We start from the raw sequence: 56,226 nt of genomic DNA, 5'->3' as shown, positions 1-56,226 counted from the left end.
CGTCTTCGTCCCCGAACATCGCACCCACCGGGCGAGCGACGGCTTCGCCTGCAACAATCCCGGCCAGGCCGAGAACGACGGCCCGCTCTATCGCCTGCCCTGGGCGCAGGTTTTCGTCCGCTCGGTGTCGACCGCGGCATTCGGCGGCGCGCGCGCCGCGGTGAATGCCGCGATGGAGATCATGCAGGGCCGCATCTCGACCAACACCGGCAAGGCATCGAAAGCCGATCCTTTGCTCCACGGCGCAATTGCAAAGGCGCACGCGCAGATCCTCGAGATGGAGCTGACGCACCAGACGACCTTCGACCGGCTGATGGCGAAGGGCGAGAGCGGCGAGCCGATCACGCTCGAGGAGCGCGCGCTCTATGCCTATCAAAGCTCGACGGTCGTGCGGCGGCTCGCCGAGCTTGTCGACGGCATGGTCCAGCTGCTCGGAGGCCGCGCCATCTATATGTCGAGCGCGATCATCCAGCCGTGGCTCGACCTCAACGCGGCGCGCGCGCACGTCGCGAACGATCCAGGCAATCGCGTCACCGATGTCGTGATGACACAGCTCGGCGAACCGCCCGCATTCACCTTCATGTAAAAGGAAAAGGCGATGGGAGAGATGAAGGAAGCGACGCACCGGGTAGCGGGCGGCTATGACATCCATATCAAGGAAGCGGGCGAAGGCCCCGCGCTGGTGTTCGTCCACGGCAGCGGCCCCGGCGCGTCGGGGCTGTCGAATTTCCGGCAGAATGTCGACGCGTTCGTCGCGGCCGGCTACCGCGTCATCCTGCCCGACATGATCGGCTACGGCGCCTCGTCGAAGCCCGACGACATCGACTATACGCTGACCCTGTTCACCGACACGCTCTACGAAGCGCTGAAGGCGCACGGGATCGACAAGGCGACGCTGATCGGCAATTCGCTGGGCGGCGGGGTCGCAGCACAGATGGCGCAGGACCATCCCGAATTCGTCGAGCGGCTGATCCTGATGGCGCCCGGCTGCATCGAGGAACTCGACGTCTATTTCGCAATGCCCGGTATCGCCGACATGCGCTCCTCCTTCGGCAGCCCCGACTTCAGCCTCGCCGATCAGCGCCGCCTCGGCGAAAATCTGGTCTACGATCCGAAACACATCACCGATGCGCTGGTCGAGGAGCGCTTCGCGGTCGCAAGCCAGCAGCCCAAGGAGGTGATCACGCGGATGCGGACGCACAATGTCCGCCCGCGGCTCGGCGAGATCAAGGTGCCGATCCTGCTCTTCTGGGGCCAGAACGAACGTTTCATGCCGCTCTCGGGCATCCAGTATTTCTTCGAAGCCTGCGACGATGTGCGCTGCGTGACCTTCAACAAGGTCGGCCACTGGGTGCAGGTCGAGCGCGCGAGCGAGTTCAACCGCTATGCCATCGAGTTCCTCGATGAGCATCGCTGATACGCACGGGCGCGAACTTTACGAGGCGTTGCAGTCGCGCTGCACCGTCGCGCCGCTGGTCGCGCGCGATCCCGCACTGACGATCGACGATGCCTATGCGATCAGCCTCGACTTCCTGTCGCGGCGATTGAAGGACGGCGAGCGCGTCGTCGGCAAGAAGATCGGCGTCACGTCGAAGGCGGTGCAGGACATGCTCGGCGTGCACCAACCCGATTTCGGCTTCCTCACCGACTGGATGCACGTCGAGGGCGATATCGACATCGACGCAAAGGCACTGATCGCGCCGCGCGCCGAGGCCGAGGTCGCTTTCATCCTGAAGGACAGCTTGAACGGCCCCGGCGTAACCGCCGCCGACGTGATCGCGGCGACCGCGAGCATCGCGCCCTGCTTCGAGATCGTCGACAGCCGCATCACCGATTGGAGGATAAGCATCGTCGACACCGTTGCCGACAACGCCTCGTGCGGGGTTTTCGTGCTCGGCAAGGAACGGATCGACCCGCGCGGGCTCGATCTGCCGAACCTGCATGTCGCCGTCGCGAAGAACGGATCGCCGCTTTCCGAAGGCTATGGCCATGCGGTGCAGGGCGACCCCGCGCAGGCTGTGGCGTGGCTCGCGAACACATTGGGCACGCACGGCGTCACGCTCGATGCCGGCGACATCATCCTGTCGGGCAGCCTCGTGCCGCTCGCGCCAGCGGTGAAGGGCGACATCTTCGAAATGATCCTTGGCGACGGCCGCCGCACGCTCGGCCATTGCGTCGCGCGCTTTGTATAAGGAACCACCATGACCCGCGTGAAGGCAGCGATCATCGGTTCGGGCAATATCGGCACCGACCTGATGATCAAGATGATAAAATATCCGCAGAATATGGAGCTGGTCGCGGTCGTCGGCATCGACGAGAAGTCCGAAGGCCTCGCGATGGCACGCGAGCGCGGCGTCGCGACGACGCATGAGGGGCTGGGCGGGCTCAAGGCGATGGACGTCTATCCCGAGATCGGCATCGTCTTCGACGCGACCAGCGCCCATGCACACAAGGTGCATGACGCGGCGCTGCGTGCCGACGGCAAGCAGGTTGTCGACCTGACTCCCGCCGCGATCGGTCCCTATACGATCCCGACGGTCAACGGCGAGGACAACCTCGATGCCGGCAACGTCAATATGGTGACCTGCGGCGGACAGGCGACGATCCCGATGGTCGCCGCGGTCTCCCAAGTCGCCACCGTCCATTATGCCGAGATCGTCGCGTCGGTCTCGTCGCGCTCGGCGGGCCCCGGCACGCGCGCCAATATCGACGAGTTCACCCGCACGACTGCCGGAGCCATCGAAAAGGTCGGTGGCGCCGCGCAGGGCAAGGCGATCATCATTTTGAACCCCGCCGAACCGCCAATGATCATGCGCGACACGGTCTTCACCCTGTCCGAAGGCGCCGACGAGGCGACGATCCGCGCCAGCGTCGAGGCGATGGTGAAGAAAGTGCAGGCCTATGTTCCGGGCTATCGACTGAAGCAGGAGGTGCAGTTCGAGCGTTTCGGCGACAACAACAAGCTCAAAATCCCGGGCCGCGGCGAGTTCACCGGCATCAAGACGATGATCCTGCTCGAGGTCGAGGGCGCGGGCGATTATCTGCCCCCCTATTCGGGCAATCTCGACATCATGACCGCCGCCGCCAAGGCGACCGGCGAACTGCTCGCACAGCGTATCCGCGAAGGAAAGAAGGTGACGGCATGACCGCTCCAAACGCCAAGCGCTTCGACGTCAATGCGGGCGACAAGCTCTATATTCAGGACGTCACGCTGCGCGACGGGATGCACGCGATCCGCCACATGTACGGCATCGACCATGTGCAGGCGATCGCGAAGGCGCTCGACGAAGCCGGGGTTGACGCGATCGAGGTCGCACATGGCGACGGGCTTTCGGGCGCGAGCTTCAACTATGGCTTCGGCGCGCACACCGACTGGGAATGGCTCGAGGCGGTTGCATCGGTGCTGACGAAGTCGGTGCTCACGACATTGATCCTGCCCGGCGTAGGCACGGTCGAGGAACTCCGCCGCGCCTTTGCCCTCGGCGTCCGATCGGTGCGCGTCGCGACGCATTGCACCGAAGCCGACGTATCGAAGCAGCATATCGGCATCGCGCGCGACCTCGGCATGGACGTCGCGGGCTTCCTGATGATGAGCCATATGATCGAGCCCGAGGCACTCGCGAGCCAGGCCTTGCTGATGGAAAGCTATGGCGCCCAGTGCGTCTATGTCACCGACAGCGGCGGCGCGCTCGACATGGACGGGGTGAGGGCGCGGATCGACGCCTACGACCGTGTGCTCAAACCGGAAACGCAGCGCGGCATCCACGCGCATCATAATCTGTCGCTCGGCACTGCGAACAGCATCGTCGCGGCGCAGGCCGGCGCGGTGCGCATCGACGCTAGCCTCACCGGCATGGGCGCGGGCGCGGGCAATGCGCCGCTCGAAGTTTTCATCGCCGCCGCCGACCGCAAGGGCTGGAACCATGGCTGCGACGTCAATGCGCTGATGGACGCCGCGGAGGATCTGGTGCGGCCGTTGCAGGATCGCCCGGTGCGCGTCGATCGCGAAACGCTCGCGCTCGGCTATGCCGGCGTTTATTCGTCCTTCCTGCGTCACGCCGAAAAAGCGGCCGGAACCTATGGCCTCGACACGCGCACGATCCTCGTCGAACTCGGCCGCCGCAAGATGGTCGGCGGACAGGAGGATATGATCATCGACGTCGCGCTCGACATGCTGAAGGCACGCGAGACCGCCGCATGAGCGATTTCACCACCGCTCGCCCCTTTCCTCACGAACAGGTCGAACGCTGGGACGCCGAGACCGATGTCGCGATCGTCGGCTTCGGCGCCGCGGGTGCCTGCGCAGCGATCGAGGCGGCACAGGCGGGGGCAGCCGTGATGCTGTTCGAAGCCGCGTCGGGCAGCGGCGGCGCCTCGGCGCTGTCGGGCGGCGAAATCTATCTCGGCGGCGGCGGCGGCACCGGTGCGCAGCGCGCTGCGGGGTTCGAGGATTCGACCGAAGCGCTCGAAACCTATCTGACGATGGCGGGCGGCCCCGATGCCGACGCCGCGAAGATCGCACTCTATGCGCGCGAAAGCCTCGCTCATTATCAATGGCTCAAGGATCAGGGAATTCCCTACAAAGGGTCGTTCCTTCCCGGCAAAATCATCGAACCCGCCGAAGACGACACCTTGATCTGGTCGGGAAGCGAAGCGGCGTGGCCCTTTTCCGAAGCCGCGACGCCCGCGCCGCGCGGCCACACGATCCAGTTCATGGGCTGGGGCGGCGGGCGCAAGCTCGTCGACATCCTCGAAGCGCGTGTCCGCGCGCTCGGGGTCGATGTCCGCTGCGACGCGCGCGTGCTATCGCTGATCGCCGACGCGGGCGCGCGCATCACCGGGCTCGTCGTGCGCATCGACGGTACGCCGCAATATATTCGCGCGCGGGGGGGCGTGATCCTCGCGACCGGCGGCTTCTGCATGAACCAGGACATGCTCCGCCGCTACGCGCCGCAAACGCTGCGCCTCAGCGAACCGATCGGCGAGAATGACAATGGCTCGGGCATTTTGATGGGCATGGGCGCCGGCGGCGACGCGATCCACATGGACGAGTTTTTCACCACCTGCCCGTGGATCATGCCCGAAAGCCTGGTGAAAGGCATTTTCGTCAACGAGCGCGGCCAGCGTTTCATCAACGAGGATTGCTATCATGGCCGCGTCAGCCGGACTATGCTCGACCAGCCCGGCGACCGCGTCTTCCTCCTCGTCGACAACGCGATTTTCGCGCGGCCGCTCGATCTCGCACGGATCGAGATCGCGGCGGTGGGCGACAGCTGGGAAGAGGTGGAACGCGAGCTTGGTTTGCCCGAAGCGACGCTGGCGCCGACCGTGCACACCTTCAACCGCTACGCCGCCGAAGGCCATGACCCGGTCTTTCACAAAGCGCCGGAATGGCTGAAAGTGCTGGACGAAGGGCCGTTTGCGGCGCTGGAGCTCGATATCCGCACCAGCTTCTTTTCCTTCTTCACGCTGGGCGGCCTCAACACCCGTCCGTCGGGCGAAGTGCTCGATCGCACCGGCCGCGTCGTTCCCGGCCTCTACGCCGCGGGCCGCGCGACGTCGGGCCTACCCCGTTGGGGGCATGGTTACAGCTCGGGCCTCAGCCTCGCCGACTGTACCTTTTTCGGCCGCATGGCGGGGCGGAATGCGGCAAGTGCTGGCTTACCTTAACTCCACACCGTTTGCCCTGAGCTTGTCGAAGGGCCGTTCTTTCTTTGCGACGCCGCAAGAAGAACGGTGCTTCGACAAGCTCAGCACGAACGGAAATTTAAACTCGCTGCTCAGTAAACCACCGCCGGATTGGGATCGCGCGGGCTGCCGAGCATCTCGCGATGCGACGGCGGCGTCTTGCCGCGATCGGTGATGCCGTAACGCCCCGCGATCTCGGCGCCGATCAGCGTGTGCCCCGAAAGCTCGTCGCCCTTGGGGTCGCCGGCGATCGCGTGGATGATATGCCCGGTGAACTGCGGCATCTCGGCCATGGCCATGAAGCCTTCATATTGCTCCTTGTGCACCTCGGCGGCGTTCAGCGCACGCTCGGTGATCTGCGGCCCGAGCCAGATCGACACCGCGCGCACCCCGTGCGGCTTGAAATCGACCGCCATGTCGTGCGCCAGCTTGTCGACGCCGGCCTTCTGCGCGCCATAGGCGGGGCCGTGCATATAGCAGCTTGCGCCGAAGGAAGAGGTGAAGGCGATTAGGCCCGATCCCTGCTCGACCATCATTTTCGCCGCATGCCAGCTCGCGACATAGGCCGAGCGGAGCCCGACATCGATGATCCCGACCGCCTCCAGCTCCTTTTCCCAGAAGGGCGCCTGCTCGATCAGCTGGTGATGGATATGCGTCGCATTGTTGACGAGGATGTCGAGCCGACCAGCCTCGGCGCGCACCCGATCGAACAGCGCGGCGATCTGCGCATCGTCGCCATGGTCGCACGCGACCGCGATCCCCCTGCCCCCCGCCGCCGTGACCGCCGCCGTGGTTTCGTGGATCGTTCCCGCGAGCGGCTTGCCATCCCAGCCGACCGCGTCACTCTGGTCGACGCTGCGCCCGGTGACGAACACCGTCATGCCCTTTTCGCCGAGCCCGATCGCGATGCCCTTGCCCGCACCGCGGCTCGCGCCCGTCACGACGGCGATTGCCGGATTCGTCATATGCGTCTCCTCGAATGCGCCCCGTCAGGCCGGAAGCCTGGCGTCCACCATCTCGAAATCGGCGAAGTCGGGCGCGGCCATCACTTCGGCGAAGCGGCCATAGCTCCACGGCCAGGTCATCGGCACGCCGTCTTTGCCGAGATACCAGCTCGAACAGCCCGACGCGAAGATCGTGCCCCGCGCCGCCTCGGTGCGCGCTTCGTCATAGCGTGCCATTGCCTCGCCAGTGACGCAGATTTCGGCGCATTCGCCGCTCGTCACCTTGTCGAGCAACTGCTCGATATAGCCCCATTGGCGCTCGGCGACGTCGATCAGCGAGAAATTGCCGACCGGCCCCGTCGGCCCATTCAAAAAGAAGAAGTTCGGGAAATCGGGGAGCGAGATCGCATTATAGGCGGCGGCGTGGCTGCTCCACATGGCGTCGAGCGACGCACCGCCGCGCCCCGTCACCACCGCCGGCCGGATGAAGCGGTCGGCGTGGAAACCCGTCGCGAGGATGATGAGGTCGAGTTCGTGGAGCACGCCATCCTTGGTGCGTATACCCGCGGGCTCGACCCGCTCGATCCCCTCGATCACGATGTCGACGTCATGCTGCTGCACGACCTGATAATAGTCGGGCGAGAAAATGAGCCGCTTGCACGCCGCGCGGTAATCGGGGCGCAATTTTTCGCGCAGCACCGGATCGGCGACCCCCTGTTCCAGATTGTCGCGCACGATCGTCTCGATGATGTGCATCTCTTCGCTGTCGGGCTTGATGATGCCCTCGGTGAAGCGGAACACATTGGCGAGATATTCGGGGTCGTAGCGGATCGCGTCGATCAGCGCCGGGTCCTTGCGGAACGCCGCGCGCTGCTCCTCGCTATAGGGGATGTTCGGCATCGGCATGATCCATTGCGGCGAGCGCTGGAAATGGCTGAGCTGGCTCGCGCGGTCCGCGAGTGCCGAGACGAGTTGCACCCCCGTCGAGCCGCTGCCGACGACGCCGATCCGCTGCCCGTCAAGCGGGATAGTCTCGTCCCAGCGCGCGCTGTGCGCGATGGTGCCGGCGAAACTCTCGAGCCCTTCGATCTCGGGCATCCGCGGATGGTGGAGCACGCCGGTCGCGGTGATGACGACGTCGGCCTCGAGGGTCATCCCCGCCTTGGTCGTGACGGTCCAGACGCCGTCGTCATAGGTGCAGCTGTCGACCTCCTGCCCGAAATGCGCGATCTCGCGCAGATCGAAGCGGGCGGTGACATCCTCGAAATAATCCTGGATTTCGGGCCCCGGCGCCAGATAGCTGCTCCATTCGGCGTTCGGCGCGAAGCTGTAGGTATAGGCGTGCGCGGGAACGTCGCAATTGAGCCCCGGATAGCGGTTTTCGCGCCAAGTGCCGCCGACCGTATGCGCCTTTTCGAGCAGGGTGACGTTGCGATGGCCGGCCTCGCGGAGCCTTATGCTCGCCAATATCCCCGACATGCCCGCCCCGATGACGACATATGCCAAATCCAGATTGCGCCGCACGCTGTCCACTCCGCTTGATTGTTTCGCTATTCCTCCTTCCCTAAGCAGCCCCGTCGGGCCCGACATCACTCAAACGGACCATATCGTAGGCCGGTCAGCCTTCGACCGCGCGCCGGTAGTGCGGCAACGCGACGAGCAGCAGCGCAACGATCAGCGGCAGCACGACCGCGCCGGCGATCGCGATCGAATAGCCGAGCGCCGCCTGATCGCCGAAACCGAAATCGGTGATCGCAGCGATGACGCTGGCACCGAGCCCGGTGCCGATCAGATTGACGCAGAGCAGCGAGATCGCGGTGACCTGACCGCGCAGCTGGTTCGGCGTCACATCCTGAATAGCGGTGAGCATCACCCCCTGCGACGCCTGCCCGATCAGCGTGCCCACTGCCATCATCGTCAGCGACAGGAAGGCCGTCGGCATCAGCGGCGCGGCGATCAGCGGCAGGCCTTTGAGGATCGTCGCGATCAGCACGACGCGCATGTTCGCGTCGGCGCGCCCGCTCTGCATCAGCCGCCCCGCGAACCAGCCGCCCGACAGCGTGCCGATGGTGCCGCAGGTCAGCATGATCATCCCGTAAGACATCCCCACTTCGGCGGGGCTCATGCCATAGCTGCGGATCAGGAAAGTCGGAAACCACAGCGCCGTGCCAATCGCCAAAAGGGCAATCAGCGCGAGCGAGCCGATCAGCGAACCGAACAGCGCCCAGCGCTGCGAAATATAATCGAACCCTTCGCGCAAACTGCTTTGCACCGACAGATTCGCCGCGAGTTCCTGTCGCGCCGGCTCGCGGATCATCATCATCAGCGCGGCGACGATCAATCCGGGCGCCGCAACGCACAGGAACACCATCTGCCACGGTTCGAAACTGCCGAGCCATGGCAATGTCGCGCCACCGGCTTTCGTGAAACGCGCGAGCAACCAGCCGCCGATCAACAGCGCGAGGCCGCCGCCGATCGGATAGCCGATCGCATAGAAACTGATCGCGAGCGCGCGCCGACGCCGCTCGAAATAGTCGCTGATCAACGAATAGGCGGTCGGACTCAGCGTCGCTTCGCCGACGCCGACGCCAACGCGCGCGAGGAAGAGCCCGATGAAGCTGCTGGTAAAGCCGCAGGCCGCGGTCATCGCCGACCAGAACAGCACCCCCCAGACGATCAGCGTCGCGCGCCTTTTGGTGCGGTCGACGAAGCGGCCGATGGGCAGCGCGGCGATGCTGTAGAGCAAGGAAAAGGCAAAGCCCTGGAGCAGGCTGATTTCGAAATCGCTGAGGTTCAGATCGCGCTGGATCGGCTCGACCATCAGGGTCAGCACGCGCGCGTCGATCGCGCTGAAGCAATAGCCTACGAACAGGATCGCGACGACGAGCCAGCGATAGATGCCGCGCGGGGGCGCGGCCTCGCGCGCGGGTGCGTCTGACGACGCGACGCTCACCATGCCGAGGGCGGGTCCCGCCGCGCCAAAATCTGTTCGGTACGCGCCGCGATCAACACATCATTCTCCCCGCTCTCGGGCAGCAGCCAGAAGCGCCCCGCGCGCACGCCGTCAAGCGCGAAGGCCGAAACCTCGTCGGGCTCGGTCAGTTTGAGCTGGAGTCCGGTCGTGCGCACTAGATCCTCCATCGTGCGATAGGCGACCTTCGTCTGCGCTTCATTCTCGACATAATCGGCCGGCCGCACCTCGCCCGACGCCATGATCGCGGTGTTGACCGTGTGCGGGCCGGGAAAGAGCACCGCGGCGCGCAGCTTGCCGCCCTCGCGCAGAAGCTGCTGGTGCAGCACTTCGGAAATGCTGGTGACCGCGGCCTTGGTCGCGGCATAGATCGGCGTATTGGGAAGCGAGCGCAGCCCGCCGTTGGTCGAGCTGGTGTTGATCACCACGCCTTCCTCGCCCGCCTCGATCATGCGCGGCACGAACGCCGCGATGCCGTGGACGACGCCGAGGACATTGACGTCGATCCCCCAGCGCCAGTCGCTGAGCGGCAGGGTCCAGATCTTGCGCTGCGCCTCGCCGAGGCCGACCCCGGCATTGTTGAAGAGCAGATGCACGGTGCCGAAACGCTCGAACACCCAGTCGGCGAGCGCACGTACCGACGCCTCTTTGGTCACGTCGCATGCGATCGCCAGCACCTCGCCGCTACCCAGCGCGTCGATCTCCGCGCGCACCGCTTCGAGCCGCCCCGGATCGATATCGGCGATCACGACATGCGCGTCGGCGCGCGCGAGGTCGGCGCAAAGGCATTTGCCGACCCCGCTCGCCCCGCCGGTAACGACCGCCACCCGGCCCGAAAAATCCCGCATCAGGCGGCCTTCCGCGCGCCGAGTTCGAGGCCGGTGTTACGCGGGTCGTCGTGACGCCCGACCCAGTGCGGTGCGATCCACTCGCCGGGCACCTTGCGCAGCAATGTGCCGCCGGTCGCGGTGCCGCCCTCGACATATTCCATGTCGATCAGGCGGCGGACCGGGATGTCGGCGAGCGGATCGTACGGCGACTCGCGGAGCGTGATCGTCCCCGTCATCGCGCGGCGACCGCTGTAGTTGCGCTGCCAATTGAGGCGGGTGAGGAAGACGTCGCCGTCGAACTCGCCGGGCGTGTCGATCGACGGCATGCCCTTGTAGCAGAAGAGATGCTCCTCGAAGGTCAGCGGCGCGTCGATCGCTTCGCCGATCGTGCCTTCGATCTCGAAATAGGCGACGCCGTGACGCGAGCAGGTTGCGCGCAGATGGTCGCCGTTCCGCTCGAAATGCGTCTCGGCGATCTTCTTGGGCTCACCGAAACGCTCGCGGCCCGAGGTGACGACGGTTTCGCCCTCCATCGCCATGTGGAAGCAATAGGCGCCGGGCGCTCCCTCGTGGGTGCAGTTGACCCCGACGGTCAGCGCGCCGATTTCGACCGTGTCGGTCTCGGTGACGTGCATCGCGACATGGACCATCTGCAGCCAGATTTCGGGGCGCTCGATTGCAACGAGCGGCTGCGGCAACAGCGCCGCGATCACCTCTGGATCGGTTTCATAGGTGGCGCGGATTCCGTAGACGGTGTTCTTGAGCATCCCCGGCGCGCGCGTTTCGACGGGCCCCTGAACATAACGCAATCTCGACATCGCAATTCTCCCGATGGCGCCCGCGGGCGCGGTGAGCGGATCGATCCGCATGGAATGAAAAATGGCTGTTATTCGGCCGCTTCGACGAGGCGGCTTCCGTCGGGCCCGTCGGCATAAAATTGCTCGAAATAGCGGCGGAAGCGCAGGATCGGTCCGTCGCCGTCGCAGAGGTACGGCCGCGCGCGGTGGATCTTGTTGTGCCAGATCGGAATGTCGCCCTCGACGCCCTTCTGCCCGCAGGTGCTTTCGATCGCCGCCTCGATCGCCTTTTCCTGCGGCGATCCGGGCTCGACCTTGGGATGGGTGAAACAGAAGCGCAGCTCGACATCGTCGGCCTCGACCGGGGTCGCGATCACGAGCAGCGAGAGCTCGACAAGCCCGCTCAGCCGCGTGAACTTCTGTCCCGCACCGTTCTGCACCGTCTCGACCGAATAGGGGAGCTGCTTGCGCTCACCCGTCGGCAGGTCGATCGTGCGGTGGCCGCGCGCGACGCTGCGCCGCCGCACGCCATCATAATCGGTCTCGCCCTCAGGCACCGCGTCCATCGCATGGACATAGGCGAAATGCGCGACATCGACGCCATTCTCGGCAATTTCCTGCGGGTTGCTGGCAAAGCGCCATTCGCGCTTGGTCGGTTCGGCAAAGGCGGGATCGGTGAATTCCGGATAGTCGATAACGTCGAACATCGGCACCACGTCATCAGGGTGATACCAGGCCCAGATGACGCCGCTCTTTTCGGTCACCGGATAGGACTTCGCCAGCGGCTCGCGTTTCGCGCGCGGCGGAAAGGCTTTGGCATAGGGGATCTTGCTGCAGAAACCGTCGGGACGGAACGCCCAGTGGTGAAAGGGGCAGCGAATGCTGTCGCCGTCGACCGTGCCACCATGCCCCATATGCGCGCCGAGGTGCGGGCAATAGGCATCGAGCAGCCCGGCCTCGCCGCTTTCGCCCCGGAACAGCACGAGGTCGCGCCCGAAATAATGGACCGGCCGGACATCGCCGACCTTCAGCTCGGCGCCATAGCCGACCCCGAACCAGCCATAGGGGATGGGCATCGGAAAGCGTTCAACCTTTGGCAACGTCAGTCTCCCGGATGGCCGTCCTTTCCGGGCGGCTCTTGTCGGGCGAGTGTATCGATTGCGCCGCGCGGGGTAAGACCCAAATGGCGCACAGTTTGTGCGTGGTGAAGAACAATGCGGCCGGGCCGGCGCCAAACCACCTATTCGCGGTCGGTCAAGGCCCCGTGTCCACCGGCGTCCCGGGCGCCTCCATGGCGACGAGCATTTCGCCGAAGGCGCGCGCTGCCGGAGAAGCCGCCCCGCCGCTGCGGATCAGCATGAAATCGGCGCTGGGCAGGGCCGGGAGGCCGTAATCGCCATCGAGCAGGCGTAGCCCGGGTTCCAGATCGCTACGCATCAGCACAGCGACGGCCAGCCCCGATTTGACCGCCGCACGGAGGCCCTGTTCGCTCGGCGAGGTGAAGGCAATGTGCCAGTCGATCGGTGTCGCTTCGAGCGCGGCGACCCCCATCAGCCGGTTGATGCAATTCGGGGGATGGAAGGCCAGCGGCAGCGACGCGCCCGCGGACAACAGGAAATTGTCGGCCGCGACCCATGCGAATTCCGCCCGCCGCAGCGGGATGCCGCCCTTCTCGCCGCCGGCGGTCGAGAGCACGATGGCGAGGTCCAGCTCCTCGGCCGCGATCATCGTGCTGAGATCGAGATAGCTACTCACATGAACGTCGAGCCGCACCGCAGGAAAAGCGCGCGAGAATTGGCAGAGCAGCGCCGGCAATCGCTCGCCCATGAACGCCTCCGGAGCGCCAAAGCGCACGACGCCCGAAACCGGAGAGGGACGGAAGCGTTGCGCGAGCGCATCGAGGCCGGCGAGAATTTCGCGCGCATGCAGCAGGAGGTCCTCGCCGTCGTCGGTCAGCGTCAGCCGCCGCGTCGTGCGACGGATCAGCGCCCGCCCGACCTGTTCCTCAAGCCGCCGGATCTGGTGGCTCACGGCTGGTTGGGTGAGATTCAACCGGCGAGCGGCCCGCGTGAAGCCGCCCGTCTCGCTGACCGCCACGAAAGCGCGCAGAAGTGTCGGATCAATATCCACGGCTCCACATTAATTACAATTAATTATAAATTCTAGAAAATAAAATCATTTCCGTCATCACTTGCTCCGCCCCAGATAGCGCACCGACCGGGCAGACGGCCCGGACGCTCGAAAGGTGCCGCCTATGTCCCTCCCCCCTGCCCGCAAAAACGCGTTGGCCCTGCTCGCAGTGTGCCTTGGCGCGCTGATGTTCGGCCTCGAGATTACAAGTGTCCCGGTGATCCTGCCGAGCCTCGAAGAGGTGCTTCAGGGCGACTTCCGGGAACTGCAGTGGGTCATGAACGCCTATACGCTCGCGTGCACGACCGTGCTGATGGCGACCGGAACATTGGCCTACCGTTTCGGCCGCAAGCGCGTCTTCATGGTCAGCGTGACCGCGTTCGGCGCCACCTCGGCGCTTTGCGGCCTTGCCGACAGCATGGCGCTGCTCATCGCGGGCCGGTTGCTGCAAGGCCTTGCCGGCGGGGCCATGCTGATCTGTTCGATCGCGCTGCTCTCGCACCAGTTTCAGGATGCCCACGATCGTGGCCGCGCCTTTGCGACGTGGGGGGTCGTCTCGGGAATCGGCCTCGGCTTCGGCCCGATCGTCGGCAGCGCGATTATCGCACTGGCGGGCTGGGAATGGATCTTTCTTGTCCATCTTCCGCTCGCGCTCCTGACCCTTATGGTTGCGGCGGCCGCGATAACCGAATCGCGCGACCCCGATGCCAGCCGCCTCGATGTAGCGGGAATTGTAACCCTCTCGCTGACGGTCTTCGGGCTTGTCTATGTCATCACCCAAGGCGCCGCGCTTGGCCTTTCCGCCTCGATCGCGATTGCTGCCGCCACGGGCCTCTGCTTCGCGGCCTTCCTGTTCGCCGAGCGGCGGCAGACGCATCCGATGTTCGATTTTTCGGTCTTTCGGAACTGCCGCTTTTCGGGCGCCATCCTCGGCTGCATCGCCATGAATCTCAGCTATTGGCCGTTCATGATCTATCTGCCGATCTATCTTCAGATCGGCCTCGACTACGACACGCTGACCACCGGCCTGTGTCTGCTCGCCTACACATTGCCGGCGCTGATCTTTCCGCCGCTGGGCGAGCGCATGTCGCTGCGATACGGGCCGGGCGTCGTCATTCCGTTCGGCCTCGCCACGATCGGCATGGGCTTCATCGCCATGAAGTTCGGGAGCATCGCGGCACAGCCGGGCTGGCTGACGATGTTGCCCGGCATGCTGCTCGCGGGCATCGGGATCGGGATCACCAATACGCCGGTGACCAATACGACGACGGCCTCGGTCTCCCCGAGCCGCGCCGGCATGGCGTCGGGCATCGACATGAGCGCGCGGCTGATCACGCTGGCCGTAAACATCGCGCTCATGGGCATCATTCTCGTCGAAGGGATCGCCGCCGCCCTGCGACACGCCGCCCCGACGGGGGTCGATCCGACGCAGTTGCGGACTGCGGCGGAGGCGGTCGCGGCCGGTCAGGCGGCGATCGGTAACCTGCCGGAGGCGGTCGTGCAGCAAGGGCTGACCGCCGGTTTCGGTCTCGTCATGATCTATGGCGGTGCCGCGGCCCTGATACTGGCGGTCTTGAGCTTTGTCCTCTTCCGCCCCGGCCGTGAAGCCCCGCGCCTTCGCCCGGAGGACGAAACGGGTAGCGGCTATGCGCTCTAATATCGCGCCGCGAGCGACGCCGCCATCGACGGGCGGACCTTCACGCGCGAGAATTGGCGGACCAGATAATCGATGAAGGCGCGCGTCGCGACCGACATGATCCCCGGCGAATAGACGACCCAGCATTTGCGGTCGTAGAAGGACCATTCGGCGTCGAGCGCAAGCATCCCGCCGCTCGCGAGATCCTGCCGCACGATGCTGACCGGCAGGCTCGCGATACCGAGCCCCTTGCGCGCCGCGCTGCGCAGCGCGATGCCGCTGTTGCTCATCCAGCGCGGATTGACCTTCACGCTGACCTCGTCGTTGAAACTCATGGTCGCGCTAAGGTCGGTCAGGCAGTCGTGTTCGATCAGCTCCTGCGGCGTTTCGGGCCAGCCGCGCGCGGCGACATATTGGGGGGCAGCGCACAGGCAATAGGAGAGATAGCCGAAGGTGCGCGCGCGCAGGTTCGAATTGGGCAGGACACCGTAACGGATGACGACGTCGAACCGCTCCTGCACGATCTCATTCTCGTTGAGATAGGCGATCGGCTCGATCACGATGCCGGGGTGGTCGGTGCTGAATTCGGCGAGCAGCGCCGACATGAAGTCCGACCCGAAGATGTCGCTGAGACCCACGCGCAGGCGCCCGACGGGTTCGGTGCTATAACGCCCGACCTGCTTTTCGACCTCGCTGAGGCGCATTTGCAACTCGGCGCATTCGCGGTGGAAGCTTTCGCCCGCGCCGGTCAGCGACAGGCGGCGCGTGGTGCGGACGAGCAACTGAACGCCCAGCCGCTCCTCCAGTTCATGCACCGTCTTGCTGATATAGGATTTGGAAACCCCCAGATGATCGCCCGCGGCAGTGAAACTGCCCTGCTCGACAACCGTCAGAAATTCCTCGATTCCACGCCAGCTCGACATCGTCCCATCCCAAAAGGCCGGGATGCTCTATCAAGCAGGCGCCCGATTGCAATTGGCTATCGGCCCTCCCCTAAAAGAGAGGGCCCGGTTCGTCACTCCGCCGCCTGCTTGACGAACAGTTCGCGGCGCGGGCCGATTTCGCCCGCGACCTTCCACAGCGCGTCGGCATCGACATCGTAAACGTCGAGCGCGTTGATCCCGAGCATCGCCTGGATGTCGTCGTCGGGCAGGCCGCCGAGGCTGACCGTCATCTTCTCGAGCGTGCTCGGCCAGGTGCCCTCGGGGTGCGGATAGTCGGTGCCCCACAGGATACGGTCGACGCCGATGTCGTAATAGGCCTGCGTCGTTTCCTCGTCGGGGAGCGCCGAACAGCCGACCCACACGTTGCGCGCGAAATACTCGCTCGGCTTCATGCTCATATTGGCATAATAATCGCCGAGCTTGCCGCTCGTGTGCTTGGCCGAGGCGCGGATGTCCATGAGCTGCATCACCCACGGGAACCAGAATTCGCCGCCCGCCTCGGTGAAGCAGACCTTGAGCTCGGGATACTCCTCGAACACCCCGCCGAAGGTCATCGACCACAGCGGCCGCGTCATCCAGAAGGCGAATTCGCACAGATAGGTGCCGATCCAGCCGGGCTGCGTCGTGTCATAGGCCGGCGCGCCCCCCGAATGGAAATGCAGCGGCATGTTATAGTCCTGGAGCATCGCCCAGATGCGGTGATATTTGGTGTGGTTATAAAGGTCGTACCCCTCGGTCAGCGCCGGGAAGAACACGCCTTTCAGGCCGTTCTTGCGCGCCCATTCGATCTCCTTCGCGGTTTCGTCGAGATCGTAGAGCGCGGGGATCACCGCGAGGCCGATGCGGCGATGCGGATCGTCCTGACAGAATTCGGCGAGCCAGCGGTTGTGCGCGCGGGCGCCCGCCCATTGCAGCTCGGCACGCGCGGCATTGGGCTTCAGCCCGATGTCGGCGCCGAAGGGCGGCGCGTTGCGTTCGGTGATCCCGTCGGGGAACAGCACCTCGGCCGCGACGCCATCCTGATTGAGCACGCGGTTGCGGATCGTGCCGTCCCACGCGCCCTCGAGCCCGTCGCCGACGCGCGCGCGCCACTTGGTGTTGAAATCGTCGATCAGGAAGCGCTTTTCATGCTCCTCGCGCGCCTTGATCTCGAGCTGCACCGTCTCGTCGAACTTCGCGTGATATTTCGCTTCGAGATAGTCGCGATAACGCTCGGGCGGGAGGCCGACGTGGCCGTCCGACGAGATGACAAGATAACGGTCCATATTTCCTCTCCGCTTCATTTTTTCCAGATGCGCGCCCCGCGCCGGCTCAAGCCTGAGCGGGCGCATCGCCATGCCCCGACACTATGCGCTTCGCGCGCGGGAAAAAGCGGCCGGGCGGCAACGCACTATCGCTCGTCATGAACAATAGGCCGGATCAGATGGTCGAGCAGCAGCAGCACCCCGATCGCCACCGCGATAGCGAAGGGCGCGGGCCGCCACCATTGATACGCCATCGATGCCAGGATCGGCGGCAGGGTGATCGAGGCGCCGGCGATCAAGGTCGTCGCCGAGGCGATGCCGACCTGCTCCCTCGCCGCGCCGGCGAGCGACGCGGCGGCGCTGAAGCCGGGCCGCGCCAGACCGTAACCGAAACTCGCCAGCACGAACCCCAGCACCGCCGCCGCCATGCCGCCGTCGAGCGCCGCCGCGGCATTGCCGGCGACGGCGAGCGCAACGCCCCAGCGCATCATCGACAGGGGCGAAAGCGTGAGCAGCCGCACGAGCCCCCATTGCGCGAGCAGCGCCGCCACGGCGCCCGCCGTCATCGCGATGCCGATCATCTGCTGCGCGGTCATGGCGCCGCCGGGCGCGCGGTCGATGATCACGAAACCGATCGTATAGAGGTTGATCGCCTGCGCCGAGCACAGCAGCAGCCCGAAATTGAGGTGGCGTCCGATCGCCTTGCGCCGCCACACATCGGTGAGCGACGGCGCGTCGGGGTCGGGCGCGACCGCCGCGGCAGCGGGCGGCGCCTTCGGAAGCAGCCGCCACGATCCCGCCAGTGCCAGCGCGCCGAGCAAGGCGAAGCCGAGCATCGGGCCCAGCGGCCCCAAAGGCTCGATCATCATTGCGGGGGCAATCGCGGGGCCGACGATCGTGCCGAGGCTGAGCGCCCCGGCAAGGCCGGTGATCGCGCGCGTTCGCTCCGCCCCCTCGGTCCGCGCCGCGACCAGCGCCTGCGTCGCGGTCGCCGCCGCCGAACCGAGCAGGCCATAGATCGAGCGCAGCAGGGCGAAACAGCCGAAGGTCGCGAGCGGCGGCAGGATCGCGAGCAGCCCGAGCTCGACCGACAGCGCGCAGCCGCCCATCGACAATATGAAGCCGACCAGCCCGGCGCGGATATAGAAGGCCGGCCCGGCGCGCCCGATTCGAGACACCCAGAAGGGCGAGCTGACCGCCCAGGTCAGCGCCGAGACCGAAAAAATGCCAGCGACGAGGAAATCGGGGATGCGCAGCATCCGGCCGATCGCCGGCATCACCGACACGAGGCCGATATTGCCGATCGCGGTCAGAAAGGTCACCGCCCCCAGAAAAGGCAGCACCCATCGCGACCCCGTCGCGGGCGGGGAGGAAAAGGCCGACATCGGAGGGCCCCGGTCAGAAGCGGATGCGCAGCTCTCCGCCGAAGCTGCGCGGATCGCCGAACTGGCTGAGCGTCAGGATGCTGAGGTTGATCGCGCTGACCAGATATTCCTTGTCGGTCAGATTCTTGCCCCATAGCGCGACCTCGGCGGTCGTGCCGCCGCCAAGCTCGATATCGGTGAGCGCGATGCGCCCGTCGAGCAATCCATAGGACGGCATCTTCGAGAGCGGGTCGGGGGTGATCGACGAATATTGGCTGCTGCGCCAGCTATAGTTCAGCCCCGCCTCGATCCGCCCCGCGCCGACGTCGTGGCGATAGAGCGCGCCGATCTGGTAATTCCACTTCGGCACGCGCGAGAGGACATAGGTGTCGGTGACATCGGTGCCGTCGGGCAAGATGAAATCGGTATAACGCGCATCGACATAACCACCGCCGAAATTGATCGTGAAGCCGTCGACCGGGCGCAGCGTCCCCTCGACCTCGAAGCCGGTGAATTTGGCCTTGCCCGCGTTGATGATGTTCGTCGTCACCAGCGACGGCACGAACACCCCGGCCTGAAAATCCTTGTAGACCGAATGATAGACCGCGGCATTGAGGTTGAGCGCGTTGCCGAGACCGGCATATTTCATGCCCAATTCGAACGAGGTCAGCTTTTCGGGATTATAGGCCGTCATGAAGGCCGTGTTCGTCGCGGCGGTATCGTTGATGCCGCCGCTCTTGAACCCCGTCGCGAAGCGGCCGTAGACCGAGAAATCGGGCTGGAATTTATAGAGGATGTTGAATTCGGGGTTGAAGCGTTTCCACACCCCCGAATTTTCGAGCGGGATGAGGTCGGTATAGCCGATCCCGCCCGCGCCCGGCCGCGCGCCGGCGGCGGGTTCGCCGCTGCGCGTGACCGGATTGCCGTTCGCGTCACGCTCAAACACGCCCGATCCGGGCGCCGCCGGATTGGCGCGATAGGCCGAATTGGACAAGAGCAGCTCGTAGGCATGTTTCGATTCGCGCGTGTAGCGCAGCCCGACCGAGGCGGTCAGCCGCTCGTCGAGCGCCTGCGGCGTCCAGGCGAACTGGCCATAGCCGGCATAGGATTTGGACCCGCCGCCGCGTTCGCTGATGTCGAAGGCGTTGCCCCCGAACTGGAAGTTCCAGCGCGGATTATAAACCTCATAATCGTCGTTCAGATAGAAGAAGCCGAGGGTGTATTTGAAATCGCCGGCGGTTCCGATCGCCTGCAATTCCTGCGTGAACTGTTTGTAATCATTGTCGAGGATGATGCGCAAAAGGTCGAGCGGGCTGCCGTCGAAGTCGCTCGCCGACCGCGTTATCGCGGTACGCCGCGCGGTGATCGACTTCAGCGTCAGATCGCCGAGCCCCGGCTCCCATTCGAGCGTCAGCGCATGTCCGTTGGTGCGATAGTCGCTGCGAAGCGCGCTCTGCGCCCCGATCTCGCGCGTCCGTCCGTCGACGACATAGGGCGCCATCAGCGCGTTGACGAAGGCGGTCGGGCCCGATCCGGTGACCGCGGTCGCGGCGAGCTGGTTCGGCGTGCCCTTGCTGTCCGAAATGTCATAGCTGTAGAGCGCGCTGAAGCTGTCCGACGGACGCCACAAGAGGTCGGCGCGCGCCGCCCATAATTCTTCCTCGCCGAAATTCTTCCCCGTCGCCGAATTGCGGTAATAGCCGCCGTCGAGCTTGGTGATCAGGCCGACCTTGGCGCTGAACCCCGCGACCTCGGGCAGGTCGACCGAGATCCGCTGGTTGAACTGCCCCCAGCTGCCGGCGCCCGCGAGATATTGCCCGCCGAACTCGCCGCTCGGCTTGCGCGTGATCAGATTGACCGCGCCGCCGATCGTATTCTTGCCGTAAAGCGTGCCCTGCGGTCCGCGCAGCACCTCGACGCGCTCGAGGTCGACGGTGTCGAAGGCGGCACCGGTCGATTTGCCGATCGGCACGCCGTCGATATAGAGCCCCACCGGCTGGTCGCGGGCCAGACTGGTGTCGGCCGACGGCGACAGGCCGCGGATCGTGATCAGCGGACCATAGCTGTTGCCGATCGTTTCGTTGATCTGGATGTTCGGGACGACCGTCGCGATGTCGCTTACGGTGCGGACCTGCGCGCGGTCGATCGCCGCGCTGCTGACCGCGGACACCGAAATCGGCACGTCGACGAGCCGCTCCTCGCGGCGCTGCGCGGTGACGACGATATCGCCCTCGACGGGCGCGGCACTGTCCGCCGCTTCGCCTTCGGGCTCCTCCTGCGCCATCACGACCGATGAATTGAGCGCCGTAGCGGCCATGACCGCCCAAAGGGCAGTTTTGCGGAATGCCATAAGTCCTCCCTCTCCAACCGCGGCTCTTTGTGGCCGCCCATATCCGGGCTTCTTCCTGCTTGGCCCGATTACGGAGCGGGACGATAACGGACCCTCGATGGCGATAAAGCGCGCCATCGTAACTACACTGTTCACCCTTGTGGCGAATAGGAAGCCGGGCGGCGGAACCGGCGGGCAAAGCATTTCTTTGCCCGAGGCCGATTTTTCAAGGCACCCGAAACGCGCCGGTCGAACGGAAATGGTGCACCCGACAGGATTCGAACCTGTGGCCCCCAGATTAGGAATCTGATGCTCTATCCTGCTGAGCTACGGGTGCATTCCGAAAAGACGCGCTTTTCTGCGCCGTTGGCTAGATTGCGGTGACAGGGCCGTCAAGTCTGTAGAGGAACAAATGGGAAAAACGCGGCACATCACGGTACACTGACGTCACATTCAGTGGCACAGTGCCGTCGTCCTATTCAGATTCCTCTCAAGCATCACTCGAAGAGTTGCGCCCAGCCTTGTTTCGTTTTTACCTGCCTCGATGAGTCACCGATGAACTCGGCGATCTTCGTAACAACCGCTTCCCGCTTTTCGGCTGTTAGGATGACAAACAGCGAAATGACAAATTCCCGAATGTCGACGAATTGAAATGTGACGCCACGGAAAACAACGGCTCCCCCTTCAACGGCTAAGGTGGATATGTCGGTTGGTATTCGACACACGAACGTAATCACGGTGTTCGGTAAGTCCAGCTTCGCAAAAGACTCAACCGCGGCGCCGAGCCGATCTTCATCTACCTTCTTGCACGTCACCTCATACAAATTTCCGAGGGAGCCATCAGCCATGGTTTCCCATAAATCTGCAGGTTTGTTAGAGGTCGTATTAGTCCCAAACACGCTAGCCTCCACCCCTTGAAGAGGCAGGTATTGGACGTCGGTAGAACGCGCAGCGGCGACAATCGCACCGACAACCAACTGTGGCACCGCTCCTCCCTCAGGATAGGCGATGGCAAAGTTTGCTAGCTTCAACGCTATCGTCACTGGTGACAGGGTATCGAGCGCGGGAAGTTCGACATCGTATGATCCCACCTCCTCGCCGTAGGCTACGAGCCGCTGAATAAACATCATGATCAGATCATCACGATAAGCAGCATCCTCCCAGTGCCTATTTATCCGTCGGATATAATCGACTGCGGCTAGCGCAGCGTCCTCTGGATCGCGTCCCTCCGCCCACTTTTCATCTAATATTTGGACATTTTTCGCGACGTTGAGGGGCGCGCTAAAGCCGGTGGGAATTCGGTAAGTCCTTAGTACGGGCCGAATCGCTCTCTCGAAAATCCCTCTAGGCTTGATGGAATTAAATTCGGTCCCGGTATTCGTGTCCTCTCGGACATGCTTGCCCATTATCGCGGTCAGGGTAATGCCACGAAATCCGTCCGTTCGAATAGGAATAAGCCGTTCGAGCACTTTGCGTTCGGCCGGATAACGGTCCGGCTTCGGCCCATCCCCTGCTTTCGCGCGCTCGATGTATTCGACTAGCTTTTTCGAAATGAAATCATTTCGCTCAGGCGGTTTCAACACTTTCGCCCCTCCGATTCATCGGGGGGTCATGATCGAAACGCGATGAAATGTCACGATCCCTGTTGATGCGTTTTGCATTCAAGGGTACGTAGCGCGAACATTCGTAAGGGGATCGAATATGTCAGCCACGACGGTATCGTTGTTCACCGGCGCGGGCGGTCTGGATATCGGTTTCAGCCAAGCCGGGTTTCAAACGGTCTGGGCGAATGATTTAAATTCAGATGCTTGTGCCACTTTCGAGTTGAATCATGGCGCTGGCATTATCCATTGTGGTGAATTGCAGCAGCACCTTCCCAAGCTGAAAAAGTTGGCTTCTCCCGACGTACTTATCGGTGGACCTCCATGCCAAGGGTTCAGCGTGGCGGGCTATATGGATATGAATGATCCTCGATCGGAGTTGGTCTTCACGTACATGAAGGCACTCCGCATTTTGAAGCCACGCGCGTTTGTTTTGGAGAACGTAAAAGCGCTCGCTACCCTAGAAAAATTCCGGCCAATTCGAGAACGGCTGCTACGCGAAGCGAGGGCAGCTGGATACGATGCGGAATTGGTGGTGGTCCGCGCATCCGATTTCGGCGTTCCCCAGGCCAGAGAGCGTATGCTCATCGTTGGCTTCCAAGATCAGGCCGCCAGCGATTTCGTTGGGCACCTAGAAACACAGCGTGAAGTGGCGCCTAAGCTGAGAGATGCCATCGCGCACCTCGGCCGGGCCGGGAGTGCAACCAACGCGCGAGTGTGCAAAGCGAAAATCACGTTCGCAGCGCGGCCGATCATGCGAAACTCGGCATACGCGGGAATGCTGTTCAACGGCCAAGGTCGTCCACTGGACCCCGATGGATATGCGTCAACATTGCCGGCATCGATGGGGGGAAATCGCACCCCTATTTTGGATGAGGAACAGCTGTACGGCGATGGCAAGGCATGGGTTGAAGAATATCACGCCGGTCTCATTCGCGGCCGCAAGGTGGTGCCGGGTAAAGCGGTGCCGTCACGGCTTCGTCGTTTGACGATTGACGAAGCTGCCGTAATTCAAACATTCCCTTCTGATTATCGCTTTGTTGGGCGCAACTCATCCGTCTACGCCCAGATCGGTAACGCCGTCCCGTCCGAACTTGGGCGGCGAATTGCAAATTCGGTCAAAGCAGTTTTAGACGGCTATCGATCGAACTCGATACATTCAGCAAAGCTCGTGGCCTAAGCTGTAGTCGATCACCCGGTTTTTCCGGTGCGAAGTTGATTGGGGCGGCTGGAGGCCCGAGCCGGCGATCCAGATACGAGCTTTTCAGCGCGTTGCAGATGTCTAACCTACTAAAAAGCAGGCGTGTAAATCCGGGCGATCCCGATGTGTTCGTCTAACCTTTTTTCGGTCAATTTTTATGCTACATTGATCACATGAAGACCAAGGCCAAAGAAGATGTCCCAGGCGGCTGAAATCGATCTGGAGTCATGAGTGAGGCCGGCAGCACGTTTCTCCATGCATTGCGAGCGGCCCTCGCGCCAGTTCTTGATGAGCAGCGAGCCGTTTGGGAGCGTGAGGGTCCAGCAGCGGACGCACGGGCGGCGGCGCTTGGGATCGTTTTCGACGAGATTGGTGGCAATTGTCCGCTTCAGGCAGAAGGTTCATTCGACCAGCAGCGCTTCTATTTTCGCGCACGCTACAATCGCTGGCGATTTCACGCTTGGACTGGTTCCGAGCACTATCTAGACGCGGAAAATCGTGATGAGTGGGTCGTCGAGCGTGCGTATGGGACCGATATGTTCGATGCCGGCTGGATGCATCAACATGAAGCAATCCATTTCATTTGCGACAGCGTCGAAGAATATCGTGCGCAGCAGTTGTGATGATCGATTTTAGAATCATAGAGCGTCTTTCGTCCCGCTTTGCCTCGCCGGCGATCGCAAAGGCTTACTATCGATCCGAGCCGCTGCCTGGCTTGACCGGACTGACGGCTCAGCAGTTGGTGGACGCAGGTCGCGGCGATGAAGTTCTTGAATTCATCGATGCTGTGGACGCTGGCATCTACGCATGACGAAGACAGAAGGCGATGGAGATACTGCTGCCCAGGGTGGCGCCGCCTATCGCACCTTCGCGATCATCGCCGAGGAATGGCAGCTGAACGTCGACGAGCAAATGCAGCTGCTCGCAATCAGCGACCGCCATCTGTTTGACGATCTGAAGGCCCGCACTGCAGCTCACGAACGTGTCGAGGTGCCCTCCGCGATCCTCGAGCGCCTTGGCTGCGTTCTCTCAATTTATGCGTCGCTGCGTATCCTTTCCCTCGACGATCGCGCGGCCGATTGGCTGCGTGGACCATATCACGCGCCGCCATTCGAAGGCCGCGCGGCACTTGATCTCATGTGCAGCGATTTCGCCGAACTGAGTGAGGTGGTAAGCTTTCTGCTCGCAAAGCGCCAATATTGAAGCGCGATTTGGCGCGGGGTGTTTGGCGCACCCGCGCCGCAGCCGAATCTGTCGCAACAGCATCTGTAGCGCCGCCATTATCGCGGCGATCAGGCGCAGATGCAACAGCTGGCTCCCGGGCGCTTACCAAGATCAGCAGATTGCGCCCAGGCTGTTGATCTCGGTGAGAACGGGCTTCCAACGTGTTATCAGAATCGTGCGCGAAACGTCATGATTCACCGCTGCATCAATTCATAATCGCCACTTGAGGCCAAATTTTTCGCGGAAATTAGCCGATTTCATGCTCGCCTGGATGCGGGTGCATTCGCAAGAGACGCGATTCCGATAACACATTTCAATTCGCAACTAACGTGTTATCAGAATCGCGCACAAAACGGGCTGATGCGTCATCGTATCAATCGATAATCGCTGCCTGAGGCCACATTTTCGGCGGAAATGCGTCGATTTGCATCCTGACACGGATACAGATTTTCTGGTCAGAGCCGCAAATCTAAAAGTACGTTGGTGCGTTTTGATAACACGTTTCAATTCGCAACTTCTGCCAAGCTTACCAAGATCAGCAGTCAACGTACGACGGTTCGGTACAGGCCCGCCATAAATTGCGAAATTTGGCCGATCTTTCTGGGCGTCTAATGGCCTGAAAATTAACGTGATATTCGCCCCTAGCGCTCGATTTTGGCCGATCTTTTGGCCGATCTCTGAGACACATTATCGATGTTCGCCGTGGCTTCCTCGTCTATCGATACAAGATCAGCAGAGCCAGCGCACCTTCGTCAGCAGCGACATGCGCCATGTAACCTTGCGGCCTGATGCTGCTCCAGAAAAATAATGAATAAAATAGTGTACGAAATATATATTATTTCTGAACGTTGACTCAATAGATTGATCACAATATTTTTCTCTTATCGAAGTTAATCGCGTCGATAGGAGAAATTTGGTGACAAAGGCATTTATTGAAGTTCGTGAAGACTCGCGCGATCGTCTCTATCATAAGAGCGGAACGAGCAAGAAAACTGGCAAGGCATACGATTTCTACGAGCAGGAAGTGTTCGTTCACACGCCGCGCGGCGAGGTGAAGCGTCATTCGGTGACGATCAACAGCGAAGCAGATGCTTATGCGCCGGGGCGCTACGCGGTGTCGGCCGACAATATCGACGTTGTGAAGGTTGGCGGATTTGACAAGATCGGCCTGTTCAAGATCGAGCTCGTTCCGCTGAGCGCTGCAGCTCTGAAGGCAGCCGCTTAATCGTTCGGCAGACGCGCGATGAAAATTCTCGCCTGCGTCCCTGTCGAAGAAATTCCGGAGGGTTCGCCCTCTGGGGCAGATGCATCGGTGTGCGGGCCTTCTTCGTCCCTCGTACAAGTCGATGCATCGGCGATCGCTCTGGCTGGAGATTCTATCCAGGCGACGTTCGCTTTGGGCGGATCGTTCCTTGGCGTTGCGATCTTAGCCTATTTCATCGGACGAGGAGTCTCTCTGTTGAAAGTCTTTTAATATGGATCCTATTGCCCTGCCGGGTGTCGATGCTCAAGAGCTCGCCGGCTACATCGCGGCCTTGGTGGCAATTCTTGCCACGATCGGCGCGGCTGCTTTCACGCTCAAGATCGGCGAAAAGTCGATTGTTGTCGTGAAGCGCATCTTGAATAAATTCTGATCTACCTCCTGGTTGGAATTCGATGTGCTTGAAGGGGCTGGCTTCGAGGTGGTTGCCAGCCCCTTCTTTCTAACGGGAGGCTGATATGCTCGCCGCTCTTCTGCTCGCAAATCTTGTTTGGATGTCTTTTTTGGCGGGCATCCGCTCATGAAGCGAACGTCTTTCGGTCTTGCTGCTGCGTTCGTCTTCGCGGCCTCGGCCCCATCTGCAGTGTTTGGTCAGGCTCTTCCTTCACAGCCAGGCACGATTCCGATTCCATCGAAGTCGCCGGCTATCGACCCATATGCGCCTCGAGCTCAGGTGCGCGTTGCAACAATCGCCGCAAACGACAATATGCTTCGTGGTTTGGGCAAATCAGCGGGCGCCCTTGGTGACGATCTTCGATTGATCGTGTCGGCTGAGGAAGCGTCAGCGCGTCAGGCTCGCTATATCCGAGGCGTTTCGGCAGCACTGGCTGGTGGAGGCATCGCGGCGAGCAATAGCTACCTCTCTCGTCTCGGCCGCATCGGCAAGAGGTTCAAACCGCTTGGAGCGCTTCTTACGATCCTTTCCCTTGGTGGCGTAGCGTACGATCTTCTTAAGACGAGCGACTCCGACACTGGTCATTCATATCAGCACAACTCGGCGACGGTCGACGCTCCGAGCTCATCCTACAGCGGCCAAAAAGTTTGGAGCGATCGCTTCATCGATGGAGCAAAATACGGCCCCGGCCCGTCTACCTCAGCGATGCCCGGCGTCGCGTTTCCGGTCGGTCGAGTGTTCATTGTCCCTGCCCCCGCGTCGGGACAGAACTTCATTGATGGATTCGCCTATTATCTGGTCGTTCCAGTCGACCAATCTACGCCGGTTGGCCAAGCTAACGGCAATGTCACTTGGGTGAGCGTATATCCAGACGGCAAGAAATACAGGGGCTATTATGCACCGCATTTGGCTTCGTTTGGAGATGGTCGATATAATTCAGGCGTTGCGAAATGGGAGCAGAGTCCCGGAGAGCCGGGCTGGTATATCTACCGTGCTCCGACTGATGACGCGCGTCTCGATCCGAACACGCTATCGCCAGTGTTTGCTGCGACTGCGACCGCTGCCAGCTCTTCAAGCCCTGTGCCGCCGGAATTTCTCGATGCGCCGGTGACCGCCAGCGCTATCATGCCTCTGGTCGAAGCTGGTCTCGAGGCGGCTGGCCTGAGCGCGTCTGAATCACAAAAGCAACAGTTGGCTGCAACGGCTGCCGTTGAGATGAAAGGAAGGGACCTGAACGAGGCCCCTGATGTCAACGTCTTCGTTACACCGGCAGCTTCGCCGCTTGGTTCATATGTTCCCCAGTCGGCGCATGATGCGGCATCTCAGCCATCGACGCCATCGGTCCCAGGTTCCAATCCGGGCTCTCCAGAGACGCCTGGCGGTGGATCAACAAAGGTCGATCAGGATTTTCAGGTTGAAGATCCGGGCGACATGCCTGCGCTTCCGACGATCGATATCGGATCGTTCACGTACAACCCCGGGACGTGTCCAAATCCTTCGATGGATTTTCGGCTGAGCAATCCAGCGGCGAATTCTATTCGTGAAAAGATGGGCCTCCCGGACGTCGCAACGTTCGACATTTGCTCCATCATGGAAGACTGGGCCGGCTTCTTTCAGCCCATTTTCTTGATGATTTGGACCGTCATGGCCTTTCGTATCGCACGAGGTGGAAATGGGTAAAATTATACTCGGGATAGCGGGAACCAAAGCACTGTCGCTCGGCATGACCTTTGCGGGAATCGTGTTTCTCCTGGGGCTCCTGCCGCTGATTTTCTCTTTCATCCCTGGGTTTGGCTACGAAGAGGGGAAGATCACTTTCAACATTTTGCAGCCGTTGACCGGTGCGCTTGCGAATGCGCCGGCGATGCTTCGATACTGGATCCATTATACAAAAATGGATCTTGGCCTCAGCATGTGTGCGACTGCCGCTGTCACCAATTTGATCTGGCAAGTCGTTAAGTCTGCAAAATAAATTCGAGCTCTGGGGGGTAGGAGCCACTGCACCGCAGCTCCCAGAGATCGAATTTTTAGGGTTCATTACCGTGCAATATTTCATCTTTGGCCCGTCGGGTTCCGGAAAAACAACTGAGGCCTACAGCCAGTTTATCTGGCCCGCTCTCCAGCCCATCGAGGTTGCAAAGGGTGACGCGCCATCGCTTTGCAGCCGCCGCAAGGTGTACGGCAATGTGCCGCTGAATCTCGACGTGATTGCCGATGTTCTGGGCTTCGAGCCGGATTACACATATGTCTCGCCTGAGGAGTTTCGCGATCCGCTCAGCTGGCCGGTTGTCGTCAATGGTGAGGTTGTGCCTGGGAAGGTCTTTGGTAACGGCGGCCTCATCGTAATCGATGAATGTCACGACATCTTCTCTAATCGCAGCCCGCTAAATCCTCGTATTTTGTCTTCTATATCGATGCAGCGCCATTTCTCCGACGAGAACGCCCACGGCATCGATATCGTTTGGATCAGTCAGACAAAGCGCAAGTTTCACTCTGATATTCGGGAAAATGGCGAGGCATATTACAAGGTTTATCCCCGCTCCGAGCTCGGAAAGGCAGACGAGCACGTCCTGTCGATTTACTCGAGCTGGGATTGTCGTAAGGATGATATGGGCGCAGCGCCGCGCGTCATTCCTCACGACAAAACTATTTATCCTCATTATCGGTCTGTTGCCCAGGGTGTTGCCGGTAGAAAAATCATAGACGAAAGAATTAAGGCTCTGAGTCTGAAGCATTGGCTGATGCTCGGACTTATTCCTCTTTCTTTTTCGATGGTTGGTATTGCGCTTTACTACTCTTATCGTATGCTATCTAATCCAGTATCGTCCAATTCTACTTCTAAAAAACTCACACCAAGTGGAAAGAATAATGATCGGAAATTTCAAGACGCTCCTCGCATCATCATTGGTGGTGATAGCTACTGTATCAGCACTGACAGTGATGGGCTCGCCCGCGTCATCGCAGCAGCCGGCTCCGACGTCGCCACCTCCGACGGATCGGCCGAAGCTAGCTGTGACCGACGTTCAGCTGACGGGGACGGGAAAACTTTCGCAGTGGGTGGCATTGATATCTCGGGTCGATAAGGCGCCAGCGGTCATTTGTAACGATATCAGCATTTCACTCTCTGGGTCCGTGAGCAGTCATGCGCAGCTGGCGAGTATTTTGCGGGCTGCAGGCGTCGACGCTGTCGGTCCCGGTCCTTGGAGGTATAATTGCGCCTCAGGGCCCGCAGGGGGCTCAGCAGCGCTTGAAGGGGCATCTTATCATGCGTCGGGTGCGGTCCCGTCAGAGCCGCCAGCTACAGTCGAGCCACGGCCGGTTTCGATCTACGAGAGCTTCGCAGAAGATGGAGATAGCATGGTTGATCGACTTGCAGCGCGTGGATTTGAGCCGATGGGCTGCATCGATGGAGGTGCAGGTGTTGTGAAGGTTGCAATGAAGAGCAATCAGCGCACGATTATGGTTACATTGGCGGAGGTGAAGCGATCGAAGATCGCGGCGCTGGTGAAGTGCCGGCTTTAGCGATTGCAGGGGCCGATCGCGCGAGGATAAGGAGAAAATAGATGATGACGAACGTTGAAAATGGCCTGATGATCGCGAAAATTTCGGTCGGGATTGGGTTGACGTGTTTCGCAGTGTACAAATTGGGTCCGCCGCTCATCGCGTTTTTTGATCTTGTGTCGCGGGTCTGACGGCCCAGATTCATCTGGGGCGCGGTCCTTTTTCGTCCGTGAATTGGCCGCTGACGCCACTGGCGCGAAACGCTGTAACTGCATGAAATTACGAGATAAAAGGCGCTTTAGGTTTCAGGCAATTTTGGCCGAAATTCGCCGCAGCCGTAGAAAAAGTAATAAATTTTCGATGTTGGCATTGACCGCACTGTTCCCGATTCGTATCTTGTGATTGTCAGGTCGGATACTAAAAACGACGGCACCTGATTGCGCCGCGTAGCAAAGATCGCGGAGGCTCACAGGCAGCCAAAACCTGTGGTTCTGGGCGGTGACGTTCCAGTCGTATCAAAGACTCGCCATGCTCCTTGGATCGGGATCAAGTGTGGGAGTTGGGGCCCGCGGCCCTGTGAAATCGCGTGGATAAGACGACTATCCTCGCCAACGTCCGGCAAGAACAGCTCACCATGTGAGTATGGGTGCGCGGGTAGAGCGTGTGGTGAGTAACGGTGCCGGGTCTGTCCGACAGTAACGAAAGCGGGGCGTAATGCGTCTTCTGCTTCTGGTTGCGCGAGCCGAGAAAGACGCTGCCCTTTTTCGGCGGTATTTACGATGTCTCTTTCCGAACTTTTTGAAAACGTCATGACGCGGCGCGATGTCGTTGCGTGTTATTACGTTCGAGCTGCTAACTCGCTGATCATCACCGGTGCTGGACCCACGAGCGCCGGGGCGATGATTCTTGATGATCGCGGTCATCTTGTCGCTGTCCGTGCAACGAAGCGCGAGGCGTTGGCTGTTCTCGGCTGCAGCAACAACAACAACTAAAAGGCGGGCAGCCTCGCGGCCGCCCGCCCCGACAAGCTCATGCGCGCTCGTCTGTCGCGTGACCGCTTTAGCGTGAGCTCGTCGCCTCGGCAACGGCCCGGCTGTCCCTGTCCAGGGGACGCTTCATGTTATCTTCTTACATTCGTCTAAGCGCGCGTTTCTTTGTGCAGATTTGCACCATTTTTGTCCTGACGTTTCTGCTCATGTGTCTCTGCGGAGCTGAAGATGTTTCAACGCTCTGGCCTTTTCGTTTGGCAGCAATGGCAATCTTGGCTGCGATTTTTGCTTCCATCTTTGCGCTCATTGCGGTGGTCTTGCTGGCGCTTGAGCCGGAGGCCGGTCGATGAGGCGCGCTCCAACGCCAGCCGGCAATCTTGCCATCAGCCGCGAAGCGGCCTTGGTAGAAAGAAGTAGCAGTGTTGCCAAACCTCTCTCTTTGCTTCGCCGCGCAGCGGCAAAGGTGCTCAAAGGCAATGCTCCGCGCACTCAGGAAGAACGGGATGACGCAGATGGAGCCGGTAGCTGGTATCCTGTTTGCGCATGCACTCAGAGCCACCATCGTAACGCTAGTTCGGTGACTGCTCTGCAGCGCGCGTCCGGCGCAAAAACTTGGGCCGGAATTATGACCTGCGGCAGCGTGTGGCTATGCGCAACATGTGCACAGAAGATCGAAAAAGTGCGCGGCGACGAAGTCTGCCGTCTGATTGAGACGGCACGCGCTCGCGGAATGATCGTTGTCATGATGACGCACACATTTCCCCACAAAATTGCAGACTCTTGCAAAGATTCAATGGATGGTCTTTCCGAGGCACTTCGCAAAATGCGCCAACGAGGCGGCTATCAGCGCTTTCGCAAAAGCCTTGGATTTGTAGGCCTCGTTCGCAGCACTGAAGTGACCTATGGCTTCAATGGCTGGCATCCTCACGTTCACGAACTCTGGGTGCTCGATCCGGTTGAGTCGTCAATCGCCATTACCGATCTCGGCCAGACGAACCTTGAGGAACTGATCGCTTGCAAGGTATTCCCGCAATGGGAGGCAGCGGCGCGTGCGATCTTCGGTGAAAATCGTGCACCCACACGCGCGCATGGGTTGGATGTTTCCCTTGTTTGGTCGGCGAATGACTATTTGGCAAAATGCCCGGACCGCGTGGCTCGGCTTAACGAGGCTGGCAAAACGCGTTGGGGGGCCGATGCTGAAATGACAAAAACGACGGCTAAAAAGGGCCGCCGGGGTAGCAGGACTTTTTGGGACATCCTACCGATCGCGGCCGGCGAAGGCCCATCATTTGATGAGCAAAAGTCAGCAAAACAGTTTGCTCTTACTGTCGAGCACGCACGCCACCTCGTTCTTGATTATGCTCGTGGGACGTGGCGCAAGCGGCGCATGTACTGGACCCCAGCCCGTACGACCAAGGACGGCTATGTAGAAGGGTTGCGCCATCGGTTCGATATCGGAGAAGAACTCACCGATGAACAGATCGCGGACGGCGAACTTCCTATGACGGGTCTTCAATCGAAAGAGGAACTTAAAAAGCGTGATCCAGTCGTAGCAGCAGTTGAGTTTTGCATTTTCTCCCTTGCTGGGCTTGGTCGTCCATATCTTGCGGACCTTCTCGACCGTGCGGCCGGATCGCATTCCATCATTGATATCGCACGTGGTGACGGCTGGCAGCTTGAGCGCCTGGCCGACCATCCGGATGGATACAGGCGGTTCTCTGCCATCCACAGTTTCGCTCGGGGCGGAGGGCGACTTCAATGACCGCTCACCTCATGAAAGCATCTGATGCGGCCGCCCATCTCGCTGTCTGCGTGCGGACCCTGCGCAAGCTGCGACAGGAAGGCCGAATTGACTATGTGAAGGTCGGTGATTCCATCCGATACTCCATTTCTGACCTTAACCGATTCATTGACGAAAGCAGAACCCGATGCGCCTCTATCAAAGGCCCAACTCGCCATATTGGTGGCTCGACGTCACGATCAACGGTCAGCGACATCGCGTCAGCACGGAACAAACGGCAAAGCGAGAGGCGCAAAAATCAGCTGACCGGATAATCGAGCAACTCTCGAAAGCTCCTAACCGATCAAAGGAAATCTGGACGGTCGGCGAATCTTTGACCTCTTGGTGGGAAGAGCACGCCAAGCACACCGCGAGCGCGGATGCGATATGGTCGAACATTGAAAATCTCGACCGCTGCCTCAATTGCAAAGTGCGCGTCGATCGCCTCACCAATGCGTTGCTGATGGATTTTCGCGCGAAGCGACGGGGCGAACCGGCCTGGCGGAGCGGCAAGGAAGATAATCCCGATAGTCCATTTGTTTCAGCACAAACGGTGAATCGCGATCTCGCCTATCTCCAGGCGGCACTCAACCATGTGGCGACTATCCACTTGCAGCCAGTCGCTGACATCGCCTGGTCAAAACTCAAGGTTCGAGAAAAGGAATGGCGCATTCGCTTCCTGTCGGCCGACGAATATACTGCGCTTATAGATGCGCTACACCCGGCTATGCGACCAATGGTGGTGGCTGCTGTTACCACTGGATTGCGCCGGGGCAAGCTGCTCGCGATGCAATGGCATCAGGTCGATCTCAAAGGCCGCACGATCACTATACCGACCAATAAGAGCGGACGGCCTAACATCGTCCGCATAACTGCTCCATTGCACGAGGAGCTGGAAGCGATGCGCAAGGCTCAAGCGATTGACCCAACCACTGGTGAGGCGCGCATACCGACCGGTAAAGTGTTTGATACCACCAATTACAAACGCCGCTGGTACGCCGCTGTGAAGGCGGCGCAGCTCGAAGATTTCAAATTCCACGATCTCAGGCACACGTTCGGAAGCTGGGCGCGCAAAGCGGGCGCCGATCTCCTCGCGATCCGCGAGGCTATGGACCACAGCAATATCGCCATGACGATGCGCTACGCCCACGTAGATCCCGACACCGAAATCACGGCGTTTGACAGAGCGGCAGCCACTTTACGGCACACTGGACGGCACACGGTTAAGAAAAAGCATGCAAAAACAACTCACTAATGCGATTTTCGCTCAGATTAGGAATCTGATGCTCTATCCTGCTGAGCTACGGGTGCGCCGCCGCTCGTTTAGCGGCGGAGCGCGCGGAGCGTCAATCGGGCTTGGATCAATTGGCCGCTTCGGGCGGCACGATCGGCACCAGCAGGGGCATCGCGGCGATCCCGTCGTCGCGAAGCGCTTCCGCCTCTTCGGGCGAGGCCTGGCCGTGGATCAGGTCCTCGGCGGCGCGGCCTTCGTGCATCGCGCGGGCGGCATCGGCAAACTCGCGGCCGACCCAGCGCGATTGCGGCAGCATTTCGGCCTGTTTTGCCGCGATGCCAGCGAGCAGCTTGCGCACCAGTTCGGGGCCGGGTTCGGGCTCCGCCGCTGCCGAAACCGGCGCGATCGAGGCCTGATTGGACTTCGCACCCACGCGCGGCGCCATCACCGCCTTCTTCACCGCGCTGTCGCCGCAGACCGGGCACGCGATCAACCCGCGCGCCTGCTGGTCGGCAAAGCTGTCGCTGCTTGCGAACCAGGCTTCGAACCGGTGATCGCCGGCGGCGCAGCAAAGATCGAACACGATCATGGGTCAGGCGGCTCCGATCAGCGCGTCGAGTTCGCCCTTCGCGTCGAGCGCGGCGAGGTCGTCGCTGCCGCCGACATGCTTCCCGTCGATGAAGACCTGCGGCACGGTGCGCCGCCCGTTCGCGCGTTCGACCATCGCCTCGAACCCCGCGCGGTCCATCGTCACGTCGATTTCGCGAAAATCGGCGCCCTTGCCGCCCAGCAGCATCTTCGCCCGCGTGCAATAGGGGCAGAAAGCCTTCGTATAAACTTCGATCTGGGCCATGCGGCTATCCTGTCGTCCTTTCGCTGTGCATATCGGAATCCAACGAAGCAAAGTCAAATATGTTGCCCCCGGCCGCGTCCGGAACGACGCGCGCCCAAGTCAGCGCCGACACGCGCGAGGCACCGCTCCGCCGCAGCACCCGCGCCGCGGCGCGCAGCGTCGCCCCGCTCGCATGAACGTCGTCGACCAGCACCAGATGCCTGCGCGCCGCGCGCGCCTTGGCACCCGGCGCCAGCGCAAAGGCGCCGGCGACGAAGCGCTCGCGCTCCTTGCGTCCCTTGCCGCGGAGCGATGCGGTCGGCTTGACGCGGAGCAGCAGATGATGGTCGCGCGGCGCGCCGGTCAGCCGCGCCAGTTCGTCGGCGAGCAACGCGGCCTGGTTGAACCCGCGCGACCAGAGCCGCCAGCGGTGCAAGGGCACCGGAACGAGCAGGACCGCGTCGATGTCGCCCGCCGCGACGAGGCGGCGCGCCATCAGCCGCGCCATCAGCCGCGCGTGCCCGGTCCGCCGCCCATATTTGAGCCGCAGCGCGACGGTGCGGGCGACCGGGCCGTAGACGAGCGCCGCCGGCGCGCCGTCGAATGGCGGCGGCTCGGCCAGGCAAGCGCCGCACGCCAGTGCTCCGCCGGGCGCGGCGGTCGGTAGAGGAATCGAGCAATGCGCGCACGCCGGCTCGCTCAGAAAATCGAGCGACGACCAGCAGGCGAGGCAGAATTGGCGGTCGTCGCCGACGATGACACCGCAGCCTGGGCAACGCGGGGGCAACGCATAATCGACGATTGCGCGCCCGATCGCGCGCAGACCGCCGAACCATGCCGCGGCCCTCTCGCCCGTTTTTTCGGCTTCCCCCGTCGTCCTTGCCATAGGCGGGTTGTGAAGCATCGCCCGGGACGGCACAAGCGGCGCATGTCGCAATCCCCGCGCCCGCTCTTCTCGCCCGCCCGCCACCGTGCCCAGCGCGACCGTATGGCGCGCCTGCCCGCGACCGCCAATTTCCTCGCGCCGATCATCGCCGAAACGCTGCTCGACCGGCTGACGATGGTGACGCGCGAATTTTCGCGCACGCTGCTCGTCGGCGCACACGACGCGGCGCTGACCGATCGGCTCCGCGGCACCGGCACCGACCTCACGATCATCGAAGCGGCGCCGGGGCTCGCAAGCCGGACGGCGGCGATCGCGGTCGAAGCCGACGCGGTCGATCTGCCATTCGGCAGCTTCGACCTCATCGTCTGGCCGGGCGGGCTCGACAGCGTCAACGACGTGCCGGGCGCGCTCGTGCGGCTCCGCGCACTGCTCGCACCGGACGGCCTGCTCCTCGGCGCCTTCGTCGGCGACGGCAGCCTGCCGCGCCTGCGCCGCGCGGTGATGGCCGACGGCGTACGGTCGATCGCGCGGCTGCATCCCCAGATCGACCTGGCCGCGATGGGCAATCTGCTCCAGCGCGTCGGCTTCGCGCTTCCGGTGGTCGACGTCGAGGCGCTGACGGTGCGCTATAGCGAATGGTTCGCGCTCGTGCGCGACCTGCGCGCCGCTGGCCTGTCGAGCCGCCTCACCCCCGCACCGCCGCCGCTGACCGGCGACGAAGCGGCGCGGATCGCCGCGGCGTTCGCGGCGCAGGCCGAACCCGACGGCCGCATCGCCGAAAGCTTCCGCATCGTCCATTTCAGCGGCTGGGCGCCGCATCCCGATCAGCCGCAGCCCGCGCGGCGCGGCAGCGGCACGGCCTCGCTGGCGGAGGCATTGAAGCCCAAGGAATGAACGTCGCCCCCGCGCAGGCGGGGACCAATGGAGGGTTAGCGCAAGGCCGATGGCGGCCCCCGCCTGCGCGGGGCGACGCCTTGTTCAGATCAGCGCCTCGATCAGCCCGATCAGCGGCGCATCGGCGGGCGGCATGTCGAGGCCGTGCAACTCGACCGGGCGCACCCAGCGCAGCGCGCTCGCATGCTGCGCGATCGGCGTTCCGCGCCATTTGCGGCAGACGTAAAGCAAAAGCAGCAGATGCCTTTCACCAAGCATGTCACTCGCAAAGCAGGCGGGCGCAAGGCAGGCATGGTCGACGTCGATCGCCAGCTCCTCCGCGAGCTCGCGAATCAGCGCCTGCTCTGGGGTTTCGCCGGGCTCGAGCTTGCCGCCCGGAAATTCCCACAATCCAGCCATCGCCAGCCCTTCGGGACGCTGTTGGACGAGCAGCCTCCCATCGCGGTCAACCAGCGCCGCAGCAACGACGACAAGCGATGTTTTTGGCGGTTTTCCGGGGATAAGCGCGGACAAATTGTTAACCTTCCTGTGCGAATGCTGGAACCCTCGGGAACTATATTTCAGTCAGGGGTGGAACAATGCGAAACTTTTACAGGCTGATGCGGTCGACCAGGGCCGCCACGGCCGTCGAATATGGGCTGATCCTGGCCCTTGTCTTTCTGGCGGCTGTCGTCGCTGTCAGCAACGTAGCCAACTCCACCGGCAATATGTGGGGCGAGGTTTCGAACGCCGCAGACGCGAATATGTAGCGGCAGCGACTGTCCCCTTTCGGGGCTATTTCTGGCCCGCTCACGGCCCGGCCACATTAAGATTTTCAAAACCTATTCGCCCTAAACCGCAGATGTTGACCCAGACCAGACCGTCAACAGGGTAAGTGAAATCAGGAGACCAGTCATGAAGTTCATCAAGAAGTTCGTCCGCGACACCAAAGCCGCCACCGCCATCGAATATGGCCTGATCGCGGCCCTCATCGCCGTCGCCGGCATCTCGGCCATGGGCCTCGTCGGCAACAGCGTCAGCAACACCTTCAACTCGGTTGCGTCGAACCTCGACTAATCGCGTTGGTTTGCGCGGCTTCGGGCGCGCGAACAAGATCGGAAAGGGCGGTGGGTCATCCCACCGCCCTTTTTCGCGCCTTCGGACCTATCGGTTCGCGTAGACCACGACCTTTACCTTCTGCCCCGGCGTCAGCCGGCTCGATGCGGTCAAGCGGTTGAGCACCTGAAACCGTTCGGTCTGGTAATTGCTGTATGCCATCCGCCGCGCCAGATTGGCGACCGTGTCGCCGCGGCCGACGGTGACGACGTCGACCCGCCGCGGCCGGATCGCCGCCGCCTCGGCGGTGCTCAGCCGCCGCACGCTGGTGAACATCGGATTGAAGACGCTGCCCCGGCCCGCCTGTGTCAGCGCGACGAAGTGGAACGCCTGCCCACGCGAAAATTCATAGGCGAAGACGGTGACGTCGACCTGTCCCGACTGGCTGTTCACACGCGCGGTCGAGTAGGACGCCGGAATGCCGTTCACGGTCGTGCGCTGGATCGCGCTCGGGCTGATCGACGTATTGCCCGCAACCGCCCGGAAAGCCGCCGAGATATAGGCGTTCATGTCGCCATTATAGGGGCCGGTCGAAAATTGCGCCTGCCCGCCGTTGCCGCTGATCGACACCGCGTCGGTGCCATTCTGCATCCCGTAGCCGTTCGGCACGGTGAACCGAAGGCGAAGGTCGGGGTGCAGGAAATCGCGTCCCTCGACGACCCCCTGCGCCGGATCGTCGCCATAGAGCACGCCGTCGACCGATGCGAGAAATGCGTCGGCATTGCGATTTCCGCCCCGGCCGCCGACGCGGCTGGCGAGCGTCTGTGCGTTGCGGACGCGCGACGCCGGGTCGGGGTGCGTGCTCGCCCATTCGGGCAACGATCGCGCATCGCCGCCCGACAGGCGCGCGTCGAGGTTCGTCTGGTTGGCGAGGCTCGCGAGCATCGTCGACAGCGCGAGCGGATCATAGCCCGCGCTGCTGAGATATTGGACGCCGAGCTGGTCGGCCTGCAATTCCTGGCTGCGCGAAAAGCCCAGCGTCGCAAGCTGCGCGACGCGCATCGAATTATTCTGGAGCAGCCCGCCGAGACCGCCGAGCAGCCCGCCATTATCGCCGATCGCACCGCCGAGCACCGCGCCGAGGACGCCGAGGATCGTGTTGCGCGTCGCCGCCGACTGCCGCTTCTTGCTGTGCTGCGCGGCGACATGGCCGACCTCGTGTCCGAGCACGCCGGCCAGTTCGGCCTCGTCGTTCATCAGCGCCATCAGCTGGCGCGTGACATAGACATAGCCGCCGGGGATCGCGAAGGCGTTGTTTACCGGCGAATTGAGCAGGGTGACGGTGAAATCGCTGGGCGAGCGCGACAGGCCCGATTGCACCGCGATATTCTGTCCGACGCGGTTCACATAGGCCGCCTGCGGCCCCTTATATGCGCCGCCGAACTCCTGGAGCAATTGCGGATGCGCTTCATCGCCCTGCTTGCGCTCGGCGGGCGAGATATTGGTCTGGGTCTTGATCGCCTTCAGCTGCGCATCCGCCACGCCAGTAAAGGCGATGCCGCCCATCGCCAGCGCCGCCGCAAATGTCCTTCCCGTCTTCCAGCTCATCGCAATGCCTCCCATTTTCTCTCTTGCCGAGGGATATCCACCCTGCGCGGCAAGGCAAGCCGCGCTACCCTTCGCAGCTCGTCGGTTTCCTGAAAATGGGAACGCCATGACCCGCGATCGGGTTCCGGCAGGATCGGCCTAAGCGCGCCCCATCGCGAGGAATTTTTCCTCGCGCGCGGCCAGCAGCGTGCCCTGCGGCAGCCCCGCCAGCGCGCCCAGTTCCTGCTCGATCGCATCGCCCAGCGACGCGATCGCGACTTCGGGCGCACGGTGCGCGCCGCCGACGGGTTCGGGAACGATCCGGTCGATGACCTTGAGGCCGAGCAGGTCCTGCGCCGACATTTTCATCGCCGCGGCGGCGTCCGCCGCCTTGTCCGACGTGCGCCACAGGATCGAGGCGCAGCCTTCGGGCGAGATCACCGAATAGACCGCGTGCTCGAACATCAGCACGCGGTTGGCGGCCGCCAGGGCTATCGCCCCGCCCGATCCGCCCTCGCCGACGACCGCCGCGACCATCGGAACGCCAAGCGCGAGGCATTGCTCGGTCGAACGTGCGATCGCCTCGGCCTGCCCGCGTTCCTCGGCCTGGATGCCGGGAAAAGCGCCCGAGGTATCGACGAGCGTCACCACCGGCAGGCCGAAACGGTCGGCGAGCTGCATCAGGCGGATTGCCTTGCGATAGCCCTCGGGCTTCGCCATGCCGAAATTATGCTTCATGCGCGACGGGATGTCGTCGCCCTTTTCATGGCCGATCACCATCACCCGGCGGCCGCGAAAGCGCGCGAGTCCGCCGAGGATCGCTTGATCGTCGCCGAAATTGCGGTCGCCCGCCAGCGGCATCCAGTCGTCGAACAGCCCCGCGACATAATGTTTGAAATGCGGGCGGTCGGGGTGGCGCGCGACCTGCGTCTTTTGCCACGGCGTCAATTTGGAATAGATTTCGCGCAGCAGTTTCGAGGACTTGTCCTCCAGCCGTGCGATGTCGTTGTCGATGTTGAGCGACGGATCATCGCCCATTTCGCGCAGTTCGGCAATCTGCCGATCGAGCGCGGCGACCTGTTTTTCGAAGTCCAGAAAGGCTGTCATGCGGAGTCGCTAGGACGAAGGCTCCGCTAGGTCAACGCCATCCATGCGGGCGAGCGGGTGGCGCTTGTTGACGAGCTCCACGAGGCGGCGGCTATCGACATGCGTGTAAATTTCGGTCGTCGCGATGTCGGCGTGGCCGAGCATCAATTGCAACGCGCGCAGGTCGGCACCGCCCTCCAGCAAATGGGTGGCAAAGGCGTGGCGCAGCACATGCGGGCTGATCGCGGTCGGGTCGATCCCCGCGCGTGCGGCGAGTTCGCGCAGCATCTGGAACAGCCGCACGCGCGAGACATGCGCCTTGCCCGACGGAAAGAGCCAGGGCGATCCGTCGGTCAGCAAGGGCAGCCAGCGATCGAATGCCGCGCGCGCGCGCTCGGACAGGGGCACCAGCCGTTCCTTGTCGCCCTTGCCGCGGATGATCAGATATTCGCGCTCGCCCGCCACGGCGCGGCGCGGGAGCGATACGAGCTCGCTCGCGCGGAGCCCCGATCCATAGAGGAGTTCGAGCAGCAGCAGCATCCGCACCGTGCTCGCGGGCGGGGCTTCTCCCGCTGCCTCCTCCTCCGCTCGCTCGAACAGCCGTTCGACATCGGCGTGCGTCATGATGCGCGGCAACGGCCGCCGCGTTGAAGGGCGCGCGATATCGAGCACGGGGTTATCCGCCCGCTCGCCCTCGTCGAGCAGGAACGCGAAGAACTGCCGCAGCGCCGACAATTTGCGCGCCGCGCTGCTCGCCGCAAGCGGCTGATAATCCGCCATCAATTTGCGTAAAGCCGCAGCATCGGCGTCGCCGAGCGGGCCTTTGACCCACTCTGCCGCCTGTTCGAGGTCACGGCGATAGGCCGCCAGCGTGTTGCGCGACGCCCCGCGCTCGGCTGCCATCATTTCCAGAAAGCGGCCGATTAAAGCGGCGTCAGACATTGACGAAAGCGGCGCCAGCCGCATCCTTAAAAAGAAACTCAGACACGCACCACTGCTTCGGCGGCGATCATGCGCGCTTCGGCGTCGAGGCCCACCTCGCGCAGCGCGCGGACGATATAATAGAGATGATAGGGCGGCACTTTCGACCATTCGCCCTGCATACCTGTCGCCGCGAGCAGCGCCACCATGCCCGGCTCGCGCCGCGCGGCTGCCGTCATGATCGCGCGCGACCAGCGCGTTTGCCGGCCCAGGTCGACCTCCAGGTCGTCCGCCGCCGAAGCCGCCGCATCGGCATCGAGCCGCCCGAGACCGGCAAGTCCCGCGAGCAGGAATTTCGAGCGCAGGGTGTCGGCGCTGTCGTCATCGTCCGAAAACCGCTCGACCGCGCCCGCACTCATGCCGCTGAGCGCGCGCGGCGATCCGACCGCGAGCACGCCCCACGCGCGGCTGCCCACCGACACGGTCGGAACCCAGGCGAGCGCATTCGCGTCATAACCGCCCGCGAGCATCGATCCCAGAAGCTGCCACGGATCGCCGCCTGTTTCGGTGCTGGGCGAAAGCGCGGCCGCCGCGCGTGCGGTTGCGACCATCGCGGCATAGCTTTGCGACGCGCTGCCGCCCGCGCCCCACAGCTGCTCCATCGCGGCGTAGCGCTCGGCGCCGGTCGCGAAGCGAAAGGCACCGCGAAGCTGATCGGTCTGCGCCGCGAGGGCTTCGGCGGGCTCTTCCTCGCTCGCTGCGGCGCTGAGCAGCGATACATAGGCCTCGCTCGACAGCACGCCCCGCGCGGCCGCCTCAGGCGCCGCGGCCACTCGGTTCGCCATATCCGTCATCGGCGCGAGAACCGTCCAGCCCTTCATATAATAAGGTGCCGAGGTCCTGAGCGCCTCGGGAACCTCGATCGCGGTCGCGGTCGCCATGCCGAAACGCCAGCTCGTCAGCCGGTCGATGTTGTCCCATTCGATCGTGGTCGAACGCCGCCCCGCACCGGTCGCGCCGAGCACGCGTTCGGCGAGCAATATGTCGAAGTTCGAAATCTTCCCGCGCGATCGCACGCGGCTGACGGCCCAGCCCGCCGGCCCGGCCTCGCCCGACAGGCCTGCGCAGATCGCGGCCGCAAGACGCCACGCCTGCTCGTCGCCATGCGCAAGCCCCGCCGGCACATAGGGGCACATACCCGCAGGATCGGCGTTGGCGAGATAGACCTGCTGCGCCGCGGCGACGAGACGCGGGCTTGCCCGGTCGTAGTCGACCGACTGGACGATCCGCCGCGCGGTGATCGATTCGCCCATGCGAAGCAGCAGCGACACGCGCTCGGCCGCGAGGTCCGCGCCGTTGATGGTATCGGGTGTATCGATCGCCGACGCGAGCGCGCGGCGAAGCAATATCTGGCCCCAGCGCGATGCGAACTGGCCGCTCGTCTTGCGCATGATCGCCGCGGCATATTGCCCGCGAACCCCGAACGCATCGGGGGCGAGCCCGCCGGTTTCGGGGGTGAGCGGCCCGATGCGGGTGAGCAGGCGGCGCGCGCCGGGCGGCAGGTCATATTTCAGCCCGCCCGATTCGACCTCTTCCTCGTCCTCTTCATCTGCTGCGCCGACCGTGGTGGTATCGAGCGTCGGCGCAACCGGCGGCGGCGCGGCGCCGTTCGCCGACGGCGAACCGGGTGCAGTGGTCGGGGTGGGTGATGGAGACGGCGTCGGTGACGATTTCGGAGCGGGGGTCTCGGCGGGAGCGCCGAACCCTTCGGGCAACAGCGATTCCTGCGCGATCGCGGGCAGCACCAATATCGCGGCGAGCGCGGTGGCCGACAGGCCCAACGTCAACGACAGCCTGTTTTTTTTCATCGCGTCGCGCCTTCGGCAAACTTGTCGATCACATTCACCTCAATCATTCCGGCCCGATCGGTCATGACGCCGCAACCCAGCCTTTTCCCGATCTGCCCGGCACGCGCAATATCCCATGCCCGCCGTTCGTCCCATATCGCGCAAAACCATTGTTCCGCGCCGAACGGGCGGTATAGCCGCGCGCACCATGTCGCGAAACCCGAAAAGCCCGGCCGCTGCCATCCCCGCGTCGATCCGCGACCGGTCGATCGTGCTCGTCGGGCTGATGGGGTCGGGAAAGTCGACGATCGGCCGCCGCCTCGCGCAGCGGCTGGGCATGCGCTTCGCCGACGCCGACGACGAGATCGAACGCGCCGCCGGCATGACGATTTCCGACATTTTTTCGCGCTTTGGCGAGGCGCATTTCCGCGACGGCGAGCGCCGCGTGATCGCGCGCCTGCTGGCCGGGAAGCCGATGGTGCTCGCGACCGGCGGCGGAGCCTTCGTCAACGGCGAGACGCGCACGCTGATCCTGAAGGATAGCCTCTGCATCTGGCTCGACGCCGACATTCCGACGCTCGTCGAACGCGTCGGCCGCCGCAGCCACCGTCCACTGTTGAAGGACCGCGATCCCGGCGAAGTGCTGCGCGAACTCGCGGCGGTCCGCAATCCCATTTACGCCGAGGCGCATCTGCGCGTCAGTTCGGCAAGCACGCCGCACGACCACACGGTGCGCGCGATCCTGGAGGCCCTGTCAAAGGGGGGAGATCCGCAATGGAAAAGCTAACCGTAGACCTCGGCAGCCGCAGCTATCCGATCCTGATCGGCGACGGGCTGATCCGCGAGATCGGCGCGCGTGTCGCGCCGATCTTGAAGCGCCCGCGCACGATGATCGTCACCGACGCCCATGTCGCCGACCATTATCTGATCCCGCTCGGCACCTCGCTGGCGATGGAGAATATCTCCTTTTCCTCCTTCGTGCTCGATCCCGGCGAAAGCACGAAAAGCTGGGCCGGCCTCGCGCGGCTTACCGAATGGCTGATCGGCGAAGGCGTCGAACGCGGCGACCATGTCATCGCGCTCGGTGGCGGCGTGATCGGCGATCTCGTCGGCTTCGCGTGCAGCATCGTCAAACGCGGCTGCCATTTCATCCAGGTACCAACCACCTTGCTCGCACAGGTCGACAGCAGCGTCGGCGGCAAGACCGCGATCAACGTGCCCGCGGGCAAGAATCTGATCGGCGCCTTCCATCAGCCGGCGATGGTCGTGATCGACCCGACGACTCTCGAAACGCTGCCGCGCCGCGACCTCGGCGCGGGCTATGCCGAGGTCGTCAAATATGGCCTGATCGACGACGCGGATTTCTTCACCTGGTGCGAGGCGAACGGCGCGGCGTTGCTCGCGGGCGACAGTGCCGCCCGTCACAAGGCGATCGCGCATAGCGTCGCGGCAAAGGCGCGCATCGTCGCCGCCGACGAGCGCGAGACGCAGGATATCCGCGCACTGCTCAACCTCGGCCACAGCTTTGGCCATGCGCTCGAGGCGGAGACGGGCTATTCGGACCGGCTGCTGCACGGCGAAGCGGTCGCGGCGGGCATGGTCCTCGCGCACCAATTTTCGGCCGCGAACGGCCTTTGCCCGGCCGCGGATGCCGACCGCGTACGTGCGCACCTTGCGAGCGTCGACCTGCCCCACAGCTTGGCGAGCGCGGGCGTGAATACCGGCGGCGTCGAACTCGCCGCGCATATGGCGCACGACAAGAAGGTGCGCAGCGGCAAACTGCCGCTGATCCTCACCCGCGGTATCGGGCAAAGCTTCGTCACCGACGAATATGGTCTCGACAGGGTCGCGGCGTTCCTCGACGGACAGCGCGCCGCATAGGAACGGCTAACTCTCCCTCGTCAGTCCCATCGCCTCATTCTCTTCGCGCGCCGCTTTCGCTTCCTGTCGCTTGCGGCGGAATTTCTCGAGCACGCTGTCGGCCTCGCGTCCGCCGCCCGGCTTGAAGCGATGATCCATGCCCGCCGACAGGTCGCCCTCGTCGAGTTGCGCCCGCAGCCGCGTTTCGTCGAGGTGCCGCAAGGTCGCCTCGACGTCGTCCATCTCCGCCGGGTCGACATCGAGATGACGCAGCGCCGTCAGCCCCATCGCGACCGAACTTTCGAACACCTCGCGAATGACGCCGTCGACGCCGGATCCGTCGATCGCAAGCATCTGGCGGCGGTCGAACACGCGCATCAATATCTTCGCGTTCGGGAAGGCTTCGACGATCGGCTTGAGCGCCGCGGCATCGACCGATGAATCGTCGATGCAGAAGATGATCAGCCGCGCTTCCTCGCCCCCCGCGCGGCGGAGCAGGTCGACGCGCAGCCCGTCGCCGAAATAGACCTTGGTGTCGAAGCGGCTCGACAGTTCGATCTGGCTCGGTTTCTTGTCGATCAGCGTCACCGAGCAGGCGACGCCGTGCAGCATCTGCGACACGATCTGTCCGAACCGGCCATAGCCGACGACGATCGCCGACCCGCGCGGCGCGCCCTCGGGATCGTCGAGGTCGGGCTCGGCGGCGCCGGGCGAGAATTCCAGATTGCGCGCGAACAGCATCAGGAACGGCGTCGTTACCATCGACAGCGTCACCACCGCGCTGAACAGGCTCGCAGCCTCGGGTTCGATGAGCAGCGCGTCCGCCGCTTGCGCGAAGAGCAGGAAACCGAATTCGCCGCCCTGGCTGAGCAGCAGACCAAGGCCGAGCGCAGCCTGCCAGCTCTTGCCGAACGCTTTCACGATCAGCGTCAGCACGGACGCCTTCACCGCCACCAGCCCAAGCGCCAGCGCGAGCACCAGCAACGGACGTTCCATGACCGCGCCGACATCGAGCACCATGCCAACGGCAAGGAAGAAGAGCCCGAGCAGGATCAGGCGGAAGGGCTCGACGTCCGATTCGATTTCGTGCCGGTAAGGCGAATCGGCGAGCATCACGCCCGCGATAAATGCTCCGAGCGCGGTCGACAGGTGCAGGCTGTGCATCAAGGCCGCGCTCGCGAGGATGGTGAGCAACCCGACGACGACGAACAATTCGCGCTCGCCATATCGGCCGACGATGCGCAGCAGCGGATTGACGATGAAACGCCCGGCAAGGACCAGCACGATGATCGCCCATAATGTGAAAAAGGCCATCTGCCAGCCCGACGGCGCCGACGGATCGGCGGGCGCGCGCGACAGGACCGCAACGATGGTGATCATCGGCACGATCGCCAGATCCTGGAACAGCAGAATCGAAAAGGCCTTTTCGCCGAACGGCGAGTTGATGCGGCCCGAACTTTTGAGCCCCGGCAACACCTGCGCGGTCGACGACAGCGCGAGCGGCAAGCCCAGCGCAAGCGACGCCGCGGGACTGAAACCCAGCGTCAGATGGATGAGCGCGGTCAGGATGAGCCCGGTCACGACGACCTGCACCATCCCGAGCCCGAAAATCGCGCGCCGCATGTCCCAGAGCCGGCGCGGCGACAGTTCCAGCCCGACGAGGAAGAGCAGGAAGGCAATACCGAGCTCGGCAAAGGCGAGCTTCGATTCACCCCCGCCGACGAGCCCCAGCCCGTGCGGCCCGACGATCGCGCCGGCGATCAGGTAGCCGAGAACGGCCCCCAGGCCGAGCCGGCGAAAGATCAGCACGAACAGCGTCGCGACACCGAGCAGGATCGCGCCTTCGACCAGTGCGGTGTCGGTCGCCGTTTCCGCGACCTTCTCGGCCGCTTCGGAGGTCGCCGCGGTGAGTATGGCGAGCATCATGCCGCCGCTTCCTGACCTTCCAGCGCCGCGATCGCGGCGTCGAACGGCAGCAAGATCGCGCCATGCCGGGCGGGATAGTCACGCGCCGCGGCGAGCAGGTCGAAGCCCGGCCAGTCGGGCCGGTCATCCCCGCCCGCAAACCAGTCGGCAATGCCCGCGCGCGCCGCACGGATTTCCGCGAGCCCCCGCCCTGGCGCATGCCGCGCGAGCAGCGCCGCCGAAGCCTGCCCGAGCGCGCAGGCTTCGACATGCATACCGACGCGCGTCACATGGCCGGCGGCGTCGGTATCGAGGTCGAGGATGATCGCGCCCCCGCACAGCGGCGCGCGCCTGCTCACCCGATGAGGCGCATCGGCCAGCGGCAGGAATTCCGAAGTCGCGACCGCCAGCGCCAATATGTCGCGGTTGTAAAGCGGCGCGCTCATGGCTTTGGCGCGTCGGACGCGCCCTGCTTGCCGCCATTCGCTTCAGCCTCGCGCGCTTCGGCGCGGCGTTCGGCGATCACTTTGCTCAGCGCGCCGCTCGTCGCGGCGAGCGCCGGATAGGTCCGGCTGTCGGTCACCCACGCGGGGCGCTGCGCATTGCCGTAACCGATGTCGTACAGCAAGGAGATGACCATGAAACCGATCGTCGCGATCAGCAGGCCCTTGAGTGCGCCGAACCCGGCGCCGAGCCCGCGATCGAAACCGCCGACCAGCGATGCGCGGCTGCGCTGTCCCATCGCGCGCGATCCCCATTTGGTGAGCGCGAAAACCCCGCCGAACAGGATCACGAACGCCAGCATCGCCGCGCCGCCGCCCGGCCCCATCCAGCCGCCGAGCAGGTCGGTCGCCAGCGGGTGAAAAAAGCGCACCGCCGCGATCGCAAGAACCCAGGCGAGAAGGCTCGTCACTTCCTGCACCAGCCCGCGCGTGAAGCCGAGCACCGCGCTGCCGCCGACAAGCGTCAGCACGATGATATCCAGAGCCGTCAGACTTCCCATTTGCCGGTCGCTAGTCGCGCCCGAGCATCAGGTCAACGAGTTCGCCGAGGCGCGTGAAACCGGTGACCGAAATTCCGCCGACGCCCTTCATCCCGGCGGGGCCCCAGCCGCGCGAGAAACCGAGCTTCGCGGCTTCGCGCAGACGGAGGCCGTCGTGCGAAACCTGCCGCACCTCGCCCGACAGCGACAATTCGCCGAATACGATCGCATCGGCGGGAACCGGCCGCTCGCTGAACGCCGAGATCAGCGCGGCGGCGACCGCCAGATCGGCCGCCGGATCGGTCAGGCGATAGCCGCCCGCGATGTTGAGATAGACTTCGGCGCCGCCCATCTGCAACCCGCAGCGCGCCTCGATCACCGCGAGCACCATCGCCAGCCTGCCGCTGTCCCAGCCGACGACCGCGCGGCGGGGCGTCGCCCCGCTCGCCAGCCGCACGGTCAGCGCCTGCACTTCGACGAGCACCGGGCGCGTCCCTTCCAGTGCAGGAAACACCACCGATCCCGGGACGTCGCGGCTGCGGTCGGTCAGGAACAGGCTCGACGGGTTGGCGACCTCGCCCAGCCCCTCCTCGCCCATCGCAAACACGCCGATCTCGTCGGTGCCGCCAAAGCGGTTCTTGACCGCGCGCAGGATACGATACTGGTGGCTGCGCTCGCCCTCGAACGCCAGCACGGTATCGACCATATGTTCGAGCACGCGCGGTCCTGCGATCGTCCCGTCCTTGGTGACATGGCCGACCAGCACGATCGCGGCGTCGCTGTCCTTGGCATAGCGGATGAGTTCCTGCGCGCTCGCGCGGACCTGGCTCACCGTCCCCGGGGCGCTGTCGATCAGGTCGCTGTGCATCGTCTGGATCGAATCGATCACGACGAAGTCGGCATCGCGCCCGTCGAGCGTCGCGAGGATGTCGCGCACCGACGTCGCGCTCGCGAGCGCGACCGGCGCATTGCCGAGCCCCAGCCGCTGTGCGCGCAGCCGCACCTGCGCCGCCGCTTCCTCGCCGCTGATATAGACGACCGACTTGCCCGCCTTCGCCAGCCGCCCCGCCGCCTGCAGCAGCAGCGTCGATTTGCCGATCCCCGGGTCGCCGCCAATCAGCGTCGCCGATCCCGCGACAAAACCGCCGCCCAGCGCGCGGTCGAACTCGGCGATCCCGCACAGCATGCGTTCGGGCATCTTGCTCTCGGCATCGAGCGTTTCGAGCGCCAGCGTGCGCCCCCCGCGGCTGAGGTCATGCTTCGCCGAAAAGACCGTCTCCGCGGCTTCCTCGACCAGCGTGTTCCACTCACCGCAATCGGCGCACTGCCCCTGCCAGCGATAGGTCGCCGACCCGCAATTCTGGCAGACATATTGACGTTTCGCTTTAGCCATGCGGATCGCTTAACTGGAACAAAGATCGAACACCAGCCCAATTCCGGCGCAGCGGTTCATATTTATCGCGCGTTGCTCTAGGGGATCAACAACACCCGAATCACCTTCCCGCAGGAAAGCCCCGAGCCATGAAATTCTTCGCCGACACCGCCGAAATCGCCGACATCCAGGAACTGGCCGCGACCGGCCTGCTCGACGGCGTCACCACCAACCCGTCGCTGATCGCGAAGTCGGGACGCGACTTCAAGGAAGTGACCAAGGAAATCTGCGCGCTGACCACCGGCCCGGTGTCGGCCGAAGTCGTCGCGCTCGACCATGCGACGATGATGAAAGAGGCCGAAGTCCTCCGCAAGATCGCCGATAATGTCTGCATCAAGGTGCCGCTGACGATCGACGGCCTCAAGACCTGCAAGGCGCTCACCGGCGACGGCACGATGGTCAATGTCACGCTTTGCTTCTCGGCGGCGCAGGCGCTGCTTGCCGCCAAGGCCGGCGCGACCTTCGTCTCGCCCTTCGTCGGCCGCCACGACGACAATGGCTTCGACGGCATGCAGCTGATCGCCGACATCCGCCTGATCTACGACAATTACGACTATGAAACCGAGATCCTCGTCGCGAGCGTGCGCCACGGCATCCACGTCCTCGAAGCCGCCAAGATCGGCGCCGACGTGATGACCGCACCGCCCTCGGTCATCAAGGGGCTGTTCAAGCATGTCCTCACCGAAAAGGGCATCGAAGGCTTCCTCGCCGACTGGGCGAAGACCGGCCAGTCGATCTAAGGCATCGCTCCACTATATTTTGTCACCCCGGCGAAGGCCGGGGTCTCGGCGGTGCATGAAAAGGCCATGTCGAGATTCCGGCCTTCGCCGGAATGACGATGGTTGGTATATCAACTGCTATCCTTTCCAGTTGACGTAAACGTCAAGTCATCGCGATACTCCCCCGAAAGGGAGAGATTCGCGATGACCGACACCACCATCCTCACGACACGCCGCGGGCACATCCTGATCGTCACGATCAACCGGCCCGAGGCGCGCAATGCCGTCAACGCCGCGGTCCATGTCGGCGTCGGCACCGCGCTCGAAGAGGCCGAAAACGATTCCGAAATCCGCGCGGTCGTGATCACGGGCGCGGGCGACAAGAGCTTTTGCGCCGGCGCCGACCTCGTCGCGCTGTCGCGCGGCGAAAGCCTGGCGCCATCCGATCCCGCACAACAGGCGTGGGGTTTCGCCGGCATGGTCTCGCACCCCATATCGAAGCCGATCATCGCCGCCGTCAACGGCTTCGCCTTCGGCGGCGGCTGCGAAATCGCGCTGATGAGCGACATCATCGTCGCCGCCGACCATGCGCAATTCGGTCTGCCCGAGGTCAAGGTCGGGCTGTTCGCCGCAGCAGGCGGCGCGTTCCGCCTCGCCCAGCAGCTGCCGCGCAAGCTCGCGATGGAATATATGCTCACCGGCGACCCGATCCCCGCCGCGCGCGCCGCCGAATTCGGACTCGTCAATCATGTCGTGCCCCTCGCCGACCTGATGCCGACCGCGATCGCGATCGCCGAGAAGATCGCCGGCAATGCGCCGCTGTCGGTGCAGGCGTCGAAGCGCGTCGCGCTCGGCATCGACGACGGCCGCATCGCCGCCGACGCCCCCTATTGGGAGCATAACACGCGCGAACGCGCGGTCCTGATGCGCAGCGAGGATGCCCGCGAAGGCCCGCTCGCCTTCGCGCAGAAGCGCAAGCCCGAGTGGAAGGCGCGCTGACATGGTCATGACCGATCCCGAGCGGATTCCCGTCATCATTGGCGTCGGGCAGGTCAATGACCGCCCCGAAGACCCCGATCAGGGGCTCGATTCGCTCGGGCTGATGGTCGCCGCGCTGAGGGTCGCGGCGGCGGATGCGGGCGTGTCGCTCGCCGACCTCGACAGCCTCGCGATCGTCGACCAGATCAGCTTTCACAGCCTCGGCAAGCTGCCCGAGCCGTTGGCCGCTGCCATCGGGGCAACTCCGGCAATCAACTATCAGTCGGCCGCGCCGCACGGCGACACCCCCGTGCGCCTGCTCAACGAAGCCGCGAACCGCATCGGCGCGGGCGAGGTCAAACTTGCCGCGATCGTCGGCGCCGAGGCGCTGCGCACCGCCGCCGGCCGCGCTGCCAGGGCCGCGAGCGGCGAGGACAAAAGCTATAATGCGATCCGCAAGGTCGCGACGCGGCGCGAGCCCAATTATGCACAGAAGCATGGCCTCGCCGCGCCGGTCGACGTCTATCCGCTCTATGAAAATGCGACGCGCGCCGCTTGGGGCCAGAGCCTCGAGGAAGCGCAGTCCGAAAGCGCCGAAATCTGGTCGCGCTTCTCCGATGTCGCCGCGGCGAACGACGGCGCGTGGATCCGCAAGCCCGCTTCACCGGACGACATCCTCAAGGTCGACGACCGCAATCGCCCCATCGCCTTCCCCTATTCGAAGCTGATGGTCGCCAACTCGTCGGTCAACCAGGGCGCGGGCTTCCTCGTCGCGAGCCTCGCCGAGGCGCGCCGACGCGGCATCGCCGAGGACCGCCTCATCTATGTCGGCATGGGCGCCGCGGCCAAGGAGCCGGCGAGCATCCTCCATCGCGACCGCTACGACGGCAGCGTCAGCATGGAGACGAGCATCAATCGCACGCTCGAACTCAACGGCATGACGGTCGCGGATTTCGATTTCGTCGAACTCTACAGCTGTTTCCCCTGCGTCCCCAAGATGGCGCGGCGCATCCTCGGCTGGCCGGTCGACAGGCCCGCAACGGTATTCGGCGGCCTCACCTTCGGCGGCGGCCCGATCGCCAATTATATGAGCCACGCGGTCGTCTCGATGGTCGACAGGTTGCGCAAGGAAGGCCGCTACGGCTTCCTCTTCGCCAACGGGGGCTTCGCGACCGACAATCATTGCATCGTGCTGGGCAGGCAGCCGATCGCCGCAGCAAGCTTCCCGCAGGATTTCGACTATCAAGCCGAAGCCGAAGCCAAGCGCGGCCCGGTCCCCGAGCTGGTCGAGGATTATGCCGGGCCAGCGACGATCGAAAGCTATACGGTCTTTTACGGCCGCGACGGGGCGCCGAAGGCGGGCGTTGTCGTCGCGCGGACGGCCGATGCTAAGCGCACGCTCGCGCATGTGGACGTGAGCGACGCCGCGATGCTGGCATTCCTGACCGACGGCAAGGTGGAGCCGGTCGGCACGGAAGGGCGAGTCGTCGCGCTTGATGAAGGCTATGGCTGGCAGGTGTAAACCTCTCCCCTCCCGCTTGCGGGAGGGGCTGGGGTGCGCCAGCGACGGGGCAGATGCCCACCCCGCTGCGAGTAGCGAGCAAGCTCGCAACTCTCGCTGCCCCTCCCGCAAGCGGGAGGGGAACATCCTCAAATCTCGAAGCTCACCCCCTGCGCCAGCGGTAGCGCATCCGAATAATTCACCGTATTCGTCGCGCGGCGCATATAGGCTTTCCAGCTGTCCGAGCCCGACTCGCGCCCGCCGCCCGTTTCCTTTTCGCCGCCGAATGCACCGCCGATCTCGGCGCCCGAGGTGCCGAGATTGACGTTGGCGATCCCGCAGTCGCTCGCGGCGAGGAAGCGTTCGGCCTCGCGCATGTCAGTGGTGAAGATCGCCGACGACAGGCCCGCCGCGACGTCGTTGTGCTGCTCGATCACCGCATCGAGGTCGTAATAGCGCATCACATAGAGGATCGGCGCGAATGTCTCTTCGAGCACCGGGCCGACCTGTCCCGGCATCTCGACGAGCGCGGGCCGCGCATAGAAGCTCGCACCATCGCCGACGCGCTCACCGCCATGGACGACGCCGCCCGCCGCCTTGGCGGCCGCCAGCGCGTCCTGCATCATCTCATAGGCCGCGCGGTCGATCAGCGGCCCGACGAGCACTTCACTCTCCAGCGGGTTGCCGACGCCGACGCTGCCATAGGCGGCCTTCAGCTTCGCGACGAAGCCATCGTAGATGCTGTCGTGCAGGAACAGGCGGCGCGTCGTCGTGCAACGCTGCCCCGCCGTACCCATCGCCCCGAACGCGACGCCGCGCAGCGCAAGGTCGAGATCGGCCGAGGGCGCGACGATCACGCCATTGTTGCCGCCGAGTTCGAGGATCGCGCGCGCGAAGCGCTGCGCGAGCCGCGGCGCGACCGCGCGGCCCATCCGCGTCGAGCCCGTCGCCGACACCAGCGCCACACGCCTGTCATCGACCAGCGCTTCCCCCGCCTCGCGCCCGCCGATCAGCAGCCGCGCCAAGCCTTCGGGCGCATCGCCGAAGCGCGCCAGCGCACGCGCGAAAATCGCCTGCGTGGCCAAAGCTGCGAGGGGCGTCTTTTCCGACGGCTTCCAGACGACGCTGTTGCCGCAGACGAGCGCGAGTGCGGCGTTCCACGCCCATACCGCGACCGGAAAGTTGAACGCCGAAATCACGCCCACGACGCCGAGCGGATGCCAGACCTCCATCATCCGGTGCCCAGGTCGCTCGGTCGCGATGGTGAGGCCGTATAATTGCCGCGAAAGCCCGACCGCGAAGTCGCATATGTCGATCATCTCCTGCACCTCGCCCGCGCCCTCGGACGGAATCTTGCCCGCCTCGATCGTGACGAGCTTGGCCAGATCGTCCTTGGCGGCGCGCAATTCCTCGCCCCATAGCCGCACCAGCTCGCCGCGACGCGGCGCCGGCACGTTGCGCCACGCGCGGAACGCCGCGCTCGCGCTATCGAGCACCTCGTCGATCGTTGCCGCCTCGACGACCTGCACCATGCCGATCTGCTCGCCGGTCAGCGGCGTCACCGACGGCATCGATCCTTCGCTCCACAACGCGCGATCGACGCCGAGCCGGTCGAGCAACCCGCCTACCTCTTGGCCCAATTCAACCATATTCCGTCCCTTCATTGGCGCGCATGCGCCTTGCAGTTTGTGGCTCGCGGGTTATCGCAGCGGGCGAACAATGCAAACCCGAATGGGAGAGTCGCCTGTGTCCGAGTTGCCGCCGTCCGAACCGCTGGTTCCCGTTCCCGCCGACGCCGCCGCGAACACCCACTGTACCGCCGCCGACTACGATCGGCTCTATGCGCAGAGCGTGAACGACCCCGACACTTTCTGGGCCGAACAGGCGAAGCGGGTCGACTGGATCACGCCGCCGACGAAGATTTCGGGCTGGTCCTACGACCCCGTCGAGATCAAATGGTATGAGGACGGCGTTCTCAACCTCTGCCATAACGCGATCGACCGCCACGTCGCCGCGGGGAACGGCGACCGCACCGCGATTATCTTCGAACCCGACGCGCCCGACGGCGAAACGCGACACATCAGTTACAAGGCACTGCTCGCCGACGTCATCCGCTTTGCCAATACGCTCAAGAAGATGGGCGTGCAGAAGGGCGACCGCGTCACCATCTATATGCCGATGATCCCCGAGGGCGCGGTCGCGATGCTCGCCTGCGCGCGCATCGGCGCCGTGCACAGCGTCGTCTTCGGCGGCTTCTCGCCCGAGGCGATCCACGGCCGGATCGAGGATTGTGGCAGCGACTGGGTGATCTGCGCCGACGAAGGACTGCGCGGCGGCAAGGTGGTGCCGCTGAAGGCCAATGTCGACAAGGCGCTCGAGCGCGTCGAGGTGAAAGCGGTGCTCGTCATCGCGCACACCGGCGGCGACGTCGCGATGAAGGAAGGCCGCGACCATTGGTACGACGCGCTGTCGGCCGATGTCGATGCCGACTGCCCGTGCGAGCCGATGGGGGCGGAGGACCCGCTCTTCATCCTGTACACCTCGGGCTCGACGGGCAAGCCCAAGGGCGTACTCCACACCGTCGGCGGATATTCGGTGTGGACCGCGAGCACCTTCTGGTACGGCTTCGACTATCGTCCCGGCGAGATCTTCTGGTGCAGCGCCGATATCGGCTGGGTCACCGGACACAGCTACGTCGTCTATGGCCCGCTCCAGAACGGCGCGACGACTTTGATGTTCGAGGGCGTGCCCAACTATCCCGATCACGACCGTTTCTGGCAGGTCGTCGACAAGCACAAGGTCAATATCCTCTACACCGCCCCGACCGCGATCCGCGCGCTGATGCGCGAGGGCGACGATTATGTGACGCGGCACGACCTGTCGTCGCTTCGCCTGCTCGGCAGCGTCGGCGAGCCGATCAATCCCGAGGCGTGGCGCTGGTATCACCAGATCGTCGGCAAGGGCCGCGTTCCCGTCGTCGACACCTGGTGGCAGACCGAGACGGGCGGCATCATGATCACCACCCTGCCCGGTGCACATCCGATGCAGCCGGGCAGCGCGGGCAAGCCCTTTTTCGGCATCCGCCCGCAGCTTGTCGATGCCGAGGGCGGCGTGCTCGTCGATGAGCAGACCGGCGGCGCGGCCGAGGGCAATCTCTGCATCACGCACAGCTGGCCGGGGCAGGCGCGGACGATCTATGGCGACCACAAACGCTTCGCCGAGACCTATTTCTCGACCTACAAGGGCAAGTATTTCACCGGCGACGGCTGCCGCCGCGATGCCGACGGCTATTGGCGTATCACCGGCCGCGTCGACGACGTCATCAACGTGTCGGGGCACCGCATGGGCACCGCCGAGGTCGAAAGCGCGCTGGTGCTGCACGAGGATGTTGCCGAGGCCGCGGTTGTCGGCTTCCCGCACGACATCAAAGGTCAAGGAATCTATGCCTATGTCACGCTCAACGCCGGGGTCGAACCGACCGACGAGGTTGCCGCCGCGCTCAAGCAGCAGGTCCGCAAGGAAATCGGCCCGATCGCGACGCCGGACCATATCCACCTGACCCCCGCGCTTCCCAAGACGCGCTCGGGCAAGATCATGCGCCGCATCCTGCGCAAGATCGCCGAGAATGATTTCGGGTCATTGGGCGACACCTCGACCCTCGCCGATCCCAGCCTGGTCGACGGGCTGATCGAGGGGCGA

General features: G+C 63.6%; 57 protein-coding genes, 1 tRNA gene and 1 pseudogene (1 of these 59 only partly in view). 33 read left to right on the top strand and 26 right to left on the bottom strand.

Features of this window, described 5'->3' with window-relative positions; genetic code table 11:
* The 6 genes in view from OVY29_RS22065 to OVY29_RS22040 are tightly spaced (at most 12 nt apart) and all read left to right on the top strand, a layout consistent with a single transcriptional unit that may run on beyond the window.
* Positions 1-586, top strand: the 3' portion of a protein-coding gene (locus OVY29_RS22065; protein ID WP_313912286.1) for an acyl-CoA dehydrogenase family protein. 626 nt of this gene lie to the left of the window's left edge; the window shows 586 of its 1,212 coding nt (coding positions 627-1,212); the start codon falls outside the window, past its left edge; the stop codon is at positions 584-586.
* A gap of 12 nt (positions 587-598) precedes the next feature.
* A complete protein-coding gene (locus OVY29_RS22060; protein ID WP_313912285.1) occupies positions 599-1,417 on the top strand; it encodes an alpha/beta fold hydrolase in 819 nt (272 codons plus the stop codon).
* Entirely contained in the window at positions 1,404-2,192 is a 789-nt protein-coding gene (locus OVY29_RS22055) for a fumarylacetoacetate hydrolase family protein (protein WP_313912284.1), read from the top strand. Before OVY29_RS22060 ends, OVY29_RS22055 begins: the two co-directional genes overlap by 14 nt.
* 9 nt (positions 2,193-2,201) lie before the next feature.
* Positions 2,202-3,146 carry an acetaldehyde dehydrogenase (acetylating) gene (locus tag OVY29_RS22050; RefSeq protein ID WP_313912283.1) on the top strand — a complete coding sequence of 315 codons (945 nt, stop codon included), beginning with the start codon at positions 2,202-2,204 and terminating at the stop codon, positions 3,144-3,146.
* Entirely contained in the window at positions 3,143-4,201 is a 1,059-nt protein-coding gene (dmpG, locus tag OVY29_RS22045; RefSeq protein ID WP_313912282.1) for a 4-hydroxy-2-oxovalerate aldolase, read from the top strand. Before OVY29_RS22050 ends, dmpG begins: the two co-directional genes overlap by 4 nt.
* Complete coding sequence (locus tag OVY29_RS22040) at positions 4,198-5,670, top strand: FAD-dependent oxidoreductase (protein ID WP_313912281.1); 1,473 nt, start codon at positions 4,198-4,200, stop codon at positions 5,668-5,670. Before dmpG ends, OVY29_RS22040 begins: the two co-directional genes overlap by 4 nt.
* 110 nt (positions 5,671-5,780) lie before the next feature.
* Here OVY29_RS22040 and OVY29_RS22035 read toward each other — a convergent pair whose 3' ends face one another.
* From OVY29_RS22035 to OVY29_RS22005, 7 genes are all read right to left on the bottom strand, one after another.
* On the bottom strand, positions 5,781-6,653 hold the full coding sequence (locus tag OVY29_RS22035; RefSeq protein WP_313912280.1) for an SDR family NAD(P)-dependent oxidoreductase: 873 nt from the start codon (positions 6,651-6,653) through the stop codon (positions 5,781-5,783).
* A gap of 24 nt (positions 6,654-6,677) precedes the next feature.
* A complete protein-coding gene (locus OVY29_RS22030) occupies positions 6,678-8,156 on the bottom strand; it encodes an NAD(P)/FAD-dependent oxidoreductase (protein WP_313912279.1) in 1,479 nt (492 codons plus the stop codon).
* A gap of 94 nt (positions 8,157-8,250) precedes the next feature.
* Entirely contained in the window at positions 8,251-9,588 is a 1,338-nt protein-coding gene (locus OVY29_RS22025) for an MFS transporter (protein ID WP_313912278.1), read from the bottom strand.
* Positions 9,582-10,451, bottom strand: coding sequence for an SDR family NAD(P)-dependent oxidoreductase (locus OVY29_RS22020; RefSeq protein ID WP_313912277.1), 870 nt, complete (start codon positions 10,449-10,451; stop codon positions 9,582-9,584). The genes OVY29_RS22025 and OVY29_RS22020 overlap by 7 nt, the downstream gene beginning before the upstream one ends.
* Complete coding sequence (locus tag OVY29_RS22015) at positions 10,451-11,251, bottom strand: acetoacetate decarboxylase family protein (RefSeq protein WP_313912276.1); 801 nt, start codon at positions 11,249-11,251, stop codon at positions 10,451-10,453. Before OVY29_RS22015 ends, OVY29_RS22020 begins: the two co-directional genes overlap by 1 nt.
* A 68-nt stretch (positions 11,252-11,319) precedes the next feature.
* On the bottom strand, positions 11,320-12,330 hold the full coding sequence (locus OVY29_RS22010) for a Rieske 2Fe-2S domain-containing protein (RefSeq protein WP_313912275.1): 1,011 nt from the start codon (positions 12,328-12,330) through the stop codon (positions 11,320-11,322).
* A 154-nt stretch (positions 12,331-12,484) separates the two neighbouring features.
* Complete coding sequence (locus OVY29_RS22005; RefSeq protein ID WP_313912274.1) at positions 12,485-13,360, bottom strand: LysR family transcriptional regulator; 876 nt, start codon at positions 13,358-13,360, stop codon at positions 12,485-12,487.
* A gap of 124 nt (positions 13,361-13,484) precedes the next feature.
* Here OVY29_RS22005 and OVY29_RS22000 point away from each other — a divergent pair, with 124 nt between their 5' ends.
* Complete coding sequence (locus OVY29_RS22000; protein ID WP_313912273.1) at positions 13,485-15,017, top strand: MFS transporter; 1,533 nt, start codon at positions 13,485-13,487, stop codon at positions 15,015-15,017.
* Here the strand turns inward: OVY29_RS22000 and OVY29_RS21995 are convergent.
* The 6 genes from OVY29_RS21995 to OVY29_RS21970 form a co-directional block, all read right to left on the bottom strand.
* Positions 15,014-15,919: a LysR family transcriptional regulator gene (locus OVY29_RS21995; RefSeq protein WP_313912272.1), complete on the bottom strand. Its 906-nt coding sequence runs from the start codon at positions 15,917-15,919 to the stop codon at positions 15,014-15,016. The two genes, OVY29_RS22000 and OVY29_RS21995, sit on opposite strands and share 4 nt — an antisense overlap.
* Before the next feature lie 92 nt (positions 15,920-16,011).
* Positions 16,012-17,205, bottom strand: a complete 1,194-nt coding sequence (locus OVY29_RS21990) for an amidohydrolase family protein (protein WP_313912271.1) — start codon at positions 17,203-17,205, stop codon at positions 16,012-16,014.
* Positions 17,206-17,330: 125 nt separating this feature from the next.
* Entirely contained in the window at positions 17,331-18,527 is a 1,197-nt protein-coding gene (locus OVY29_RS21985) for an MFS transporter (protein ID WP_313912270.1), read from the bottom strand.
* A 55-nt stretch (positions 18,528-18,582) separates the two neighbouring features.
* Positions 18,583-20,898, bottom strand: a complete 2,316-nt coding sequence (locus OVY29_RS21980; protein WP_313912269.1) for a TonB-dependent receptor — start codon at positions 20,896-20,898, stop codon at positions 18,583-18,585.
* A gap of 239 nt (positions 20,899-21,137) precedes the next feature.
* Positions 21,138-21,214, bottom strand: a tRNA-Arg gene (locus OVY29_RS21975).
* 160 nt (positions 21,215-21,374) lie between these two features.
* Positions 21,375-22,460: a hypothetical protein gene (locus OVY29_RS21970; RefSeq protein WP_313912268.1), complete on the bottom strand. Its 1,086-nt coding sequence runs from the start codon at positions 22,458-22,460 to the stop codon at positions 21,375-21,377.
* Between the two features lie 118 nt (positions 22,461-22,578).
* Here OVY29_RS21970 and OVY29_RS21965 point away from each other — a divergent pair, with 118 nt between their 5' ends.
* The 17 genes and pseudogenes from OVY29_RS21965 to OVY29_RS21890 all read left to right on the top strand — a co-directional run bounded on the left by OVY29_RS21965 (position 22,579) and on the right by OVY29_RS21890 (position 34,083).
* Positions 22,579-23,658: a DNA (cytosine-5-)-methyltransferase gene (locus OVY29_RS21965; protein ID WP_313912267.1), complete on the top strand. Its 1,080-nt coding sequence runs from the start codon at positions 22,579-22,581 to the stop codon at positions 23,656-23,658.
* A gap of 248 nt (positions 23,659-23,906) precedes the next feature.
* Positions 23,907-24,302 (top strand): hypothetical protein, encoded by a 396-nt coding sequence (locus OVY29_RS21960; RefSeq protein WP_313912266.1) that lies wholly within the window; start codon positions 23,907-23,909, stop codon positions 24,300-24,302.
* Entirely contained in the window at positions 24,302-24,490 is a 189-nt protein-coding gene (locus tag OVY29_RS21955) for a hypothetical protein (protein ID WP_313912265.1), read from the top strand. The genes OVY29_RS21960 and OVY29_RS21955 overlap by 1 nt, the downstream gene beginning before the upstream one ends.
* On the top strand, positions 24,487-24,882 hold the full coding sequence (locus tag OVY29_RS21950; protein WP_313912264.1) for an antitoxin Xre/MbcA/ParS toxin-binding domain-containing protein: 396 nt from the start codon (positions 24,487-24,489) through the stop codon (positions 24,880-24,882). Before OVY29_RS21955 ends, OVY29_RS21950 begins: the two co-directional genes overlap by 4 nt.
* 937 nt (positions 24,883-25,819) lie before the next feature.
* Positions 25,820-26,128 carry a single-stranded DNA-binding protein gene (locus tag OVY29_RS21945; protein ID WP_313912263.1) on the top strand — a complete coding sequence of 103 codons (309 nt, stop codon included), beginning with the start codon at positions 25,820-25,822 and terminating at the stop codon, positions 26,126-26,128.
* Positions 26,129-26,146: 18 nt separating this feature from the next.
* Complete coding sequence (locus OVY29_RS21940) at positions 26,147-26,377, top strand: hypothetical protein (RefSeq protein ID WP_313912262.1); 231 nt, start codon at positions 26,147-26,149, stop codon at positions 26,375-26,377.
* 1 nt (position 26,378) lies between these two features.
* The gene (locus OVY29_RS21935) at positions 26,379-26,537 is read left to right on the top strand and encodes a hypothetical protein (RefSeq protein ID WP_313912261.1); all 159 of its coding nucleotides are present in this window, start codon (positions 26,379-26,381) and stop codon (positions 26,535-26,537) included.
* 147 nt (positions 26,538-26,684) lie between these two features.
* Positions 26,685-28,238: a hypothetical protein gene (locus tag OVY29_RS21930; protein WP_313912260.1), complete on the top strand. Its 1,554-nt coding sequence runs from the start codon at positions 26,685-26,687 to the stop codon at positions 28,236-28,238.
* Entirely contained in the window at positions 28,231-28,530 is a 300-nt protein-coding gene (locus OVY29_RS21925; protein ID WP_313912259.1) for a hypothetical protein, read from the top strand. The genes OVY29_RS21930 and OVY29_RS21925 overlap by 8 nt, the downstream gene beginning before the upstream one ends.
* Positions 28,531-28,600: 70 nt before the next feature.
* A complete protein-coding gene (locus OVY29_RS21920; RefSeq protein WP_313912258.1) occupies positions 28,601-29,641 on the top strand; it encodes a zonular occludens toxin domain-containing protein in 1,041 nt (346 codons plus the stop codon).
* A gap of 274 nt (positions 29,642-29,915) precedes the next feature.
* Positions 29,916-30,080: a hypothetical protein gene (locus OVY29_RS21915; protein ID WP_313912257.1), complete on the top strand. Its 165-nt coding sequence runs from the start codon at positions 29,916-29,918 to the stop codon at positions 30,078-30,080.
* A 41-nt stretch (positions 30,081-30,121) separates the two neighbouring features.
* Complete coding sequence (locus tag OVY29_RS21910) at positions 30,122-30,250, top strand: hypothetical protein (protein ID WP_313912256.1); 129 nt, start codon at positions 30,122-30,124, stop codon at positions 30,248-30,250.
* Between the two features lie 588 nt (positions 30,251-30,838).
* Entirely contained in the window at positions 30,839-31,051 is a 213-nt protein-coding gene (locus OVY29_RS21905) for a hypothetical protein (protein WP_313912255.1), read from the top strand.
* Positions 31,052-31,176: 125 nt separating this feature from the next.
* Complete coding sequence (locus OVY29_RS21900) at positions 31,177-31,398, top strand: hypothetical protein (protein ID WP_313912254.1); 222 nt, start codon at positions 31,177-31,179, stop codon at positions 31,396-31,398.
* Positions 31,395-32,810 carry a hypothetical protein gene (locus tag OVY29_RS21895; protein WP_313912253.1) on the top strand — a complete coding sequence of 472 codons (1,416 nt, stop codon included), beginning with the start codon at positions 31,395-31,397 and terminating at the stop codon, positions 32,808-32,810. Before OVY29_RS21900 ends, OVY29_RS21895 begins: the two co-directional genes overlap by 4 nt.
* Positions 32,807-32,956 (top strand): annotated as a pseudogene (locus tag OVY29_RS24755) (helix-turn-helix domain-containing protein); the annotation flags it as partial. The gene OVY29_RS21895 and the pseudogene OVY29_RS24755, both read left to right, overlap by 4 nt.
* A 20-nt stretch (positions 32,957-32,976) precedes the next feature.
* Entirely contained in the window at positions 32,977-34,083 is a 1,107-nt protein-coding gene (locus OVY29_RS21890) for a site-specific integrase (RefSeq protein ID WP_313912252.1), read from the top strand.
* A gap of 106 nt (positions 34,084-34,189) precedes the next feature.
* Here the strand turns inward: OVY29_RS21890 and OVY29_RS21885 are convergent, their stop codons facing one another.
* The 3 genes from OVY29_RS21885 to OVY29_RS21875 are packed head-to-tail and all read right to left on the bottom strand — an operon-like array spanning position 34,190 to position 35,780.
* Complete coding sequence (locus OVY29_RS21885) at positions 34,190-34,651, bottom strand: DUF1178 family protein (protein WP_037554185.1); 462 nt, start codon at positions 34,649-34,651, stop codon at positions 34,190-34,192.
* A gap of 3 nt (positions 34,652-34,654) precedes the next feature.
* Entirely contained in the window at positions 34,655-34,915 is a 261-nt protein-coding gene (gene grxC, locus OVY29_RS21880; protein WP_037554187.1) for a glutaredoxin 3, read from the bottom strand.
* Positions 34,916-34,919: 4 nt separating this feature from the next.
* Positions 34,920-35,780: a ComF family protein gene (locus tag OVY29_RS21875; RefSeq protein WP_313912251.1), complete on the bottom strand. Its 861-nt coding sequence runs from the start codon at positions 35,778-35,780 to the stop codon at positions 34,920-34,922.
* A 42-nt stretch (positions 35,781-35,822) separates the two neighbouring features.
* Here OVY29_RS21875 and OVY29_RS21870 point away from each other — a divergent pair, with 42 nt between their 5' ends.
* Positions 35,823-36,674, top strand: coding sequence for a methyltransferase domain-containing protein (locus OVY29_RS21870; RefSeq protein WP_313912250.1), 852 nt, complete (start codon positions 35,823-35,825; stop codon positions 36,672-36,674).
* An 84-nt stretch (positions 36,675-36,758) separates the two neighbouring features.
* On the opposite strand, the gene OVY29_RS21865 is transcribed toward OVY29_RS21870, so the two are convergent.
* Positions 36,759-37,187, bottom strand: coding sequence for a (deoxy)nucleoside triphosphate pyrophosphohydrolase (locus tag OVY29_RS21865; protein ID WP_081932997.1), 429 nt, complete (start codon positions 37,185-37,187; stop codon positions 36,759-36,761).
* A gap of 65 nt (positions 37,188-37,252) precedes the next feature.
* Here OVY29_RS21865 and OVY29_RS21860 point away from each other — a divergent pair, with 65 nt between their 5' ends.
* Both OVY29_RS21860 and OVY29_RS21855 read left to right on the top strand, forming a co-directional pair.
* Entirely contained in the window at positions 37,253-37,423 is a 171-nt protein-coding gene (locus tag OVY29_RS21860) for a Flp family type IVb pilin (protein ID WP_081932998.1), read from the top strand.
* 145 nt (positions 37,424-37,568) lie between these two features.
* On the top strand, positions 37,569-37,730 hold the full coding sequence (locus OVY29_RS21855) for a Flp family type IVb pilin (RefSeq protein WP_037554190.1): 162 nt from the start codon (positions 37,569-37,571) through the stop codon (positions 37,728-37,730).
* A gap of 87 nt (positions 37,731-37,817) precedes the next feature.
* Here the strand turns inward: OVY29_RS21855 and OVY29_RS21850 are convergent, their stop codons facing one another.
* From OVY29_RS21850 to OVY29_RS21835, 4 genes are all read right to left on the bottom strand, one after another.
* Positions 37,818-39,317, bottom strand: a complete 1,500-nt coding sequence (locus OVY29_RS21850) for a M48 family metalloprotease (protein WP_409581499.1) — start codon at positions 39,315-39,317, stop codon at positions 37,818-37,820.
* A gap of 138 nt (positions 39,318-39,455) precedes the next feature.
* A complete protein-coding gene (locus OVY29_RS21845) occupies positions 39,456-40,403 on the bottom strand; it encodes an acetyl-CoA carboxylase carboxyltransferase subunit alpha (RefSeq protein WP_037554191.1) in 948 nt (315 codons plus the stop codon).
* Positions 40,404-40,412: 9 nt separating this feature from the next.
* Positions 40,413-41,324, bottom strand: a complete 912-nt coding sequence (locus tag OVY29_RS21840) for a tyrosine recombinase (RefSeq protein ID WP_313912249.1) — start codon at positions 41,322-41,324, stop codon at positions 40,413-40,415.
* A gap of 38 nt (positions 41,325-41,362) precedes the next feature.
* Positions 41,363-43,171 carry a hypothetical protein gene (locus OVY29_RS21835; protein ID WP_313912248.1) on the bottom strand — a complete coding sequence of 603 codons (1,809 nt, stop codon included), beginning with the start codon at positions 43,169-43,171 and terminating at the stop codon, positions 41,363-41,365.
* Between the two features lie 187 nt (positions 43,172-43,358).
* Here OVY29_RS21835 and OVY29_RS21830 point away from each other — a divergent pair, with 187 nt between their 5' ends.
* Positions 43,359-43,937 carry a shikimate kinase gene (locus tag OVY29_RS21830; protein ID WP_037554228.1) on the top strand — a complete coding sequence of 193 codons (579 nt, stop codon included), beginning with the start codon at positions 43,359-43,361 and terminating at the stop codon, positions 43,935-43,937.
* Positions 43,925-45,031 (top strand): 3-dehydroquinate synthase, encoded by a 1,107-nt coding sequence (aroB, locus tag OVY29_RS21825; protein ID WP_313912247.1) that lies wholly within the window; start codon positions 43,925-43,927, stop codon positions 45,029-45,031. The genes OVY29_RS21830 and aroB overlap by 13 nt, the downstream gene beginning before the upstream one ends.
* Before the next feature lie 6 nt (positions 45,032-45,037).
* Here the strand turns inward: aroB and OVY29_RS21820 are convergent, their stop codons facing one another.
* Genes OVY29_RS21820 through radA form a run of 4 tightly spaced genes read right to left on the bottom strand, consistent with a single transcriptional unit; the run spans position 45,038 to position 49,290 of the window.
* Positions 45,038-46,936 carry a cation:proton antiporter gene (locus OVY29_RS21820; protein WP_313912246.1) on the bottom strand — a complete coding sequence of 633 codons (1,899 nt, stop codon included), beginning with the start codon at positions 46,934-46,936 and terminating at the stop codon, positions 45,038-45,040.
* Positions 46,933-47,361, bottom strand: a complete 429-nt coding sequence (locus tag OVY29_RS21815; RefSeq protein ID WP_313912245.1) for an iron-sulfur cluster assembly scaffold protein — start codon at positions 47,359-47,361, stop codon at positions 46,933-46,935. The genes OVY29_RS21820 and OVY29_RS21815 overlap by 4 nt, the downstream gene beginning before the upstream one ends.
* Entirely contained in the window at positions 47,358-47,918 is a 561-nt protein-coding gene (locus OVY29_RS21810) for a CvpA family protein (RefSeq protein ID WP_313912244.1), read from the bottom strand. The genes OVY29_RS21815 and OVY29_RS21810 overlap by 4 nt, the downstream gene beginning before the upstream one ends.
* 10 nt (positions 47,919-47,928) lie before the next feature.
* A complete protein-coding gene (gene radA / locus OVY29_RS21805) occupies positions 47,929-49,290 on the bottom strand; it encodes a DNA repair protein RadA (RefSeq protein WP_313912243.1) in 1,362 nt (453 codons plus the stop codon).
* A gap of 128 nt (positions 49,291-49,418) precedes the next feature.
* Here radA and fsa point away from each other — a divergent pair, with 128 nt between their 5' ends.
* From fsa to OVY29_RS21790, 3 genes are all read left to right on the top strand, one after another.
* A complete protein-coding gene (fsa, locus tag OVY29_RS21800; RefSeq protein WP_313912242.1) occupies positions 49,419-50,069 on the top strand; it encodes a fructose-6-phosphate aldolase in 651 nt (216 codons plus the stop codon).
* 183 nt (positions 50,070-50,252) lie between these two features.
* Entirely contained in the window at positions 50,253-51,047 is a 795-nt protein-coding gene (locus OVY29_RS21795) for an enoyl-CoA hydratase-related protein (protein ID WP_313912241.1), read from the top strand.
* A gap of 1 nt (position 51,048) precedes the next feature.
* Complete coding sequence (locus OVY29_RS21790) at positions 51,049-52,548, top strand: acetyl-CoA acetyltransferase (RefSeq protein WP_313912240.1); 1,500 nt, start codon at positions 51,049-51,051, stop codon at positions 52,546-52,548.
* Between the two features lie 128 nt (positions 52,549-52,676).
* Here OVY29_RS21790 and OVY29_RS21785 read toward each other — a convergent pair whose 3' ends face one another.
* Positions 52,677-54,176, bottom strand: a complete 1,500-nt coding sequence (locus OVY29_RS21785; RefSeq protein ID WP_313912239.1) for an aldehyde dehydrogenase family protein — start codon at positions 54,174-54,176, stop codon at positions 52,677-52,679.
* A 97-nt stretch (positions 54,177-54,273) separates the two neighbouring features.
* Between OVY29_RS21785 and acs the strand changes: the two genes are divergently transcribed.
* Positions 54,274-56,226 (top strand): acetate--CoA ligase (gene acs / locus OVY29_RS21780; protein WP_313912238.1); only part of this gene is annotated, 1,953 nt, incomplete at its 3' end.

Origin of the sequence: Sphingopyxis sp. SE2 (assembly GCF_032227185.1) — a bacterium.
Classification (GTDB): domain Bacteria; phylum Pseudomonadota; class Alphaproteobacteria; order Sphingomonadales; family Sphingomonadaceae; genus Sphingopyxis.
This window is presented reverse-complemented; position numbering and strand designations above follow the sequence as displayed.

Coding starts and splice junctions, on each gene's coding strand:
- OVY29_RS22060 (WP_313912285.1), top strand. CDS start 599: ATGGGAGAGATGAAGGAAGCGACGCACCGGGTAGCGGGCGGCTATGAC.
- OVY29_RS22055 (WP_313912284.1), top strand. CDS start 1,404: ATGAGCATCGCTGATACGCACGGGCGCGAACTTTACGAGGCGTTGCAG.
- OVY29_RS22050 (WP_313912283.1), top strand. CDS start 2,202: ATGACCCGCGTGAAGGCAGCGATCATCGGTTCGGGCAATATCGGCACC.
- dmpG (WP_313912282.1), top strand. CDS start 3,143: ATGACCGCTCCAAACGCCAAGCGCTTCGACGTCAATGCGGGCGACAAG.
- OVY29_RS22040 (WP_313912281.1), top strand. CDS start 4,198: ATGAGCGATTTCACCACCGCTCGCCCCTTTCCTCACGAACAGGTCGAA.
- OVY29_RS22035 (WP_313912280.1), bottom strand. CDS start 6,653: ATGACGAATCCGGCAATCGCCGTCGTGACGGGCGCGAGCCGCGGTGCG.
- OVY29_RS22025 (WP_313912278.1), bottom strand. CDS start 9,588: ATGGTGAGCGTCGCGTCGTCAGACGCACCCGCGCGCGAGGCCGCGCCC.
- OVY29_RS22020 (WP_313912277.1), bottom strand. CDS start 10,451: ATGCGGGATTTTTCGGGCCGGGTGGCGGTCGTTACCGGCGGGGCGAGC.
- OVY29_RS22015 (WP_313912276.1), bottom strand. CDS start 11,251: ATGTCGAGATTGCGTTATGTTCAGGGGCCCGTCGAAACGCGCGCGCCG.
- OVY29_RS22000 (WP_313912273.1), top strand. CDS start 13,485: ATGTCCCTCCCCCCTGCCCGCAAAAACGCGTTGGCCCTGCTCGCAGTG.
- OVY29_RS21995 (WP_313912272.1), bottom strand. CDS start 15,919: ATGTCGAGCTGGCGTGGAATCGAGGAATTTCTGACGGTTGTCGAGCAG.
- OVY29_RS21990 (WP_313912271.1), bottom strand. CDS start 17,205: ATGGACCGTTATCTTGTCATCTCGTCGGACGGCCACGTCGGCCTCCCG.
- OVY29_RS21980 (WP_313912269.1), bottom strand. CDS start 20,898: ATGGCATTCCGCAAAACTGCCCTTTGGGCGGTCATGGCCGCTACGGCG.
- OVY29_RS21965 (WP_313912267.1), top strand. CDS start 22,579: ATGTCAGCCACGACGGTATCGTTGTTCACCGGCGCGGGCGGTCTGGAT.
- OVY29_RS21960 (WP_313912266.1), top strand. CDS start 23,907: ATGAGTGAGGCCGGCAGCACGTTTCTCCATGCATTGCGAGCGGCCCTC.
- OVY29_RS21955 (WP_313912265.1), top strand. CDS start 24,302: ATGATCGATTTTAGAATCATAGAGCGTCTTTCGTCCCGCTTTGCCTCG.
- OVY29_RS21950 (WP_313912264.1), top strand. CDS start 24,487: ATGACGAAGACAGAAGGCGATGGAGATACTGCTGCCCAGGGTGGCGCC.
- OVY29_RS21940 (WP_313912262.1), top strand. CDS start 26,147: ATGAAAATTCTCGCCTGCGTCCCTGTCGAAGAAATTCCGGAGGGTTCG.
- OVY29_RS21935 (WP_313912261.1), top strand. CDS start 26,379: ATGGATCCTATTGCCCTGCCGGGTGTCGATGCTCAAGAGCTCGCCGGC.
- OVY29_RS21930 (WP_313912260.1), top strand. CDS start 26,685: ATGAAGCGAACGTCTTTCGGTCTTGCTGCTGCGTTCGTCTTCGCGGCC.
- OVY29_RS21925 (WP_313912259.1), top strand. CDS start 28,231: ATGGGTAAAATTATACTCGGGATAGCGGGAACCAAAGCACTGTCGCTC.
- OVY29_RS21915 (WP_313912257.1), top strand. CDS start 29,916: ATGGTTGATCGACTTGCAGCGCGTGGATTTGAGCCGATGGGCTGCATC.
- OVY29_RS21910 (WP_313912256.1), top strand. CDS start 30,122: ATGATGACGAACGTTGAAAATGGCCTGATGATCGCGAAAATTTCGGTC.
- OVY29_RS21905 (WP_313912255.1), top strand. CDS start 30,839: ATGTCTCTTTCCGAACTTTTTGAAAACGTCATGACGCGGCGCGATGTC.
- OVY29_RS21900 (WP_313912254.1), top strand. CDS start 31,177: ATGTTATCTTCTTACATTCGTCTAAGCGCGCGTTTCTTTGTGCAGATT.
- OVY29_RS21895 (WP_313912253.1), top strand. CDS start 31,395: ATGAGGCGCGCTCCAACGCCAGCCGGCAATCTTGCCATCAGCCGCGAA.
- OVY29_RS21890 (WP_313912252.1), top strand. CDS start 32,977: ATGCGCCTCTATCAAAGGCCCAACTCGCCATATTGGTGGCTCGACGTC.
- OVY29_RS21885 (WP_037554185.1), bottom strand. CDS start 34,651: ATGATCGTGTTCGATCTTTGCTGCGCCGCCGGCGATCACCGGTTCGAA.
- grxC (WP_037554187.1), bottom strand. CDS start 34,915: ATGGCCCAGATCGAAGTTTATACGAAGGCTTTCTGCCCCTATTGCACG.
- OVY29_RS21875 (WP_313912251.1), bottom strand. CDS start 35,780: ATGGCAAGGACGACGGGGGAAGCCGAAAAAACGGGCGAGAGGGCCGCG.
- OVY29_RS21870 (WP_313912250.1), top strand. CDS start 35,823: ATGTCGCAATCCCCGCGCCCGCTCTTCTCGCCCGCCCGCCACCGTGCC.
- OVY29_RS21860 (WP_081932998.1), top strand. CDS start 37,253: ATGCGAAACTTTTACAGGCTGATGCGGTCGACCAGGGCCGCCACGGCC.
- OVY29_RS21855 (WP_037554190.1), top strand. CDS start 37,569: ATGAAGTTCATCAAGAAGTTCGTCCGCGACACCAAAGCCGCCACCGCC.
- OVY29_RS21850 (WP_409581499.1), bottom strand. CDS start 39,317: ATGAGCTGGAAGACGGGAAGGACATTTGCGGCGGCGCTGGCGATGGGC.
- OVY29_RS21845 (WP_037554191.1), bottom strand. CDS start 40,403: ATGACAGCCTTTCTGGACTTCGAAAAACAGGTCGCCGCGCTCGATCGG.
- OVY29_RS21840 (WP_313912249.1), bottom strand. CDS start 41,324: ATGTCTGACGCCGCTTTAATCGGCCGCTTTCTGGAAATGATGGCAGCC.
- OVY29_RS21835 (WP_313912248.1), bottom strand. CDS start 43,171: ATGAAAAAAAACAGGCTGTCGTTGACGTTGGGCCTGTCGGCCACCGCG.
- OVY29_RS21830 (WP_037554228.1), top strand. CDS start 43,359: ATGTCGCGAAACCCGAAAAGCCCGGCCGCTGCCATCCCCGCGTCGATC.
- aroB (WP_313912247.1), top strand. CDS start 43,925: ATGGAAAAGCTAACCGTAGACCTCGGCAGCCGCAGCTATCCGATCCTG.
- OVY29_RS21820 (WP_313912246.1), bottom strand. CDS start 46,936: ATGATGCTCGCCATACTCACCGCGGCGACCTCCGAAGCGGCCGAGAAG.
- OVY29_RS21815 (WP_313912245.1), bottom strand. CDS start 47,361: ATGAGCGCGCCGCTTTACAACCGCGACATATTGGCGCTGGCGGTCGCG.
- OVY29_RS21810 (WP_313912244.1), bottom strand. CDS start 47,918: ATGGGAAGTCTGACGGCTCTGGATATCATCGTGCTGACGCTTGTCGGC.
- radA (WP_313912243.1), bottom strand. CDS start 49,290: ATGGCTAAAGCGAAACGTCAATATGTCTGCCAGAATTGCGGGTCGGCG.
- fsa (WP_313912242.1), top strand. CDS start 49,419: ATGAAATTCTTCGCCGACACCGCCGAAATCGCCGACATCCAGGAACTG.
- OVY29_RS21795 (WP_313912241.1), top strand. CDS start 50,253: ATGACCGACACCACCATCCTCACGACACGCCGCGGGCACATCCTGATC.
- OVY29_RS21790 (WP_313912240.1), top strand. CDS start 51,049: ATGGTCATGACCGATCCCGAGCGGATTCCCGTCATCATTGGCGTCGGG.
- OVY29_RS21785 (WP_313912239.1), bottom strand. CDS start 54,176: ATGGTTGAATTGGGCCAAGAGGTAGGCGGGTTGCTCGACCGGCTCGGC.